General features: G+C 42.5%; 42 protein-coding genes, 1 pseudogene and 1 riboswitch. Of the genes and pseudogenes, 21 read left to right on the top strand and 22 right to left on the bottom strand.

Annotated elements, in window-relative coordinates; genetic code table 11:
* Positions 1-33: 33 nt before the first annotated feature.
* The 7 genes from rseP to tsaB form a co-directional block, all read right to left on the bottom strand.
* Entirely contained in the window at positions 34-1,389 is a 1,356-nt protein-coding gene (gene rseP, locus HMPREF0106_RS24015; protein ID WP_004317003.1) for an RIP metalloprotease RseP, read from the bottom strand.
* Between the two features lie 124 nt (positions 1,390-1,513).
* Positions 1,514-2,683: a 1-deoxy-D-xylulose-5-phosphate reductoisomerase gene (locus tag HMPREF0106_RS24020; protein WP_004317002.1), complete on the bottom strand. Its 1,170-nt coding sequence runs from the start codon at positions 2,681-2,683 to the stop codon at positions 1,514-1,516.
* A gap of 97 nt (positions 2,684-2,780) precedes the next feature.
* Entirely contained in the window at positions 2,781-3,641 is an 861-nt protein-coding gene (locus HMPREF0106_RS24025; RefSeq protein WP_004317001.1) for a M23 family metallopeptidase, read from the bottom strand.
* Positions 3,642-3,780: 139 nt separating this feature from the next.
* Positions 3,781-4,332 carry a ribosome maturation factor RimM gene (gene rimM / locus HMPREF0106_RS24030; protein WP_009038693.1) on the bottom strand — a complete coding sequence of 184 codons (552 nt, stop codon included), beginning with the start codon at positions 4,330-4,332 and terminating at the stop codon, positions 3,781-3,783.
* Positions 4,329-5,633: a UDP-N-acetylglucosamine 1-carboxyvinyltransferase gene (gene murA / locus HMPREF0106_RS24035; protein WP_009038692.1), complete on the bottom strand. Its 1,305-nt coding sequence runs from the start codon at positions 5,631-5,633 to the stop codon at positions 4,329-4,331. Before murA ends, rimM begins: the two co-directional genes overlap by 4 nt.
* 157 nt (positions 5,634-5,790) lie before the next feature.
* Entirely contained in the window at positions 5,791-6,402 is a 612-nt protein-coding gene (locus tag HMPREF0106_RS24040) for a DUF4290 domain-containing protein (protein ID WP_004316998.1), read from the bottom strand.
* A gap of 29 nt (positions 6,403-6,431) precedes the next feature.
* The gene (gene tsaB, locus HMPREF0106_RS24045; protein WP_032850936.1) at positions 6,432-7,121 is read right to left on the bottom strand and encodes a tRNA (adenosine(37)-N6)-threonylcarbamoyltransferase complex dimerization subunit type 1 TsaB; all 690 of its coding nucleotides are present in this window, start codon (positions 7,119-7,121) and stop codon (positions 6,432-6,434) included.
* Positions 7,122-7,210: 89 nt separating this feature from the next.
* Between tsaB and HMPREF0106_RS24050 the strand changes: the two genes are divergently transcribed.
* From HMPREF0106_RS24050 to nadD, 3 genes are all read left to right on the top strand, one after another.
* On the top strand, positions 7,211-8,089 hold the full coding sequence (locus HMPREF0106_RS24050) for a YicC/YloC family endoribonuclease (RefSeq protein ID WP_008641269.1): 879 nt from the start codon (positions 7,211-7,213) through the stop codon (positions 8,087-8,089).
* Positions 8,090-8,261: 172 nt separating this feature from the next.
* Positions 8,262-8,831 (top strand): guanylate kinase, encoded by a 570-nt coding sequence (gmk, locus tag HMPREF0106_RS24055; RefSeq protein WP_009038690.1) that lies wholly within the window; start codon positions 8,262-8,264, stop codon positions 8,829-8,831.
* Positions 8,832-9,039: 208 nt separating this feature from the next.
* Positions 9,040-9,630 carry a nicotinate (nicotinamide) nucleotide adenylyltransferase gene (nadD, locus tag HMPREF0106_RS24060; RefSeq protein ID WP_009038689.1) on the top strand — a complete coding sequence of 197 codons (591 nt, stop codon included), beginning with the start codon at positions 9,040-9,042 and terminating at the stop codon, positions 9,628-9,630.
* A 5-nt stretch (positions 9,631-9,635) separates the two neighbouring features.
* On the opposite strand, the gene HMPREF0106_RS24065 is transcribed toward nadD, so the two are convergent.
* A complete protein-coding gene (locus tag HMPREF0106_RS24065) occupies positions 9,636-10,925 on the bottom strand; it encodes an ATP-binding protein (RefSeq protein ID WP_009038688.1) in 1,290 nt (429 codons plus the stop codon).
* 197 nt (positions 10,926-11,122) lie between these two features.
* On the bottom strand, positions 11,123-12,202 hold the full coding sequence (locus HMPREF0106_RS24070; RefSeq protein WP_032850958.1) for a metallophosphoesterase: 1,080 nt from the start codon (positions 12,200-12,202) through the stop codon (positions 11,123-11,125).
* 160 nt (positions 12,203-12,362) lie between these two features.
* Here HMPREF0106_RS24070 and HMPREF0106_RS24075 point away from each other — a divergent pair, with 160 nt between their 5' ends.
* On the top strand, positions 12,363-13,256 hold the full coding sequence (locus tag HMPREF0106_RS24075; RefSeq protein ID WP_004316990.1) for a 1,4-dihydroxy-2-naphthoate polyprenyltransferase: 894 nt from the start codon (positions 12,363-12,365) through the stop codon (positions 13,254-13,256).
* A gap of 3 nt (positions 13,257-13,259) precedes the next feature.
* On the opposite strand, the gene rfbB is transcribed toward HMPREF0106_RS24075, so the two are convergent.
* From rfbB to HMPREF0106_RS24090, 3 genes are all read right to left on the bottom strand, one after another.
* Positions 13,260-14,396 carry a dTDP-glucose 4,6-dehydratase gene (rfbB, locus tag HMPREF0106_RS24080; protein ID WP_008641275.1) on the bottom strand — a complete coding sequence of 379 codons (1,137 nt, stop codon included), beginning with the start codon at positions 14,394-14,396 and terminating at the stop codon, positions 13,260-13,262.
* Positions 14,397-14,418: 22 nt separating this feature from the next.
* Positions 14,419-15,288 (bottom strand): glucose-1-phosphate thymidylyltransferase RfbA, encoded by an 870-nt coding sequence (gene rfbA, locus HMPREF0106_RS24085; RefSeq protein WP_004316988.1) that lies wholly within the window; start codon positions 15,286-15,288, stop codon positions 14,419-14,421.
* A 99-nt stretch (positions 15,289-15,387) separates the two neighbouring features.
* Positions 15,388-15,882, bottom strand: coding sequence for a metallophosphoesterase family protein (locus HMPREF0106_RS24090; RefSeq protein ID WP_009038686.1), 495 nt, complete (start codon positions 15,880-15,882; stop codon positions 15,388-15,390).
* 55 nt (positions 15,883-15,937) lie between these two features.
* Here HMPREF0106_RS24090 and ppk1 point away from each other — a divergent pair, with 55 nt between their 5' ends.
* The 9 genes from ppk1 to HMPREF0106_RS24135 all read left to right on the top strand — a co-directional run bounded on the left by ppk1 (position 15,938) and on the right by HMPREF0106_RS24135 (position 29,263).
* Positions 15,938-18,121, top strand: a complete 2,184-nt coding sequence (ppk1, locus tag HMPREF0106_RS24095) for a polyphosphate kinase 1 (RefSeq protein WP_008641276.1) — start codon at positions 15,938-15,940, stop codon at positions 18,119-18,121.
* A gap of 397 nt (positions 18,122-18,518) precedes the next feature.
* The gene (locus HMPREF0106_RS24100) at positions 18,519-20,768 is read left to right on the top strand and encodes an inorganic phosphate transporter (protein WP_008017861.1); all 2,250 of its coding nucleotides are present in this window, start codon (positions 18,519-18,521) and stop codon (positions 20,766-20,768) included.
* Between the two features lie 235 nt (positions 20,769-21,003).
* Complete coding sequence (gene imm9 / locus HMPREF0106_RS24105) at positions 21,004-21,510, top strand: Imm9 family immunity protein (RefSeq protein ID WP_009038685.1); 507 nt, start codon at positions 21,004-21,006, stop codon at positions 21,508-21,510.
* Positions 21,511-21,793: 283 nt separating this feature from the next.
* Positions 21,794-22,420, top strand: coding sequence for an HU family DNA-binding protein (locus HMPREF0106_RS24110; protein WP_009038684.1), 627 nt, complete (start codon positions 21,794-21,796; stop codon positions 22,418-22,420).
* A 116-nt stretch (positions 22,421-22,536) separates the two neighbouring features.
* Positions 22,537-23,475, top strand: a complete 939-nt coding sequence (locus HMPREF0106_RS24115) for a tyrosine-type recombinase/integrase (protein WP_008641278.1) — start codon at positions 22,537-22,539, stop codon at positions 23,473-23,475.
* A 403-nt stretch (positions 23,476-23,878) separates the two neighbouring features.
* Positions 23,879-26,482 carry a hypothetical protein gene (locus HMPREF0106_RS24120; RefSeq protein ID WP_008641279.1) on the top strand — a complete coding sequence of 868 codons (2,604 nt, stop codon included), beginning with the start codon at positions 23,879-23,881 and terminating at the stop codon, positions 26,480-26,482.
* 26 nt (positions 26,483-26,508) lie between these two features.
* Positions 26,509-27,375 (top strand): BT1926 family outer membrane beta-barrel protein, encoded by an 867-nt coding sequence (locus HMPREF0106_RS24125; RefSeq protein ID WP_009038683.1) that lies wholly within the window; start codon positions 26,509-26,511, stop codon positions 27,373-27,375.
* Between the two features lie 84 nt (positions 27,376-27,459).
* Positions 27,460-28,002, top strand: a complete 543-nt coding sequence (locus HMPREF0106_RS24130; protein ID WP_032850935.1) for a DUF4369 domain-containing protein — start codon at positions 27,460-27,462, stop codon at positions 28,000-28,002.
* Positions 28,003-28,342: 340 nt separating this feature from the next.
* Complete coding sequence (locus HMPREF0106_RS24135) at positions 28,343-29,263, top strand: hypothetical protein (RefSeq protein WP_009038681.1); 921 nt, start codon at positions 28,343-28,345, stop codon at positions 29,261-29,263.
* Between the two features lie 206 nt (positions 29,264-29,469).
* Here the strand turns inward: HMPREF0106_RS24135 and HMPREF0106_RS24140 are convergent, their stop codons facing one another.
* Together HMPREF0106_RS24140 and HMPREF0106_RS24145 are read right to left on the bottom strand one after the other, a co-directional pair.
* A complete protein-coding gene (locus HMPREF0106_RS24140; RefSeq protein WP_009038680.1) occupies positions 29,470-30,366 on the bottom strand; it encodes an MBL fold metallo-hydrolase in 897 nt (298 codons plus the stop codon).
* A gap of 41 nt (positions 30,367-30,407) precedes the next feature.
* Complete coding sequence (locus tag HMPREF0106_RS24145) at positions 30,408-31,688, bottom strand: O-acetylhomoserine aminocarboxypropyltransferase/cysteine synthase family protein (protein ID WP_009038679.1); 1,281 nt, start codon at positions 31,686-31,688, stop codon at positions 30,408-30,410.
* A gap of 130 nt (positions 31,689-31,818) precedes the next feature.
* Between HMPREF0106_RS24145 and HMPREF0106_RS24150 the strand changes: the two genes are divergently transcribed.
* Positions 31,819-32,913, top strand: coding sequence for an N-acetylmuramoyl-L-alanine amidase (locus HMPREF0106_RS24150; protein ID WP_008770778.1), 1,095 nt, complete (start codon positions 31,819-31,821; stop codon positions 32,911-32,913).
* A gap of 606 nt (positions 32,914-33,519) precedes the next feature.
* On the opposite strand, the gene HMPREF0106_RS24155 is transcribed toward HMPREF0106_RS24150, so the two are convergent.
* The 3 genes from HMPREF0106_RS24155 to accC are packed head-to-tail and all read right to left on the bottom strand — an operon-like array spanning position 33,520 to position 37,122.
* On the bottom strand, positions 33,520-35,055 hold the full coding sequence (locus HMPREF0106_RS24155) for an acyl-CoA carboxylase subunit beta (protein WP_008026609.1): 1,536 nt from the start codon (positions 35,053-35,055) through the stop codon (positions 33,520-33,522).
* Between the two features lie 19 nt (positions 35,056-35,074).
* Positions 35,075-35,584, bottom strand: coding sequence for an acetyl-CoA carboxylase biotin carboxyl carrier protein subunit (locus tag HMPREF0106_RS24160; RefSeq protein ID WP_004316076.1), 510 nt, complete (start codon positions 35,582-35,584; stop codon positions 35,075-35,077).
* 23 nt (positions 35,585-35,607) lie between these two features.
* The gene (gene accC / locus HMPREF0106_RS24165; RefSeq protein ID WP_004308984.1) at positions 35,608-37,122 is read right to left on the bottom strand and encodes an acetyl-CoA carboxylase biotin carboxylase subunit; all 1,515 of its coding nucleotides are present in this window, start codon (positions 37,120-37,122) and stop codon (positions 35,608-35,610) included.
* A gap of 131 nt (positions 37,123-37,253) precedes the next feature.
* Positions 37,254-37,458, bottom strand: a riboswitch (cobalamin riboswitch).
* A gap of 276 nt (positions 37,459-37,734) precedes the next feature.
* On the opposite strand from accC, the gene HMPREF0106_RS24170 reads away from it, so the two are divergent.
* Positions 37,735-38,058, top strand: coding sequence for a thioredoxin family protein (locus tag HMPREF0106_RS24170; protein ID WP_009038677.1), 324 nt, complete (start codon positions 37,735-37,737; stop codon positions 38,056-38,058).
* A gap of 144 nt (positions 38,059-38,202) precedes the next feature.
* Here HMPREF0106_RS24170 and pncB read toward each other — a convergent pair whose 3' ends face one another.
* Complete coding sequence (gene pncB / locus HMPREF0106_RS24175; protein WP_009038676.1) at positions 38,203-39,378, bottom strand: nicotinate phosphoribosyltransferase; 1,176 nt, start codon at positions 39,376-39,378, stop codon at positions 38,203-38,205.
* Between the two features lie 166 nt (positions 39,379-39,544).
* On the opposite strand from pncB, the gene HMPREF0106_RS24180 reads away from it, so the two are divergent.
* On the top strand, positions 39,545-41,434 hold the full coding sequence (locus tag HMPREF0106_RS24180) for a toxin-antitoxin system YwqK family antitoxin (RefSeq protein WP_009038675.1): 1,890 nt from the start codon (positions 39,545-39,547) through the stop codon (positions 41,432-41,434).
* A 170-nt stretch (positions 41,435-41,604) separates the two neighbouring features.
* Here HMPREF0106_RS24180 and HMPREF0106_RS24185 read toward each other — a convergent pair whose 3' ends face one another.
* Both HMPREF0106_RS24185 and HMPREF0106_RS24190 read right to left on the bottom strand, forming a co-directional pair.
* Entirely contained in the window at positions 41,605-42,384 is a 780-nt protein-coding gene (locus HMPREF0106_RS24185) for an SDR family NAD(P)-dependent oxidoreductase (protein ID WP_009038674.1), read from the bottom strand.
* A gap of 372 nt (positions 42,385-42,756) precedes the next feature.
* On the bottom strand, positions 42,757-43,695 hold the full coding sequence (locus tag HMPREF0106_RS24190; RefSeq protein WP_004308992.1) for a DUF1848 domain-containing protein: 939 nt from the start codon (positions 43,693-43,695) through the stop codon (positions 42,757-42,759).
* Positions 43,696-44,131: 436 nt separating this feature from the next.
* Here HMPREF0106_RS24190 and HMPREF0106_RS24195 point away from each other — a divergent pair, with 436 nt between their 5' ends.
* From HMPREF0106_RS24195 to HMPREF0106_RS24205, 3 genes are all read left to right on the top strand, one after another.
* Positions 44,132-45,001, top strand: coding sequence for a DUF6845 domain-containing protein (locus HMPREF0106_RS24195; protein WP_009038673.1), 870 nt, complete (start codon positions 44,132-44,134; stop codon positions 44,999-45,001).
* Between the two features lie 266 nt (positions 45,002-45,267).
* Complete coding sequence (locus tag HMPREF0106_RS24200) at positions 45,268-46,071, top strand: helix-turn-helix domain-containing protein (protein ID WP_009038672.1); 804 nt, start codon at positions 45,268-45,270, stop codon at positions 46,069-46,071.
* Positions 46,072-46,165: 94 nt separating this feature from the next.
* Entirely contained in the window at positions 46,166-46,537 is a 372-nt protein-coding gene (locus HMPREF0106_RS24205) for a VOC family protein (protein WP_004317320.1), read from the top strand.
* Between the two features lie 218 nt (positions 46,538-46,755).
* Here HMPREF0106_RS24205 and HMPREF0106_RS24210 read toward each other — a convergent pair whose 3' ends face one another.
* On the bottom strand, positions 46,756-47,613 hold the full coding sequence (locus HMPREF0106_RS24210; protein ID WP_009038671.1) for a GyrI-like domain-containing protein: 858 nt from the start codon (positions 47,611-47,613) through the stop codon (positions 46,756-46,758).
* Between the two features lie 311 nt (positions 47,614-47,924).
* On the opposite strand from HMPREF0106_RS24210, the gene HMPREF0106_RS24215 reads away from it, so the two are divergent.
* Complete coding sequence (locus HMPREF0106_RS24215; RefSeq protein WP_004308997.1) at positions 47,925-48,149, top strand: winged helix-turn-helix domain-containing protein; 225 nt, start codon at positions 47,925-47,927, stop codon at positions 48,147-48,149.
* Between the two features lie 262 nt (positions 48,150-48,411).
* On the opposite strand, the gene HMPREF0106_RS24220 is transcribed toward HMPREF0106_RS24215, so the two are convergent.
* Positions 48,412-49,515: an AAA family ATPase gene (locus HMPREF0106_RS24220; RefSeq protein ID WP_009038670.1), complete on the bottom strand. Its 1,104-nt coding sequence runs from the start codon at positions 49,513-49,515 to the stop codon at positions 48,412-48,414.
* 463 nt (positions 49,516-49,978) lie between these two features.
* Between HMPREF0106_RS24220 and HMPREF0106_RS27620 the strand changes: the two are divergent.
* Positions 49,979-50,173, top strand: a pseudogene (locus HMPREF0106_RS27620) (ISL3 family transposase); the annotation flags it as partial.

Raw genomic sequence — 50,173 nt, 5'->3', positions numbered from 1 at the left:
TTTTTTTATGTCTTTCTTCTGTCGTTTGGTCTGTTAGAAGAAGAACCTTAGAATATCGTTGAAGTTAGCCCATATCAACAGACCGAAGAGTAGAATCATACCGGTCATTTGAGCGTATTCCATAAATTTGTCGCTCGGTTTGCGGCGCGCTATCATCTCGTAGAAGAGGAAGAGCACGTGGCCGCCGTCCAATGCGGGGATAGGGAGGATATTCATGAAAGCCAGAATGATGGAAAGGAAGGCTGTCATATACCAGAACTGGTGCCAATCCCATGTAGCGGGGAAGATGCTGCCGATCGTTCCGAAGCCACCTAGCTGTTTGGCTCCTTCTTTCGAGAAGAGGTATTTCATGTTTCCTACATATCCTTTCAGGGTCTTTACGCCGAGGGAGACACCTGCCGGGAAGGATTCGAAGAAAGTATATTCTTTTTTCACCATAGGGAGCAGGCGGTCTGTGACGAGACAGGCGGTTACACCCATCAGGTAGGCGGAGTCTACACGCATATTCAATGTGTCGGTTACGCCGCCACGCACATAGGTCAGTGTAATCAGGCGCGGATCTATGCTGTCTTTGAGCAGGGTTTCCGCGTTTTTCTTACGTTCTGCCATCGCTTCTTTGAAGTCGGAGAAAGAAATCGGTGTTCCGTTCAGGGCGATAATGCTGTCACCCGGTTGGATGCCTGCTTGTGCGGCAGGAGAATTCACCATCACACTGTCTATCACATACGGGAAACGGTAGGAGGCAAAACGGATACTGTCTGCCAGAAGGCGTTGCATCAAGTCTTCAGGGATATAAACGGAGGCTTTCGCACCGTTGCGGATAACGCTTACTTCGCGGGCGTCGGCAATCTGGCTCAACATATCGCCGTCATAACGTTCAAAAGGAACACCGTCGGCAGAAAGAAGGATGTCGCCGTCCTGAAAACCTACGGATTTGGCCGTTTCGTTGAAATCCATACCGAGAGGAGCTTCCTGCACCTTTATATATTGGTCGCCCCACGCAAATAGAATCATCGAGTAGATGAACAGGGCCAACAGGAAGTTGAACAGTACGCCACCCACCATGATTAGCAGACGTTGCCACGCCGGTTTGGAACGGAACTCCCACGGTTGTTCGGGTTGTTTCATCTGCTCGGTATCCATCGACTCGTCAATCATACCGGCTATCTTGACATAACCGCCCAATGGCAGCCAACCTACTGCATATTCTGTGTCACTTTTCTTGGGCTTGAATTTAAACAGGGTGAACCAGGGGTCAAAAAATAAGCAGAATTTTTCTACACGCACCTTAAACAAACGGGCAAAAAGAAAATGCCCGCCTTCATGAATGATAACGAGCAAAGATAAGCTCATAATCAATTGCAGGGCACGAATCAAAAATGTTTCCATATAGTCTATTTACAGTTTAAAGCCTTCACTGGATTCTCTGCCAAAGAGAAGATATAAAGGCTATTTTCAATTTATATTAATACTAATCAATTTCTCTATTTTCTTTATTCCTCTACGAAATGAATTATATCAGACTTGCTGCTATCTTTCTTGCTTCCGCATCGGTAGCCACATAATCATCGTAGGTCGGGTTGGCAATGAAGGTGGCCCGTTCCATTGTTTTTTCTATCACGTCGCTCATGCCGAGGAAGCTGATGCCGTCTTTCAGGAAAGAGGCTACCACTACTTCATTGGCGGCATTAACGATGCAAGGCATGTTCCCTCCGCGATACATCGCTTCGTAAGCGAGTGCCAGATTGCGGAAACGTTTCGTGTCGGGTTGCTCAAACGTCAGGTTCGTGCATTTGGAGAAATCGAGCCTGTCGAAAGAAGAACTGATACGGTCGGGATAGGAGAATGCATACTGGATGGGCAGGCGCATATCGGGCATGCCCAACTGTGCTTTTACAGCTCCGTCTTCAAACTGCACCATCGAGTGAATGACTGATTGCGGATGCACAACCACCTCAATCTGACTGGGTTGAACACCGAACAGCCATTTGGCTTCGATCACTTCAAAACCTTTATTCATCATAGAAGCAGAGTCAATCGTGATTTTTGCTCCCATTTCCCAATTGGGATGTTTCAAGGCCTGTGTCTTAGTCACAGACTTCAATTGTTCCAAAGTGTAAGTGCGGAACGGACCTCCGGAGGCAGTCAATATCACTTTCTCAATCGGATTGCCCACTTCTCCCGCTAAACACTGAAAAACGGCGGAGTGTTCAGAGTCTACCGGCAGAATCGGAGTGCGATATTGTTGTGCCAGCTGGTTAATCAGTTCACCTGCTACTACCAATGTTTCTTTATTTGCCAATGCAATCGCTTTCTTGGCGCGGATCGCGTTGATTGTCGGCTTCAGTCCGGCATAACCGACCATGGCTGTCAATACCATATCAATAGGACCCGCTTCCACAATCTGACAGATAGCGTCGGTCCCTGCATACACCTTGATAGGCAGGTCGCTCAATGCTTCTTTCAGTTCGGAATACTTTTCTTCGTTGGCTATCACTACCACTTCCGGCTGGAACTTCCGTGCCTGGGCAATCAGTAGTTCCACACGATTGTTGGCTGTCAGTGCGTATGCTTCGTACAGGTCGGGATGCTCTTCGATGACTTGCAAAGCCTGCGTCCCGATAGAACCTGTGGAGCCTAGAATAGCTATTTGTTTTTTCTTTTTATTAGTCTCTATATTCATTTTATCTATTTCTTCCTATTTTGTTGACAAACATATCATCGCTGATTATCACTTATATCTCATCACTCGCCATATCTCATCATTCATCATTGACAACCTAAAAAACAATGTATTTTTCCGGATTTACCGGGTGACCTTTATACCAAAGTTCGAAGTGCAGGTGCGGCCCTGTACTAAGTGTTCCGCTATTTCCTACCAGGGCGATGGCTTCGCCTCCTTTCACCCGTTCACCTTCCTTTTTCAGGAGAGAGCCGCAGTGTTTGTAGATCGAAATTAAATCCTGGTTGTGTTGCACGCCAATCAGATAACCGGTTTCAGCCGTGTATGTACTAAGGATGACGGTTCCGTCCATGGTTGCCAGTACGCTTTCGTTGGGATTGGCGGCAATGTCAGTGCCGTAATGTTTCTTTTCGGCATTGAAGTGGTCGGACACCATGCCTCGTGTCGGACGGTATAATATCAATCCGGTCACGTCCGGTTGGGAAGTGATGGAGGTCAGATTATATTTTTCATTCTCCTCATATTGGCGGCGGAATTCTTCTTCCCGCTTGGTTCGTTCCATCAACGTGTCTTCACGGGCAGCAGTCAGCGAATCAAGCGTTTGCACGCTGTCGATAGGCACTTTCCCGCTGAAAATGTCCTGAATGTTCATGATGTAGAGGTTCTGCTTGTTGAGCACTTGTTGCAAAGAGTCTACACGCAGCGCATTATCTACAATCTGTGTACGGACTTCACTGTTCATATATCCCGGAAGATAATTGCGCAACGGGGTGAAAGTAATGATGCAGGAAGCAATCAGGAAAAGAACTGCCAGCACGCAAAGTAAAACGGATAGTCCATTGAGCTTGGATACACGAAGTCCGACAATTTCTTCAAGTGTATTTTCATTAACGATCGTTAGTTTATACTTGAACTTGAAATTTTTCCAGAAAGCTTTACTTCGTCTTCTCTTTGGCATCTTTGGTAATTAAAGATTAAAAATTAAACTATTAAAAGGGGCTGCGGCCGGACTAATCTTTGTTTTGCCACGGATGACACGGCTTCCCAGTGAATTTTGATTAATGAAAACCGTGGAATCTGTGTCATTCGTGCCTGATTTATCCGGGAGCTGTGTCATCCGCGTCCAACTCCTCCAGATTGAGTAACCCTTCGGGAAGTTCCACGGTGATGAGTTTCTGTTTCTGATCTATTCCTACGATAAATTCCTCTTGGGCGGGAACGAGTAGTTCCTCTTCTTCTCTTTCAACCACAAAAAGGGTGTTTACCGTAGTGTTATCTACATCTATCACTTCTCCCAGAGGTCCGTGATGAATGTCTTCCATTTGGAAACCGATAAAGAAGTTCCAGGACAATTCGCCGTCTTCCGCTTCTTCCGTATGCTTTACGGGGAAGTAAACTTCGATGTTGGTGAACATTCTGGCACGTTCGGCGGTGTCTATTCCTTCCAGTTTTACCAAAGCGGTGGAGTCGGAACGGAAACGGTACTCTTCAATGAAGAAGGGCACGAAAATACCGTCGAGCAGGCATATCAGATAATCGCAGTCCACACGGTCGAAAATGTCGTCCGTAAACGTAAACTGCAATTCGCCGTGAATACCATGCGGTTTATTGAATAATCCTATCTTATATACTTCTTCTTTCTTTATCATATTCGGGTGATTCTGGCTCCGATAGCGTTCAGACGTCCTTCGATGTTCTGATAACCACGGTCTATCTGTTCGATGTTACTAATGGTACTGGTTCCTTCGGCACTCATGGCGGCAATCAGAAGGGCGATACCAGCACGTATATCCGGTGAAGTCAGGCGGGCACCGCGCAACTTGAAGCCATGATTGTGTCCGATGACTACGGCACGGTGAGGGTCGCAGAGGATGATCTGTGCACCCATATCGATTAGCTTGTCCACAAAGAACAGGCGGCTTTCGAACATCTTCTGATGGATCAGTACGCTGCCTTTGGCTTGTGTGGCTACAACGAGCATCACACTAAGCAAGTCGGGAGTCAGTCCCGGCCAGGTGGCGTCGGCTATCGTCATGATGGAGCCGTCGATGAATGATTCTATCTGGTAGGTTTCCTGTGCGGGAACATAAATGTCATCTCCTCTCTGTTCGAGCTTGATGCCCAGGCGGCGGAAGCTTTCGGGGATGATTCCAAGGTTCTCGTAAGAAACGTTCTTAATGGTAATTTCGCTTTTTGTCATGGCTGCCATGCCGATAAAACTGCCGACTTCAATCATATCGGGCAATACGGTGTGTTGCGCGCCATGCAATTCTTCCACACCTTCAATAGTAAGCAGGTTGGAGGCAATTCCGCTGATTTTCGCTCCCATCCGGTTGAGCAACCGGCAGAGTTGTTGCACGTAAGGTTCGCAGGCAGCGTTGTAGATGGTAGTAGTGCCTTTGGCAAGCACGGCAGCCATTACGATATTGGCTGTTCCGGTGACGGATGCTTCGTCCAGCAGCATATAGCTTCCTTGAAGTCTGTCGGCTGTTATTTCATAAATGCCCCGTCCTTCATCATAACGGAAGTCTGCTCCTAAATTCTGAATACCTACAAAGTGAGTATCCAAACGGCGGCGACCGATTTTATCTCCTCCCGGCTTGGATATCAACGCTTTGCCGAAACGTGCCACCATAGGGCCAATCAGCATGACAGAACCTCGCAGACTGGAGCATTTCTTTAAAAAATCATCGCTTTCCAGATAAGCCAAGTCTACATTCTCTGCTTTAAAACTATAAGAATCAATGCCTTTCTTTGCAACCGTCACTCCCATCTCGCGCAAGAGCTGAATCAAGTTGTTGACATCAAGAATGTCAGGTATATTGTTCACTGTTACCTCCTCAGCGGTTAGCAATGTGGCACAGATTATCTGCAAAACTTCGTTTTTAGCTCCTTGCGGGTGAATCTCTCCGCAAAGCCGATGTCCTCCTTCGATTACAAATGAAGCCATTAATTAAAGTATTAAGTGTGATTAAAGTATTAAGTATCAAGTGTTAAGTATTAAGTATTAACCGTACGGTATCGCACGCTAAGTAAATAAGTAAAAGAAATCCAACCAGTGCCAACAAATGGCTGCGATTAATACTTAATACTTATTTCCTATTTTCTTAGTATCTTCTCTTGTTGTTCTGACGATTGTTGGTATAGTTCGTCTTCGGACGATAGTTCTGGTTCAGGCGTTCTGCCATTAGCCGGACGATATCGTCAGTCATTTGGAGTTCCCCGTTGGAGAGTTCGTACAGGTCTTCGGCGATCTTTTTGTCGTCCACTGTATCTTTGTTCCATGCCAGGTAGTCCTTCTTCATGTGGTTGCAGATGAGGGCAATCAGGTTTCTCTTTTCGTTTCCTTCGGGGAATTCGATTGCTTTCTTTATCAGCACTTCCAGTGTGCGTCCGTAGTGGCGATAACGCATACGGGCAGTGGAGTAGGGGATCGGATCCGGACGGGTCACCAGGTTGTCCTTACGGATGATTTCATACGGGTAGTCAATATCCAGCTCAAAACCGGACATGATAGCCAGATGATCCCAGAGCTTGTGCTTGAAGTCGGGCACATCACGCAAATGGGGGAACATATTTCCCATAATGTTGATGATGGTGTTGGCACAACGCTGACGTTCTGCACGATCCTGAATGGTCAACGCATAATCTACCATGTTCTGGATGCTACGCCCGTATTCGGGAAGCGGCATTCTTTTCTGTTGAGTATTGTATTGCATTTATTTAATTGAAAGTTTAAAATTAAAAATTAAAGAAGTTTTTTCGGCATGGAAGCAACGAATTCTTTCAGGTAGAAAGGTTCGAAGTAAGCCACGTCTTTATAATCTTCGTCGGCTATTGCTTTTTCTGCCAGCGGGAACATCATTTTAGCCAACGGGTGAATATTGTCGATAAAATGTGCGTTCGGATGCGTGATCTGTTCGCGGCATTTGTCGGCCCCGTTTCCAAAGAAATAAACCGGCTGCTCGTTCAGAAACTCCAAGTAAGAGTTTTCGTCTACAATATCGGCAGCTACTGCATGTTTCACCTGAAGTCTGCGGTCATAAACGGCTGCGTATACTTCCATGCGGCGGGCGTCGATCATCGGACAAAGCAAAGCGTCTTCGGGCAAGTCGTGATACAACAACACCGGAACAGTCAATACTTCCAGCGTCGGAATACCGATCAATGGGACGTTACGTCCGTAACAAACTCCTTTCGCCATAGAAACCCCGATTCGAAGTCCGGTGTAAGAACCTGGCCCGCAGCTCACTGCGACTGCATCCAAAGGGATGGCATGACTGTCTATGAAAGACAACGCTTCATCTACAAAAACTCCTAAAGACACGGCGTGTGAAGGGCCTTTCAAATCTTCTTTCACAAAAATCGTCTGTCCGTCTTGACTGGCCGCTACCGAGCAAACAGAGGTAGAGGTTTCAATATTCAGTATACACGACATAAAAATCAGCTTATTAAATTGTCGCAAATTTACATGATTATTTCCAATTCTTAAAATATTCGTGTACTTTTGCACAAAACTTTAAGGTTATGATACAGTCTATGACAGGATACGGCAAAGCTACGGCCGAACTTCCTGATAAAAAAATAAATGTAGAAATCAAGTCGCTCAACAGCAAGGCAATGGATTTATCCACTCGCATCGCTCCGGCGTATCGTGAAAAAGAGATTGAAATCCGTAATGAGATTTCTAAAGTGCTGGAACGTGGAAAGGTCGATTTCAGCCTGTGGATCGAGAAGAAAGAAGCGGCAGAAAATGCGACTCCTATCAATCAAGTATTGGTGGAAGGTTACTACAAACAGATTTTGGCAATCTCGCAGAATCTTGGTATTCCTGTTCCTGCTGACTGGTTTCAGACATTGCTCCGTATGCCGGATGTGATGACTAAAACGGAAATCCAGGAACTGACCGAAGAGGAATGGAAAATGGTGCATGCCACTGTGCTCGATGCTATCAGTCATCTAGTAGATTTCCGCAAACAGGAAGGTGCTGCACTGGAAAAGAAGTTCCGTGAAAAGATCGCCAATATCTCAAGCCTGCTCGAAAAGATCGCTCCTTACGAAAAAGAACGTGTGGAAAAAGTGAAAGAACGCATCACGGATGCTCTCGAAAAGACATTAAGTGTGGATTACGACAAGAACCGCTTGGAGCAGGAATTGATCTATTACATTGAGAAACTGGATGTTAATGAAGAAAAACAACGCCTTAGCAACCATCTGAAATATTTCATCAGTACAATGGAAAGCGGTAACGGACAAGGTAAGAAACTTGGTTTTATCGCCCAGGAAATGGGTCGGGAAATCAATACGTTAGGTAGCAAGTCCAATCATGCCGAAATGCAGAAAATCGTTGTTCAGATGAAAGATGAGTTGGAGCAGATTAAGGAGCAGGTGTTGAACGTGATGTAATTTACTCACAATAAATTCATTTACGATTAGACGATTTACGATGTACGATTGAAGTTAGTATTGCGAAATAATAGTGTACACATTTGGATATTTATAAATTCAAAAAATAATATCAATCGTGCATCGTAAATCGTCTAATCGTAAATAACTTAATGTCAAATAAACTTTAATAATGACCGGTAAACTAATTATTTTCTCTGCCCCGTCAGGTTCGGGCAAATCTACTATTATCAATTATCTGCTGACGCAGAATTTGAATCTTGCATTTTCTATTTCTGCTACCAGCCGTCCTCCGCGTGGGACGGAGCAGCACGGAGTGGAATATTTCTTTCTTACGCCGGAGGAATTCCGTTGTCGCATTGAGAACAACGAATTTTTGGAGTATGAGGAAGTATATAAGGACCGTTATTACGGAACGTTGAAGGCACAAGTGGAAAAGCAACTGGAAGCAGGTCAGAATGTTGTGTTTGACGTTGATGTGGTAGGTGGATGTAATCTCAAGAAGTTTTATGGTGACCGTGCGTTGTCAGTGTTCATTCAACCGCCTTCGGTGGAAGAATTACGTTGCCGGTTGGAAGGGCGCGGAACGGATGCCCCGGAAATTATTGAAAGCCGGATTGCTAAGGCGGAATATGAGTTGGGATTTGCTCCGCAATTCGATTGTGTGATTGTCAATGACGATTTGGAAGCTGCGAAGGCAGAAGCGTTGAAAGTAATCAAAGAGTTTTTAGCCGAAGAATAAGACTTGAGAATGTACAAGAAGAATTGTAACACCCGAAAATGGATGTATCTGTGTGCCGTCACCGGTGTGATGAATCTTCTTGCTTTTATTGTATGCCTTTATTTTCAACAATGGTTCATAAGCGGCATTGCGCTACTTCTCACAATCAGACAAGCTATTGTTTTACCGAAGTGGAGAAAGAAAATAAAGCAAGAAAGAATAGCGGAAAATGAATCAAGTTAAAACAAGAAAAACCGGAATCTTCAGCGGGTCATTCAATCCGATTCATATCGGGCATCTCGCTTTAGCCAATTACCTTTGTGAGTATGAAGGGTTGGATGAAATATGGTTTATGGTAAGTCCGCAGAATCCTTTGAAAACGAAGGCTGAATTATGGAGTGACGAGCTTCGTCTTCAATTAGTGGAGTTATCCATCAGTGATTATCCTCGTTTTCGAGCTTCAGACTTTGAATTTCATTTGTCCCGTCCTTCGTATAGCGTATATACACTGGAGAAACTTCGTGAAGCGTATCCCGACCGGGAATTTTATTTCATTATCGGTTCCGATAATTGGGAACGTTTTGGACGCTGGTATCAGTCCGAACGCATCATTAAAGAGAATCAACTCCTCATTTATCCTCGTCCCGGCTTTCCTGTAAAAGAAGAGGAATTGCCGGAAACCGTGCGTCTTGTTCATTCCCCTGTTTTTGAAATCAGTTCCACTTTTATTCGGGAAGCCTTGAATGCAGGGAAAGATATTCGTTACTTCTTACATCCGAGAGCTTGGGAGGCTATCAAGAAAGATAATATACGCCTTTGAATATATTAAAATACATATCCGGCAGAATATAACGGATAATTTGTTAGCCACTCTTGTTCCCGATAATCTGACATGGAAAAACGGATGCCATGTAGTTCTGGATTCTTTTCAACAAAAGAGCGCAGACTTTTCGACTGTAAATTTTCTTCAGCTTTCACTTCGACCGGAATAATACAGATTTCTTTTTGCAAAAGGAAATCCAATTCTCCTTTGGAAGTATCTGAAGACCAGTAATAGATATTCAAGCCTTTCACTGATTTCAGTTGTTGTAACACATATTGTTCGGTAATTGCTCCTTTATAATCGGTAAATAAAACATTGCCTTCCAATAATGCTTGTGGGGGGAGTCCGCTCATTGCTCCCATTAATCCGGTGTCTAGCATAAACAGTTTGAATGCGGAAAAATCTTCGTAGGCCGATAAAGGTATTCCACCTTTCTTTACCCGGTTTACTTTATAAATAAGACCGGCATCTATCAGCCATTCTATGGCCAGTTCAAAATCCTTGGCTCTTGCTCCTTCTTTTATAACTCCATAAATGAATTTGCGATTTTCTTTAGCCAGTTGTGCAGGAACCGAACGCCACACCATACGAATCCTAGGGACTTCGGCAATAGGAGCGTGTTTGGAAAAATCACGGTCATAAGAATCCAGTATGTTTTGTTGCAACTGGCGGACTTCGGTATAGTCTTTATGCTCAATAAATGCATTGACTACTTCGGGCATTCCTCCTACGAAATAATACTGTTTAAGGAAGTCGGTGAATTTAGAACGGAAGGTAGAAATGAGGTTCCAATCTTGCTTTACAAGCAAGCTGACAAAAGACTCTTGTCCGATAGCTTCTAAAAACTCGGAAAAAGAAAGTGGATATAGGTCTATAAAATCGACTTTTCCCACCGGGAAAGAGTCATTTTGATGCATAGCGATGCCCAGTAAAGAACCAGCTGCAATAACATGATACTGTGGCGCTTTCTCCAGGAAATATTTCATGGCTGTCAAGCCGCGTGGGGCTTCCTGAAGTTCGTCAAAAAGAATTAAGGTATCTGTATCTACTACTTTTCCGGTTACTAACTGGATAGCCATCAAAATACGTTCGATATCAAAATCTTTTTGAAAAACCTCTTTCATCACTTCATTGTCTTCGAAGTTGATGTAGGCAAACTGTTTGTAAGCAGTAGCCGCAAACTCTTTCATAAGCCATGTCTTTCCTACCTGACGGGCTCCGCGAATAATCAAAGGCTTTCGTGTAGACTTTTCTTTCCAATCGTACAATTGTTGCATTGCATTTCTTCTCATACTTCTTTCTTTTATTGTCAGCTACTTATAGGTACAAATGTAAGCACTAAAAAGGATAATAACAAAAAGTCGTATCCTAAAAGTGTGGTATTTAACAAAAAGTTATACCCTAAAAGTGTGGTATGTTACAGAAAGTCGTATCAGAAAAGTGTATGATGCTGCTATTTCTGTTTGTTATTGTACCAAGTTACGATACCTTACTCCGTCAATCGATGAAGAGTAATGACGATGATTTCTGCCGGAGCACCGACACGGATTGGTAACTTTGAAGTTCCTATTCCGTTTGTTATAATCAAAGGTATTTTTGCTGTATTATATGCCAGTCCGGTGATAAAACGATTGCCGTAGTGTGAGTTCAGTGCTGGGGCGACTCCGAATACACGGACTTGTCCGCCGTGTGTATGTCCTGCGAGAGCGAGGTCTGTATTGGCTACTGAAACATCTTCTATGTAATCCGGCGTATGAACCAGTAAGATGACAAAATCCTTGGGAGAGAGTGCCAAAGTGGGTGATACTCCGTTGCGCCCCAGATCGAAAGGATTGCGTACTCCGGCGATAATAATCTGCTGGCCGTCTTTACGCAGCGTGTCCACTTCGTGTTCTAACGGACGCATTCCGTAATGTTTCATTGTGTTCACAATATCGTCGTGGCAACGTTCGTAATCATTATTACCCATCACTCCATAGGTTCCCATTGGTGTCTTTACACGTGCAAGTGCGGAAAACAAAGGTTCTACATATTCGCAACCTTCCTGATAATCACCGCCCATCAAAAGAACATCTGCTTTTTGGGCAATCAATAGACGGACAAGATCGTTCAATCCTTTCTCTTTCAGCAGGCTTTTGTAATGTAAATCGGAAATAAAAGCGATGCGGAAACCTTCAAAAGCTTCAGGGACATCGCGGTGGGTGAAGTCGTATTTTACTACACGATCCACTCCTGTATAAACAGATGACACATCTACGCTGGAAGAGGTTATTTGGGTTCCACGGAGCATCCGGTCGGATTCGTACGCGTCGGTATCAGTCTCCTTTTTCTTTGTATGTTGCTTTTTGTTTTTAGAAACAGCCAGTGCTTTGAGTTTCGAGTGGTCGGGAGCGAACAGTCCGGCAATGGCGTTAGTCGTATCCGGATAAATGGAATCAGTATGTAAGACAGGGCGTGGCAAGCTAGCCACCATATTCTTTTTCGACTTGCAGGAAACAAGCAAAAGCAATGCCAACAGGATAACAGGGTAGATTGTTTTCTTCGTCAGTGGATAAATCGTTTTCTTCATCAATGGGGTATTTATTCTTTTCATCAATAGGGTATTTATTTTCTCCATCACAGGAGCATTTATTTTCTTCATCTTCTCTTAGTTTGAAGTTTTCTGGGGTGCAAAGATACGAAAAATCATGTATCTTTGTCCGTCAAAACTCTTTATAATATATTAAAGTATGGAAGAAGTAAAGCGTAACTCGCTACAAGCATGGATATTAGCTGCACGTCCCAAAACTCTTACAGGAGCCGTTACCCCTGTTCTGATAGGTACAGCTCTCGCTGCGATGGACGGGCATTTTCACTGGTTGCCGGCACTGATCTGCTGTCTGTTCGCAAGTCTGATGCAAATTGCCGCTAATTTCATCAATGACCTTTTCGACTTCCTCAAAGGGACAGATCGGGAAGATCGCCTGGGACCCGAACGTGCTTGTGCACAGGGATGGATTTCTCCGCAAGCGATGAAAACCGGGATTATTATTACGGTTGCTCTTGCCTGTCTTATCGGTTGCACATTACTTTTCTTTGCCGGATGGGAACTGATTGTCGTAGGAGTGCTTTGTGTATTATTCGCTTTTCTTTATACCACCGGCCCTTATCCTCTTTCTTACAACGGCTGGGGAGATGTACTGGTGATTGTCTTCTTTGGATTTGTGCCTGTTGGCGGAACATATTACGTGCAAGCGCTAACATGGACGCCGGATGTCACTATCGCCTCTCTGATTTGTGGACTATTGATTGATACGCTACTGGTAGTCAATAACTACCGTGACCGGGAAGCGGATGCGCGCAGTGGAAAAAGAACAGTGATCGTTCGTTTCGGTGAGAAGTTCGGCCGCTATTTTTATTTGATGCTGGGTGTTACAGCTTCTCTTCTCTGTCTGTGTTTCCTTCGTGAAGGTCATTTTTTAGCCGCTCTTCTTCCGCAACTCTATTTGATTCCTCATTTCCTCACCTGGAAACGGATGGTGAAAATATATAGTGGTAAAAAATTAAACAGCATATTAGGCGAGACTTCGCGTAATATGCTGTTTATGGGTGTTCTTATTGCAATAGGAATGTTGGTAAGTTGAGAATCATTTCCCATACATCTTTTCGTAGTAACCCTGATAATCTCCGCTGGTAACTTCTTCCACCCAAGCTTGGTTGGCCAAGTACCATTCGATTGTCTTTACGATACCGACTTCGAATTTTGTTTCGGGATACCATCCTAAAGCATTTGTAATCTTTGTAGGATCGATGGCGTAACGTTGGTCATGTCCCAGACGGTCTTTAACGAACGTAATCAGATCTTCATTGATCCAGTCGATCGAAATATTTCCGTTTTCGTCTTTCACCTTCTTTTTGAGAACCTGGCGATATTCGGGCTTCTCTGCCATCAGACGGTGGATAGTTGAAATAGTCAGTTTTACGATTTCGAGGTTTGTTTTCTCGTTATGTCCGCCAACGTTGTACACTTCTCCGTCTTTACCTTCACGTACAACGAGATCAATCGCTTTGCAGTGATCTTCTACATAAAGCCAGTCGCGTACATTACTGCCGTCACCGTAGACGGGGAGATGTTTTCCTTCGAGGATATTCTTGATAATCAACGGAATCAATTTCTCCGGGAAATGGTACGGACCATAGTTGTTTGAGCAGCGGGTAATTGTTACCGGCATTTTATAAGTATCATGGTAAGCCATCACTACCATGTCTGCGCTAGTCTTAGAGGCACTGTACGGGCTATGAGGACAAAGCGGGGTTGTTTCTGTGAAATACCCTTCGGCTCCCAGTGAACCATACACTTCGTCGGTGGATACCTGATGATAGCGTACACCTTTTCTCCAGGTAGGGTATCCTTGTTCATCTTTTCCCATTACCCATGCGCGGCGTGCACAATCCAATAAGTTCTGTGTTCCGAGAATGTTGGTAATCAGAAACAGTTGCGGATTTTCAATGCTGCGGTCAACGTGACTTTCGGCAGCGAAATTCACCACATAATCAAAACGATACTCAGCAAAAAGACCGTCTACCACATCACGGCTACAAATGTCTCCTTTGATAAAGACGCAGCGTTCGTTGTCGATGTCTTTGGCAATCGTTCCTAAGTTACCTGCATACGTCAAAGCATCCAATATCACGACTTTGATGTCGTTATGTTTGGCCAAGATGTATTTGATGTAATTTGCCCCGATAAATCCTGCGGCACCGGTCACTAGATAAGTTTTCATATTTTATTCTATAATGTTGATTTTAGGATTGTTTTGCCAATTCGATAAGATACTTTCCGTACTCGGTCTTTTCGAGTTGTTGACCTAACAGAAGCAATTGTTCCGTCGGAATCCATCCCTGACGCCAGGCGATTTCTTCAATACAGCTAACGTAGAAACCTTGCCGGTTCTGAATAGTAGCCACGAAGTTGGATGCTTCCAGCAGACTGTCGCAGTTACCCGTATCCAGCCATGCGAATCCGCGGCCGAAGAGTTCCACTTTCAATGTGCCTTCTTCCAGATACAGGCGATTCAGGTCTGTAATCTCATATTCTCCACGTGCTGAAGGACGAAGAGCTGCTGCTTTTTCCGTCACACTGGCATCATAGAAATAGAGTCCGGGAACGGCATAATTACTTTTCGGCACTTCCGGTTTTTCTTCCAGTGAAATAACTTTCCCTTGTTCGTTAAATTCCACTACACCGTATGCGCGCGGGTCTTTTACATAGTAGCCGAAGATGCAGGCACCTTTTTCTATATTGGCAGCCCGGCGGAGCATGGCAGAAAAGCCTTGTCCGTAAAACATATTATCCCCAAGAATCAGACAGCCCGGTTCACCGTTCAGGAAATCGGCTCCCAATACGAAAGCCTGTGCCAGTCCGTTAGGTTGTTCCTGTATTTTATAGGAGAAAGACATACCCAATTCCTCACCCGTTCCCAGCAAATCCCGGAACATAGGCAAGTCACGTGGAGTCGAAATAATCAACACTTCGCGTATTCCTGCCAACATCAGTGTCGACAATGGATAGTAAATCATCGGCTTGTCATACACAGGCATGATTTGTTTGGAAATCGCTTTGGAAAGCGGATAAAGTCGGGTGGCACTACCACCGGCCAGAATAATTCCTTTCATGTTCGTCTGAGTTATTCATTAACAGTGTGCAAAGGTCGGAAAGAATTCCGACGTGGCAAAATTTTAAAATAATTTTTCAGTCAGGCGGGGACATTTATTTTATTTGTCCGCCAGTTCGATAACTTCCAAGTCTTGAAACGCCCCTTGATTGATAACAAAACGCACCAAAGTCCGCACCTTATGGAAACCAGACATACCTGCAGCTCCCGGATTGATATGTAACATATCCAGCGTTTTATCATACTTCACCTTTAATATATGCGAATGTCCGCTGATAAAAAGCTTGGGCGGTCGCGTCATCAGACTACCGATGATGGAAGGATCATACTTTCCCGGATAACCGCCGATATGTTTTATCAGTACTTCCGCACCATCCACCGTGAAACGATTTATTTGAGGATACAGTTTTCTGATTTCCTGTCCGTCAATGTTTCCGTACACCGCCCGGAATGGACGGAATGCGGCTAACTTTTCCGCTACTTCCAGTGAACCGATGTCTCCGGCATGCCAGATTTCGTCGCACGGTTCGAAATATTCCAGATATTTCTCATCCCAGTAAGCGTGAGTATCAGATAATAATCCAATTCTTGTCATAAAATTCTTTGTTTAATCCCACAAAGATACTATATTTGGAAAAATCTTAAAGCACATGGAAAGCAAATATAATTATTTCAAGCGAGATATAAGTTGGCTCTCATTCAATTACCGCGTATTGTTGGAGGCTCTGGACGAGCGTCTGCCGCTTTACGAACGTATCAACTTCATCTCTATCTACTCTTCCAACCTCGAAGAGTTTTACAAAATCCGTGTAGCCGACCATAAAGCTGTTGCTTCCGGCGCTACGGAAAGCGATGAAGAAACCGTACAGTCAGCCCGCGAACTGGTAGAGGAAATAAATAAAGAAGTCACCCGCCAGCTGGATGACCGTGTACGCATCTATGAACAAAAAATACTGCCTGCCCTGCGCAAAAATCATATCATCTTTTATCAAGACAACCATGTAGAACCGTTCCACCAACAGTTTATCAAAGACTTTTTCCGGGAGGAAATCTTTCCCTACCTGCAACCTGTGCCTGTATCCAAAGATAAAATTGTCTCCTTCCTGCGGGATAATCGCCTTTACCTGGCAATACGAGTCTATCCGAAGAAAGAAGAAAAAAACAAAGGAGAAGAAACTAAAGAAAATATAGAAAAATATACCGGAGAGTGCATAAATGAAAGAAATGACGGAGAAGGTATAAAAGTAGGTATGGAAGCAGCAAGGCCAAATGTAACAGACCTCCGACAACCCCTTTACTTTGTGATGAAACAACCCTACGCCAAAGTGCCCCGCTTCATCGAACTTCCGTCTCGCGAGAAAAATCATTATTTGATGTTTACCGAAGACATCATCAAGGCAAACCTCAACCTGATCTTCCCCGGCTACGATGTCGACTCCAGCTACTGTATCAAAATTTCCCGTGATGCTGATATATTGATTGACGACACCGCCAGCAGTGCCGACCTCGTCGCCCAACTCAAGAAGAAAGTGAAGAAACGCAAGATCGGTGACGTCTGCCGTTTCGTCTACGACCGTGCTATGCCTTCTGAATTCCTGGACTTCCTTGTGGATGCCTTCCGTATTCAGCGTGACGAACTTGTCCCCGGTGATAAGCATTTGAACCTCGAAGACCTGCGTCATCTTCCCAACCCGAACAAATCCCTTCATAGCCTCGAAAAACCGAAGCCGATGAAGCTGACCGTCCTCGATGAGAAAGAATCCATTTTCAATTACGTCGCCAAAAAGGACCTGTTATTATATTATCCTTATCACTCTTTCGAGCACTTTATCCACTTCCTATATGAAGCCGTGCACAACCCGGAAACCCGTGAAATCATGGTAACTCAATACCGCGTAGCGGAAAACTCCGCCGTCATCAACACCCTGATAGCCGCCGCCCAAAACGGCAAGAAAGTCACCGTATTTGTGGAACTGAAAGCCCGCTTTGATGAAGAAAACAACCTTGCCACCGCCGAAATGATGCAAGCCGCCGGTATCAAGATAATCTACAGCATCCCTGGTTTGAAAGTGCACGCCAAAGTAGCCTTGATCCGTCGTCGCGGATTAAACGGTGAGAAAATCCCCAGCTACGCCTACATCAGCACCGGCAACTTTAACGAAAAAACCGCCACCCTTTACGCCGATTGCGGTCTTTTCACCTGTCGCAAAGAAATAGTGGCCGACCTCTATAACCTCTTCCGTACCCTGCAAGGAAAAGAAGACCCGAAGTTCACCACCCTTTTGGTAGCCCGTTTCAACCTCATTCCCGAATTGAACCGCCTGATCGACCGCGAAATATCCCTTGCAGACGAAGGCAAGCAAGGACGCATCATCCTAAAAATGAACGCCCTCCAAGACCCTACCATGATAGACCGCCTCTACGAAGCCTCCGAACACGGTGTACAAATCGACCTTATCGTCCGTGGTATCTGTTGTCTTATCCCCGGACAGTCATACAGTCGTAACATCCGTGTCACCCGTATTGTAGACAGTTTCCTCGAACACGCCCGCATCTGGTACTTCGGCAACGACGGCACCCCCAAAGTATTCATGGGCTCTCCCGACTGGATGCGCCGTAACCTCTACCGCCGCATCGAAGCCATCACCCCCGTTCTTGCCCCCGACCTGCGTGACAGCCTGATCGAAATGCTTAATATCCAGCTTGCCGACAACCAAAAAGCCTGCTGGGTAGATGATAAGCTGCAAAACATATTCAAAAAAAGAACACCCGGCACCCCTGCCGTCCGAGCCCAATACACCTTCTACGACTGGCTAAACAAAACTAACAACTAACATCAAATCCTTTCCGCAGCAACTATGCTGCGGAAAACACATCATTACAACCATACCCCAGTCCCCCCATCGTACATACGATCACAATGACCTGCACCCCGCATGGTTTCCCGGCCTACTTTTTTCTCCGTCAAGCGAGCGCCCGTAACGTAGCGTCAAGAAGGGCAGACTGTTTGAGCGTTGCGAGTTTCTGCCCTTTAGCGAAGTGAAGGAAGCGAGTAGGAGAAAAAAGTCAGCCTTGAATTTTTCTTTGCTTTTTTCTTTTGTTTCAAGACAAAAGAAAGATGATTACGAGATAAAAGAAAGATGATTGTAATACAATTGTAACATGTATGACACCTCCCTGCAACGTCAAATCCCGTCCTTTGCAACTGGAAACAACATACACATATTATTTATGGAGACTATTTATTTATGCATTATCATTTTCCTCTTCGTCCTTGCCGTCTTCGATCTGATAGTCGGAGTCAGCAATGACGCAGTCAACTTCTTAAACTCCGCGGTAGGTGCCAAAGCCGCTTCGTTTAAAACCATCCTTTTCATAGCCGGCGTCGGCATATTTATTGGCGCCTCCCTATCCAATGGCATGATGGACATAGCCCGGCACGGCATCTACCAGCCCGAGCACTTCTACTTTGCCGAAATCATGTGCATCCTGTTAGCCGTCATGCTGACCGACGTAGTACTGCTGGACGTATTTAACTCCATGGGTATGCCCACCTCCACCACCGTTTCATTAGTCTTTGAACTACTCGGAGGAACCTTCGCCCTCTCACTTATCAAAGTACATAATAGCGATACCCTCGGTTTGGGCGACCTCATAAACACCGACAAAGCCCTTTCCGTCATCATGGCCATTTTCGTATCCGTCGCCATCGCCTTCTTCTTCGGAATGATCGTACAATGGCTGGCCCGTGTGATATTCACCTTCAACTATACGAAAAAGATGAAATACAGCATTGCCCTTTTCGGAGGTGTAGCCGCTACCGCCATCATCTATTTCATGCTTATCAAAGGACTGAAAGACAGCTCCTTCATGACCCCCGAAAACAAACACTGGATACAAGACAACACATTGATGTTAATCGCCGTCTTCTTCGTGTTCTTCACCGTACTGATGCAAATCCTTCACTGGATGAAAATCAACGTTTTCAAAGTCATTGTATTGATGGGCACCTTCGCCCTCGCTCTCGCTTTTGCCGGCAACGACCTTGTCAACTTCATCGGTGTTCCCCTCGCAGGCTTCTCCTCTTTTATGGACTATACCGCCAACGGAGGAGGAAATCCGAACGGCTTCCTGATGACCTCTCTGCTGGGACCCGCCAAAACCCCGTGGTATTTCCTTATCGGAGCCGGAGCCGTTATGGTCTACGCCCTCTGTACTTCTAAAAAGGCACATGCTGTAATTAAAACATCCGTCGACCTTTCCCGTCAAGATGAAGGAGAAGAAACATTCGGAAGTACCCCGATTGCCCGTACAGTAGTCCGCATCAGTATGACACTTGCCAACGGAATCTCCCGCATTATGCCAAGTGGCAGCAAAGAATGGTTTGACTCCCGCTTCCGCAAAGACGAAGCCATCATTGCCGACGGAGCAGCTTTCGACCTTGTCCGCGCTTCTGTCAACCTAGTATTAGCGGGGCTGCTCATCGCCTTGGGAACTTCCCTGAAACTTCCTCTTTCTACCACCTACGTAACCTTCATGGTAGCTATGGGTACCTCCTTGGCCGACCGTGCCTGGGGACGTGATTCTGCCGTTTATCGTATTACCGGCGTATTAAGCGTCATCGGTGGCTGGTTCATCACTGCCGGAGCTGCCTTCACCATCTGTTTCTTCGTAGCCCTCGTACTTCATTATGGAGGAAATATCTCTATCATCGCACTCATCGGTATAGCTGTATTCATCCTGATCCGTAGCCAAGTGATGTACAAAAAACGCAAAGCGAAAGAACAAGGTAGCGAAACTCTGAAGCAACTTATGCAAGCCACAGACAGCACAGAAGCCCTGCAACTGATGCGTAAGCACACCCGCGAAGAACTTTCCAAAGTGCTGGAATATGCAGAAACCAACTTCGAACTGACCGTCACTTCTTTCCTCCACGAAAATCTTCGAGGACTGCGTCGTGCTATGGGTTCCACAAAATTTGAAAAACAGCTCATCAAACAGATGAAACGTTCCGGCACCGTAGCCATGTGCCGCCTCGACAACAACACTGTACTCGAAAAAGGACTTTATTACTATCAAGGCAACGACTTTGCCAGCGAACTGGTTTACAGTATTTCTCGTCTCTGCGAGCCTTGCCTGGAACATACCGACAACAATTTCAACCCGTTGGATGCCATTCAGAAAGGTGAATTCAGCGATGTTGCAGAAGATATTACATATCTGATTCAGCAATGCCGTAAGAAAATGGAAAACAACGAGTACAACAATCTGGAAGAAGAAATCCGTCGTGCCAACGACCTCAACGGACAACTTTCGCTATTGAAACGTAAGGAACTGCAACGTATCCAAAGCCAATCAGGAAGCATCCGGGTTAGCATGGTATATCTCACGATGGTTCAGGAAGCACAGAACGTAGTCACTTACACCATCAACTTAATGAAAGTAAGCCGTAAATTCCAAATGGAGACTGAAATGCCGTAAAGGCTGGAAACGATAACGTTCTTCACTGGAAAAAACGAATGATAACTCGAAAGGAAAGGACTGTTTGATAAACCCTATTTATATAAGTGAGGGTATGTCAAACAGTCTTTTCTTTTTAGAAAGTGGTTGGATAAAAAAGCTCTGTTCTTTAGCATTTGATTTGATAAAATTGTATATTTATAGTCGGTAAGATATTTGAGACGATTTAAAATGCAATGGTATAAAAATGAAATGAATGAAATATCAATTAGAAATAACCACTTTACTGGTTCCTGTCAATGTGCATCAGTTGTTTGAGAAATGTGAATGGCCCGAACTAAACAGTTTTGACAGAGAAATGGTTGAGAACTATTTCTCTGATTTGGTAAATGGTATTCAAACCGATGAGGCTTTGAACGATTGGAAGCTGACAATTGTCCTGTATATCGGTACTTATTTGGGAGCCAATCATATCAGTATCCGGAAACATGGAATCACCGATACGGCAACTAAAGAAAAAGTGTTGACGATCGGTATACCTCTTCCTTGTAGTAAAATCGTTCGTTGGGGAGTGAAGAAGAAAGAACGGTTTACCGGTAAAATGCCGGATGAAAACTATAGGAGAAATAACAGGCTGCTTCCCGTCTACTTTGCGAAATATGATACTATGGGAACCTATATTGAAGATAACATCCGGATAGCCCTTTTGAATTTGTTTGAAGTAGGTTTTACCTTGAAAGGATATAAAGTAAAGAAACGGTGATAGTAACTGAATCGTAATCAAACTTCCTTTTCATAGGGATTAAACTTGCTTATCCCGGCAGGAAAATGTATCTTTGTTGGGAAGAAAACTATAACCGCAAGTTCTGATTATAAAACCGGAACTTTTGATTATGTAATCAGAAGTTTCAGTTATAAAACCAGAACTTGCGGTTTTAGTTTGCCCTAAGGGAAAAAGAACTTTTCTTCTAGGGGAGAACAAGTTTTCTACCTATAGCTAGGATGTTTTCTATTAGTAATCAATATTTCAAATAAACTTTAGTACTATGGCAATGTATGTAATGGAAGAAATGCCCGATATTCATGGAACGGGCGAACAAGTACTTTATCCGCGGTTTGCAATGATGGATCAGGTTTCTACCGAGGAGCTGATACGTCAGATAGCATCCAGCAGTGGTTTTAATGTCGGAGATGTGGAAGGCGTAATTACACAAATAGGTATTGAGATGGCACATCAGATGGCAGAAGGCAAGTCTGTGAAGCTGGATGGCATTGGAACATTCTCTCCTTCGTTGGCGTTATGCAAAGATAAAGAGCGTGAAAAGGCCGGAGAAGGCGAAACCCATCGTAACGCACGAAGCATTGTGGTGGGAAACGTGAACTTTCGTGTAGACAGGAAGATGATAAGGCGTATCAATGGAAGATGTCTGCTGGAAAGAGCTCCGTGGAAGTCGCAACGTTCTTCACAGAAGTATACTTCGGAGCAACGGCTTGCATTGGCTGTCAGATATTTGGAGGAACATCCTTTTTTGACAGTCTACGAATACCGGAAGCTGACAGGTCTGCTGCGCACAGCGGCTACCAATGAATTGCGCCAATGGGCGTATACGCCCGGTTCCGGTATCGAGATTGATGGCAGAGGAACACATCGGGTGTATATAAAGAAAACATAATTCATCATATTTGTATGATGATACTTTGAGATTTTGAATTAAGAGCATTGGGGGGAATTGCGGTGAGGGCGCTTTTCTTCAGGGACGTGCTTGAGTGATAACTAAAATTAATAAAAATGGGGAATTTGATTTCATTTATGAAGGAAGTAGCTGAAGGGCTTCGAAAAAGTGGGAATTATGGAACTGCTCATGTTTACAGGAGTAGCATGAATGCTATCATTGCATTTAACGGGAGCAGGAATCTGTCATTCAAGAAAGTGAATCAGGAGTTTCTTAAAAGTTTTGAAACGTATTTGCGGGAAAAGGATTGTAGTTGGAACACGGTTTCAACCTATATGCGTACATTGAGGGCGGTGTACAACCGCGCGGTTGACCGTCGTATGGCATCTTATATACCGCATCATTTCCGGTATGTTTATACAGGAACGCGTGCTGACAGAAAGCGTGCACTGGAAAAGGAGGATATGGAACGATTGATGAAAGAGCTTCCCAAACAAATTCATCAGGGAAGGGAAGAATTACAACGTACGCGCGCGTACTTTTTCTTAATGTTCATGCTTCGTGGTATGCCGTTTGTAGATCTTGCCTATCTTAAAAAGCAGGATATGGTGGGGAATGTGCTTACTTATCGTCGTAGAAAAACCGGGCGGCTTCTAACTGTGACGCTTCTGCCGGAAACTATGAAACTAATAAAAAAGTATATGAACACCGATTCTGCTTCTCCTTATCTTTTTCCCATACTGACTGGCGGAGAGAGTACCGAAGCTACCTACAGGGAATATCAGATAGCTTTGCGTAATTTTAACTATCAGCTTCTGTTGCTGAAACAAGTACTTGCATTGACTTCTGATTTAAGCTCATATACGGCTCGGCATACTTGGGCTACAATGGCATATTATTGCGAGATACATCCAGGCATTATTTCAGAGGCGATGGGACATTCATCCATTATCGTCACAGAGACTTATCTAAAACCTTTTAAGAATAAGAAAATAGATGAAGCGAATGTGACGATTCTATCTTCGCTGAAAAGGAGCTATGTTTGTGGCAAGTAGCTGATTGATAGTGCTGTTACTTTGTAGGTAACGGGAAGAAAAGACGCTGCAAATATGAGCATATTTCTTAAAACATCCAAACAAAATCGTACATTTTTTCTAATAAACTACTCAAAATAGGAATAAACACAGAAGAACACGTGGATTCTTTGTCTTAGAGCTTTGTTAACGTCTAAATTTTGCAATAGATTTCCCGCCCCTCTACTTTTTCTCATAAGCAGGGGTAAGAAGATTCGTCATATATCGTATTATTTTCTAGTATAGACTACTCTAAAAGAGCAGGCACAAGGGTTTTCCCGTTACCTACAAAGTAACGGGAAGAGGGGGAGTGAAGCGAAATAAATCATGAATTAGTACAAACAAATTTTTTATTTATTAATTGTATAACATTTAATTTACTTTTATGAGAAAATGGACGTATTTAGTCGCAACCTTGCTCATGGCAGGTACGACAGCGACATTCACGGGATGTATTGATACCGATGAACCGGAAGGCATTGCAGAACTTAGGGGAGCAAAGTCTGATTTTATCAAAGCTCAAGCTGCAGTTGAGCTTGTAGAGGCTGAATTGAGAAAAGCACAGGTTGCAGAGCAAGAGTTAGTTAATGCAGGTTTGGCACTTCAGAATAAATCTGCAGAAATTGATTTGCAGTTGCATGAACTGGATATTCAGTTGAAGCAACTCCTGATTGAAAAGGAAGAAGCTGCTACTGCACAAGCAAAAGCAGAAGCGGAAGCTGCCATTGCAAAAGCGGAAGCTGACAAAACTAAGTGGGAAAATGAAAAGGCATTGATTGTTGAGCAGTATAAGGAAAAAATGCTTCTTGCCGAAACTGCCACTGCTAAAGCACAGGAAGCTTACAAACAAGCTATGGAACAGATTGAAGCTTCCAAGTTGTTGCTGACAGATGAAGAACAATTACGTTTAAATGTTGTAGAGGCAAAAGTTGCTTATGCTAAGATAGCTATGGATAAGGCTATGTATGGATATTCAACGACAGAAGTTGAGACTGAACAAAGACTTGTATCTAAATCAACAAGTTCACAGACAAGTGTTGGCGAAGGAGCTGGAACAACAACTACTACTGGTACTGATGAAAAGTATATTACATATTATGTAATTACACAAAATCCGGATAATGCAAATAACGGATATACAGAAGGCAGCTTGAAGAAACTTCAGGAACAGTTGGCGGACTATCCTAATTGGGTAGCTGATGGAAACATCGAGGCTAAATTGAAGAATGCTGTGGAAATCGCTGAATCCAATTTGAATATAGCACAAAAAACAGCTGATGGATATAAGGCTATTTTGGATAATGAATATACTACATTAGCTGATTGGGAAACAGAGGTTAAAAAGCTGAAGGATGAAATGGCAACATTGGATGTTCAGAAACGACAATATGAACTTAAAAAAGAAGAATTAAAAGTTGCTAATCCTAACTTAGAAAAGAACAAAACTACTGCAGAGAAAAAATTAGCCGATGCTAAGGATGCTCTTGCTAAAGTTAATACTACTACTAATGTAGCTTCTGCTTATTCTAAGAAAGCAGATCAGAGCATTCTTAAAGGCCTGAATGATGCTTTTGATGGTATTTCTGGTGGAGTAGCTGGCTATAATAAATCAACAGGTGAATTCAGCTATGCAAGAACTGTACTAGTTACTAAGGCGCAAGAACAGATTGATGGCTGGAATAAGCTTATTGATGCAGCTACTCAAGGGATTGATTTAGAAGATCTTGCATGGTCTAAACTTGAAGTCGTGAAAGCAGATGCTGAAGCAACAAAAGCGAATGAAACTTACGATGCTGACTATAAGGCATGGGAGAAAGCTCGCGATAAATATATTGAAGTTGAAGCTATTGATATAAATGCTTCAAAAAAAGCTGCCGAAACTGCAATAGCTGCTTATAATAAACTGGGCGATGCTGCTAGAACACAGGATGCTAATATCAGTAAATTAGCTACTGCCTTGGCTGAATACTATCAGGATGCTTTGGATAAAGAGCTTAAAAGTACAAAAGCAGAAGCAACAGAGGCTTCTACCAATACTAAAAAAGCAATTTCTGCTTGGATAATAGCTAATCCTTTGGCAAACTTCAAGTCAATTGTAGGGCTAGAATTAAATTTAATAGAATGGACAGCCGGTGCTGTGACAAAAGCTAATAAAATAGAACAAGCTAATGCAAACAAGCTTCTTGAACTTGGAGCATCTGCTGGTGATGTTCCATATGACTCATGGAAAAAAGCTTCAACAAAAGTGTTTGGTGATAACTTTAATCGTGATAATGAACCTAGAAGGGTTGCTGTGTCAGCTGATATGGTTCTTAAGGAAGTTGATGGCAATAGACTGGCAACAGAATTGCAAAATGGTGACTATGGAACTCTTGGTATCTCTATTTATGCTACGGCAGAAGCTGCACGTCTGACAGCTGTGATAAATCAGGCTGATACCTATAAAGCTTTGAAAGCAGAGTTTACTGCTCAAAAAGCTAAAGAACAAACTACGCTGGATAAGAAAAAAACAGAATTGGCTGCAAATGTAACGAAAGCAGAGACTGCTTTGGCTGATGCTAAAACTGCTTATGATAAAGTATTTAAGGAAGTAGAGGCAAATATTAAGAAAGTTAGTGAGGATTATGACTATAAAGATGCTATAAAAGATAAGATTGAGTCTACAATTTCTGAATATATTGCTAGCCTTGATGAGTTGGGCGATGATTATAAAGATATGACTTTGGAGGAAATCAAAGAAGCTATTAATGCTGAATATTTAAAAGCTGTTACTGGCCTTCTTGATAAAAAAGCAGCTTTGGCTACTGCTGAAAGAAATTTAGAAAAGTTGGCCGAAGGTACTTATACTGATAATGATTATATCAAGGATACATTTGCAAATATCCAGGAAAAGATCAAAGTAAAACAGGCTGAATATGATGCTGCCAAGGCAGACTATGATGCTGCAAGCGCTCAATTGAAAGCACTTCTTGCTATCTTCTTGAAATAATTCCCTAACTACGTAAAAGTAACAAGATGATAAAAAAACTATGCACATTACTTTTGCTGACCTGTATGACAGCTGCGCCTTCAATGGCGCAGCGTTACAGCAGCAGTGATGATGCGTCGTTTGCCCCGAAGAAAGGACAGTGGCAGGTTTCAGTCCTGCTTGGTAGCGGAAAGTTCTTTAACGAGAACACCTCTTATCTGCTTCCTAAGTTCTCCAATGACGGAGGAGTAGTCGGACTTCCCAATGGAGGGAAGGATAACTCCGGCGATCTGAACCGCTATCTGAACATCGGGAGTCTGAATAATAATAGTCTGGTCAATATAGCCGGAATTGAAGGTAAGTATTTCGTGTCTGACAATTGGAATGTAAATTTCCAGTTCAGCATGAACGTTAGCCTCACTCCTAAGAAAGACTATGTAGAAGGAGACAACAGTGTACCTGACATGATTATCCCTGCGCAAAGTTATATCAATGCGCAGATGACCAACAACTGGTATGTATCTGTCGGTTCCAACTACTATTTCAAGACTCGCAACGAACGTATTCATCCATATCTCGGAGGCGCACTCGGCTTCCAGATGGCACGCATTGAAACGACCGAACCATACACCGGAGACACCTACAAGGATAGTGACGACTCGGAAGAACTTCCGTCACAGGTCTATGTTTCCGGAAGTAAAGCCGGTCAGATGTACGGTTTCAAAGTAGCTGCCGTAGCAGGTATTGAGTATAGCATTGCCAAAGGTTTTGTTTTCGGTTTCGAAATGCACCCTCTGGCTTATCGCTATGACTTGATACAGATTTGCCCGAAAGGATTTGATAAATATAACGCCAGTCACCACAATATCAAAATATTTGAAATGCCTGTGGTGAAACTGGGATTCAGATTCTAAGGATGAATGATTATACAAATGTATGAATGAAAAGAGAAAGCCGTTCAGCTGATAGTGCGGACGGCTTTTCTTTTTTAAAGAAGAATGAAGAGCTTAATGAACAGATATGTGAAACTTTTATCTTTTCTTCCGGGAATATGTCTGATAGTGGCTTGCACCGGGCATCAGATAAAAGGTTACGAGATTAACGGCAGTGCACCTTTGCCCGAATTCGAAGGAAAAATGGTTTATATGAAAGATGTTTCGAACGGGCAGCCGGTAGATAGTGCAGAAATAATCCACGGAAAGTTTGATTTTTCCGATACGGTGACTATTGTGTCGCCCGTAGTAAAAGTGCTTTCTATTCGTGCCAACAAATCGGGACTGGAATACCGCCTCCCTGTTGTCATAGAAAATGGTAGTATCCAAGCCTATATTTCCGATGTGGTTTGCACAGGAGGAACAATGCTGAATGAACGAATGCAGGATTTTCTCATGGCTGTTGATGAATATTCTACAGCCTGCGAGAACAAGCAAACGGAACAGATAAAATCCGGATTTGCGGATTTATTGAAAAAATACATAGAAATCAATGATGACAATGCAGTAGGAGAATATATTCGGACTGCCTATCGTTCATCACTTTGATGCAATCAGATTGCTTTTAAGACTATAAACTAAATTTCCCACATAATAATATCCTCTCCAGATATTTCCTCCATATTTTTATAGAAGGGAATGTTGCATAAGAGAGACAGAAATGCGCCCTTGTGAAAGTCCATATTTCTGTATTGTTATGTTTTGAGGACGTTCCCGTATTTCCCATTCCCTTTTTCCCCCGGGAACGTCCTTTTCAATGACCTTTTGTTGTATATCTCATATAACTTACACTGTATGGAAGAATCTAGTGGATCTGTACTATTGGTAACTTTTCATACAAAGATAGTGTTTTTTACAAATACTTTATATCTTTGCAAAACAATGGCATATGCCGGGATTTAACCATACCACTGAAAATATGAAAACAAAAACTTTATTAGGCTTCTTTCTTCTTTCTGTTATGGCTTTTTGTGTATCAGCCTGTCAAGATGATGCAGAGATTATCTTATTTAGTGGTTCCGAACTGGTTGACGAAACAGGAACTTGTACAAACACTGTTTCTTCTACAGTCTTGTATCTTAACGGATGGGAAGCGGAGAATATCGGGATAGCCAATGGAAAAGGTGGCTACTCTGCACAAAGCTCCGATGAAACAATTGTGACAGCAACAGTCATCGACAACCGATTATGGCTTAGTTCGCATGGTAAAAAAGGGAAAGTAACGGTTACCGTTACTGATAAGGATGGTAATTATGTCACCCTGCCTGTGACTGTTTCTTATGGCGTATTGACATTTATGTGCGTCGACCAACCTGAATTTCAGGTTTCCAGACCCAGTGAAGATATGTTGTCATTGGATTCGGAAAGCGAGTTGCAGGAAAAAGTAAATGTGGCAATGGCTCCTTATTCTTTTATAAATAAAGGAGATATCTGTATTTTGCGGCCGGATGATGTATATCATTTATCTGAAGAAGGAACAGGAGGGAAATTCATTTATAAGACAGAGGATGAGCAAATTCTTGTTGAAGGAACATACCAGATAGAGTGGGCTTCATTGGGTGGAAAACAGAAAAAGGCTTTTGTCTTTACATATATAGATAAAAATAATGTAGAGCAACAACACACGTTTTTTAATTTTAGTCCGTATTTAGGAACTCAAAGTTCTACAAGAGAAAGAGGACCGATTACTACGGCATGGTTGGAGGAGGTATCTGATTCGTCTTATCTGGAAGGTGTTTTGCCGGCGGATAGAACAGTTGTATATTGGGTGGATACAGTGATTTCCAGTTTGTCTGCCGAGGCTGTGTGATTGGAAGTAACTGATTAAAAAAGGAAAAGCTCTTTATAAGGGACTGAATGTTTGGAAAGCCCTTGAAGCGAAAATCATTCTTATTGAGATATTAAAGTGCACCCCAAAAGTTTTAGATCTAACTTTTGGGGTGCACTTTATTCAAGGTCCTTTCGGATATTCAGGTGAATATATTTTCAGCCGCTTTCTGATTATTTACGTATATCTTATTGCAAGGCCCGGATACGTATTTCTGTGCCTGTCTCATTTTTCAATCCGTCTTTTACTTTATGGATATCTGTTTCTCCGTAATGATAAGGGTACAAAATACGTGGCTTGATGATTTTGGCTGCCCGTATCGCTTGTTCCGGTGTCATGGTATATGGTTGGTTAACCGGCAGAAAAGCGATATCAATATCTTTCACCTGGTTTAGTTCCGGAATATCCTCCGTATCTCCGGCAATATAAATACGAGTTCCTCCTAAAGTCAGAATATATCCGTTGTCACGTCCTTTGGGATGAAATTTATCCCTGCCGGGAGTCGTATTATAGGCGGGTACGGCTTCCAGTTTGATATCTTTGGCGAGTTGAAGCACATCATCGTTCTTCATCTCTTGTCCTCTATTCAGCATTTTCCGGCAATTAGGATTAGCTATAATTTTGGTCTGGTTTGTTTCGATAGCTGCTATTGCTTTGGTATCGAAATGGTCGCCATGTTCATGCGTAATCAGAATGAAATCCGCTTTCGGCTGTTGTGTATAGTCGGCATAATCGGAAACAGGATCAATGAATATTTTTTGTCCTGCATAGTCCAGTAATAAGCTGGCATGTTTGAAGAAAATGATCTTCAAGCTTTTACCATTCTTGGTGGTAAACGAATCCATTTCAAAGTTTGACATCTTTGCTGTCTGATTAATTGGTTTATCAAACGAATGGGAATAAGAAAATCCGTAAGAAAGGCATAATACGAATGCTACTAATAGATTCTTTTTCATATCTCTGCAGAATTTGGTTCCCTGCAAAGATAAACATCCGGGAGGATTTATCGGTTCACATTTGAAATGATTCTCTTCGAAATTAACTTTCTTTTTGTGGTAAATAAAAAGGCACGGAAAATCTTTCATTCCCGTGCCTTTTCTTAGTATTTGATACCTTTACGGTATTGTTATGCGTTCAAAGCCTGTTCGATATCAGCAATGATATCATCCGCATTTTCGATACCTACCGATAGGCGGATCAGGTCCGGACGTACACCGGCTTCCATTAGTTGCTCATCCGTCAACTGGCGGTGAGTATGGCTTGCCGGATGGAGCACGCAACTGCGTGCATCGGCTACGTGAGTAACGATAGCGATGAATTCCAGTGAATCCATAAACTTGATAGACACATCACGTCCGCCTTTCAGACCAAAGGAGATGACTCCGCAAGAACCGTTCGGCATATATTTCTGTGCCAGGCTGTAATATTTGTTGTCCGGCAGACCACAGTAGTTTACCCAAGCTACTTTCTCATTTTTAGAAAGATATTCAGCCACTTTCTGTGCGTTACGGCAGTGTTGAGGCATACGTAAGTGCAGTGTCTCAAGTCCCAGATTTAATAAGAAAGAGTTTTGCGGGCTTTGGATGCTGCCGAGGTCACGCATCAGTTGCGCAGTTGCTTTGGTGATGTAGGCACCTTTGCCGAATGCTTTCGTGTAAGTTAGCCCGTGGTAAGACTCGTCCGGCGTACAAAGTCCCGGGAATTTTTCTGCGTGAGTATCCCAGTCAAAATTACCGCTATCTACAATACAGCCACCTACGCTTGTAGCGTGTCCGTCCATATATTTGGTAGTAGAATGAACTACGATGTCAGCTCCCCATTCAAACGGGCGACAGTTGATAGGAGTAGGGAAGGTGTTGTCAACAATCAAGGGGACCCCGTGACTGTGTGCGATACGTGCGAACTTTTCAATATCCAACACTTCCAGAGAAGGATTGGAAATTGTTTCGCCAAACAAAGCCTTTGTATTCGGTTTGAAAGCTGCAGAAATTTTTTCTTCGCTGGCATCCGGATTTACGAAAGTCACATCGATGCCGAGTTTCTTCATCGTCACTCCGAACAGGTTGAACGTACCTCCATAAATAGCGGAAGAACAAACGAAGTGATCTCCTGCCTGGCAGATATTAAAAATGGCATAGAAGTTGGCTGCCTGACCGCTGGAAGTCAGCATAGCGGCTACACCACCTTCAAGAGCGGCGATTTTGGCGGCAACGGCGTCATTCGTTGGATTTTGCAGGCGGGTATAAAAGTAACCACTGTCTTCCAAATCGAACAGGCGGGCCATTTGCTCGCTGGTATCGTATTTGAAAGTTGTACTTTGATAGATGGGCAATACGCGTGGTTCGCCTTTTTTAGGCGTCCATCCAGCCTGTACACACAGGGTTTCCGGTTTGAATTGTTTTGCCATAATGTTATCGGGTTTTAATGTTTTATTTCAAAAAATGTTTTAATGCTGCAAAAGTAGGGAAAATAATTGTATTTTTGCCCTGTTTATGAGTGAAATGATAACTCTTGCGAAGGAGATAGTTAATGTAGTTATGAAAAATAAACTCTATATTCTTTTATTCTTAGCTTTTCTTTTTTCGGGCACAACTCTTTGGGCGCAGCAGAAGGCAACTCCGAAGGCGGGTGAGGGCATCTCTTCTTTTCTGTTGAGGCACAACCGTTCTCCGAAGAAGTATTACGACGATTTTATAGAGTTGAATAAGCAGAAGCTGGGAAAGAATAATGTGCTTAAAGTAGGCGTGACTTATGTTATTCCTCCGGTAAAGAAATCGACAACTACTTCTGCCAAGACTACTCCTGTCAAAAATACGGGTGCCAAGAACACAACTTCCGAAAGCGCCGGGACAAAGCAACCATCTTCAAAAGCTAAATCGACAAAAATAGGAACCACCATCAACGAACCTCTGTTTGGAAAGCAACTGGCTAATGTGAAAGTCACTTCCAACCGTCTTGCCGGTGCTTGTTTCTATGTGGTCAGCGGACACGGAGGTCCCGATCCGGGAGCTATTGGAAAAGTGGGTAGATACGAACTGCATGAAGATGAATACGCTTATGATATTGCACTCCGTCTGGCACGTAACCTGATGCAGGAAGGAGCCGAAGTGCATATCATCATTCAAGATGCCAAAGATGGTATTCGTGATGATTCGTATCTGTCGAACAGTAAACGTGAGACTTGTATGGGGGATGCAATTCCTTTAAATCAAGTGCAACGCCTTCAGCAACGTTGTGATAAAATAAACGCCCTTTACCGGAAAGATCGTAAGAATCATTCTTATTGCAGGGCGATTTTTATTCATATCGATAGTCGTAGTAAGGGAAAACAAACGGATGTCTTTTTCTATTATTCGAATAAAAAAGGAGACAGCAAACGACTGGCGAATAATATGAAAGATACGTTTGAGTCAAAATATGATAAGCATCAGCCTAATCGGGGTTTTTCCGGCACAGTGAGCGGGCGCAACTTGTACGTGCTTTCCCATACCACTCCCGCTTCCGTTTTTGTGGAGTTGGGCAATATCCAGAATACGTTCGATCAGCGTCGGTTGGTGATAAATTCCAATCGTCAGGCACTCGCAAAATGGCTGATGGAAGGCTTCCTGAAAGATTACAAGGAGAAGAAATAACATTTTTACTTCTCCTTTCGTGAACAAAATAAAAATCTGAATGTTTTATATATGCAAATCGCCTGATGGCTACTTGTAGGTATGCGAATATATATAGGCTAGTGAATATGCCTCCCCGGCATAACAGGAAGATTGCATAGTAGTTTTGTCGTGTTTTATTTTGTGTTTGTGTTGTGACGGTGCTGCGATGTGAATCGGGGTGCCGTTTTTTTTTCGTTTCTCTTGAATTCGTTAAAGAGCACGTTATTTCATTTTCTTATCATATTATTGAATAAAATCTTATCAATCCTGTGAACAAAATCCGGAAGTGTATGTTATTTATTGTGCAAATCGCCTGATAAAGCTTCTTGTGTGTATGCGAATATAGATAAGTCAAGCAAGGTATGCCTCCCCGGCATGACAGGAAGATTGCATAGTAGTTTTGTCGTGTTTTATTTTGTGTTTGTGTTGTGACGGTGCTGCGATGTGAATCGAGGTGCCGTTTTTTTATGTATATAAAAAGACTTACTCATAAAAAGAGGGCTTACAAAGATTCTAAAGTATATCGTAGAATCTATGTAAGCCCGTCTTGATGGGAGGGTGCTTTATGCACACCTTATCTAGTTGTTATAAAGGCATATTACCGTGCTTCTTGGGTGGATTTGTCTGCATCTTGTTTTCCGTCATTTCCAACGCCTGAATCAGACGTTTGCGAGTCTGTCTCGGATAAATGATTTCGTCAATATATCCCAGTTCGGCAGCTTGATACGGAGTAGCAAACTTTTCTTTGTAGGCTTCCAGTTCCTTAGCTTTTGTTGCTTCGTCAGCTTTGCGGAACAGGATATTGATGGCGCCGTCTGCACCCATCACTGCAATTTCTGCGCTGGGATATGCGAAGTTCACATCAGCTCCGGTCTGCTTGGAGTTCATTACGATATAAGCGCCGCCGTAAGCTTTACGGGTAATAACAGTCAGTTTGGGAACAGTAGCTTCTGCGAACGCATAAACTATTTTTGCGCCGTGACGGATGATACCGTTGTTTTCCTGCGTATATCCCGGAAGGAATCCCGGAACATCTTCGAATGTAATCAACGGAATATTGAAACAGTCGCAAAAACGGATAAAACGACTTGCTTTGTCGCTGGCGTCGATATCAAGAACGCCGGCAAGATAAGCCGGCTGATTGGCTACGATACCTACCGAACGACCTGCCATGCGGGCAAAGCCGATGATGATATTCTTTGCAAAGTTCGGCATGACTTCGAAGAAATAACCGTTGTCTATCACGCGTTCGATAATGTCTTTCATATCATACGGTACGTTCGGATCTGCCGGAACGATTGTATCCAGAGAAGCGTCTTCGCGGTTGGTTTCGTCGGCGCAAGGTTGTTTCCTGGCTTCATCCATATTATTCTGCGGTAAGAAAGACAACAGTTCGCGGATACTCATCAACAGTTCTTCTTCGGAGTTGCACATAAAATGCGTCACACCGCTCTTGCTGCTATGTGTCATTGCGCCACCCAGCTCTTCTTTGCTTACTTCTTCATGAATCACGGTTTTTACTACATCGGGACCAGTCACGAACATGTGACTTTTTTCTTTCACCATAAAGATGAAATCGGTAAGGGCAGGAGAGTAGCAAGCGCCTCCGGCACAAGGACCCAGGATGGCCGAAATCTGTGGAATCACACCGCTGGCCATTGTGTTCTGATAGAAAATATCCGCATAACCGGAAAGGCTTTCGATACCTTCCTGAATACGTGCGCCGCCCGAATCATTCAGAGCGATAATCGGGGCACCGTTCTTCAACGCAAGTTGTTGTACTTTCACAATCTTTTTGGCATTGGAAGCAGACAGTGAGCCGCCATATACGGTAAAGTCATAAGCGTAAACAAATACCTGGCGACCGTCTACCTTTCCGTAACCTGAAACGATGCCGTCTCCCGGAATTTTGTTTTTATCCATGCCATAGTTCGTACAACGGTGAACCATCAATTTATCCAGTTCAACGAAAGTACCTTTGTCGAGCAACATCTCAATACGTTCGCGAGCAGTCATTTTTCCGCTTTCGTGTTGCTTCTCTATTTTATCAACGCCTCCACCAAGAGAAGCGATGCGGTCACGTTCCTCGAACGTGGCGTATGCTTTATTCATTTCTTCCATAATGCAATCCGTTCTTATATTATGCAATCGGTTCTAATGTTATTAACGTCTGGTCGCCGGTTATGTTATCACCTTCCTGAACCAGAATTTCTTTAATGCGGCAGTCTGAAGTCACTTTGTAGTTACTCTGCATCTTCATGGCTTCGATAACGATAGCGGTGTCTCCCGCCTTCATTTCCTGGCCGACTGCAACAGGTATTTTCACTACTTTGCCCGGCATCGGAGAAATGATACAGTCATTCTGTTCTTCTTCCCCTTTCTTGCGCATACGCAGATATTTTGCCTGGCTGTCCACTATTTCTACATTGAAACTGCTATAATGCGTATTCACTTTATAGCTTTTTCCGTTATCACGGCGAATCAGCTGTGCGTTCGAACTGCGTCCGTCCATCAAGATGTTGCAAGTACCGTTTTCTGCCATCACTACGTCTGCTTCAAACGTTTTTCCATCAATGGTGAGCACTACCTTGTTATCTTCCTTGCTGACCAGTTCTACTTCGGCCACGCGGTTTCCTATATGAATTTCCATAATTGAATTCTCTTTGTTAAAATTTAGATTCTCAACACACCCTTATGCAATCCGAACTCTTTCCACTTGCTGATAGGGCGGTTGTCGGCAGCCATACCGCTGTTGTTCTCTTCGAGATTCATCAAATAGTCTATATAAGCAGCGATCAGGGCAATATTTTCGGAATATTCGCTGGTGCGCGTAATCCGTTGTTGCAGAAACTCGCTGTTCTTGGCGATGAATCCTGTGTCATAATGACCTTCTACAAAATCGGGAGTATCCATGATGGCACGCAGATAACTGATGTTGTTTTTCACTCCGGTCAATTTATATTCGTGGAGAACACGACGCATCCGCTCAATCGCATATTCGCGATTAGTAGCCCACACAATCAGTTTACCGATCATCGGGTCATAGTAGATCGGAATTTCATATCCTTCATATACATAACTGTCAATACGCACACCGATACTGTTCGGCTCTGTAATCTGTTTGATGATACCCGGACTTGGCATGAAATTCATTTCAGTGTCTTCGGCACAGATACGACATTCGATAGCGTGTCCGCGTTGCTGGATATTCTCTTGTTTCAGTTGAAGCACTTGTCCGTCGGCAACTTTAATTTGCTCTTTCACCAAATCTACTCCGATCACTTCTTCCGTAATTGGATGTTCCACCTGCAAGCGGGTGTTCATCTCAAGGAAATAATAGTTGCGGTGTTTATCAACAAGGAATTCGATAGTACCCGCACCGATGTAGTTCACAGCTTTAGCCGCCGCTACCGCTTTTTCACCCATGTCTTTTCGCAGTTCGGGAGTGACGAAAACCGAAGGAGTCTCTTCCACGATTTTCTGGTTACGGCGTTGCACGGAACATTCGCGTTCGCACAGATGAATGACGTTTCCATGCTTGTCACCAAGAATCTGGAACTCGATGTGATGAGGCTCTTCAACGAACTTCTCCAGGTAAACCGTGTCGTCGCCAAAGGAAGACAATGATTCGCTCTTGGCAGTGGTATATGCTTCTTCCACTTCTTCGGCACTGTGGATGAGGCGCATACCTTTTCCACCACCGCCCATAGAGGCCTTCAGCATCACCGGATAGCCGATTTTATTGCAAAGCTCTATGGCTTCTTCCACGCTTTTCAGGTTGTCTTGTGTGCCGGGAACTACGGGTACTCCCGCCTCAATCATTTTGATACGGGCAGCAATTTTATCTCCCATAGCTTCCATTGTTTCCGGATTGGGTCCGATAAAGATGATTCCTTCTTCCTGACATCGACGGGCGAAGGTGGCATTCTCGGACAAGAAGCCGTAACCCGGATGAATGGCGTCTGCATGAGCTGCTTTTGCCACTTCGATGATTTTTTCTATATTCAGATAACTCTCTTTGGATGCTGCCGGCCCTACGCAATAAGCTTCGTCTGCATAAAGCACGTGCTTCGCGGTCCGGTCTGCTTCGGAGAAGATAGCGATACTCGTTATCTCCATTTCCCGGCAGGAACGCATCACCCTTACGGCAATTTCACCGCGATTGGCTACTAAGATTTTTTTTATCATACTTTTTTCAATTAAGTACATACTTATTAATGTCTTCCCGTCTAATGGACATACTCCACCCGACGAAAAACAGTATTTTTTTGATTTGGGGCTTAACAAGTGATACTCTTTCTCCTAATCCACGAGGAGAGGGGCGTCTTACACAAAATGGCAGGTCTTCTGACTGACTCTTGTCTTATTTGCCTTCCCGAATAACATCAGTGGCGTTAAATTAGTTCAATTATAAGACATTGAACAGAGTTTCACAGCAGCGGGACTGTCCGGGATTTACACCCGGTTCCCTATTAATCATCGTCCGTTGGATACGGATTCTGAACCATTTTGGGGGGCAAAGATAAATAAATATTGAATAGGATGTTTCTTTTTTGCACGAAAGTTTCAATTTTGTGCAATGCTTGTCCTTAGTCCGGAAGATAAAGTGATAAGAGCAAAGTATGATGCGGAGAAGTCTTTTCATCGTACGGAGATGATTTGCTTGGATATTAATAGCTGGTCGGGTAAATGCAAACGGGTTTGATTCTTTAATTTGTGTGTAACCTTGCTTCTTTTCTAAACCATCTTTCTCCTGATATTGTTAGGTTGATAGTTATTAATTAAAAGGAGATATTCATTATGAAAGAAAAGAAAATAGCTCGTGAAGAAAGAAACCAGGAGAAGCTAGCTAACGGTGATTGGGTAATGGCAGAGTTTTACGCAACGTGGTGTCCTCACTGCCAGCGCATGAAACCGGTTGTTGAAGAGTTCAAGAAACTGATGGTAGGAACATTGGAAGTGGTGGAAGTGGACATCGACCAGGAGCCTGCCCTTACTGATTTTTATACGGTGGAGTCGACTCCTACCTTTATTCTTTTTAGAAAAGGGCAACAGCTTTGGCGGCAATCCGGCGAATTATCTTTGGAAAGATTGGAAAAAGCAGTGAAAGGGTTCAAATCCTGAAAATGATGTATCGTTTATTACAATGATATAAATAGCTGGTTTTATGCAGGTGTATTTCGGTATGGCATATATGGAGGAACAGCAGAAAGTATTTTCTATCGAGGTACTTCTGCTTTTCTTTTTATAGCCTTTCCGTTGTCTTGATTATTGGTTTCTGTTCAACCTCAACTCATGCAGGCATGCCTGCACTTCTTCAAGACTGCCGGTATGTTTTCCTTCATCATCCGACAGTTTGATACATTCCCTCCACTCCTGATTGACATTCATCTTGCATTGCGTCAGTTTCATCACGATGTTCGAAGGTTCGAACCCGGTATCGTTGGTGAGATTGGTGCCGATTCCGAAAGAGCAGCGGATTTTGTTTTTGCAGTATTCTTGAATGTCTAATGCTTTTGTAAAGTCGAGGGCATTGCTGAATACGATGGTTTTGGTTGTCGCGTCGATTCCCAACTCTTTGTAGCGGGCAACCAGTCGGTCGATAAACTCAAATTCATTACCGGAATCGCAGCGCACACCGTCGAAAAGTTTAGCTTGTTTACGGCTAAGGTTACTAAGGAAGATGCCGGAAGTATAGGTATCGGAAAGTGCGATACCCAAATCACCGTCATAAACATTCACCCAGTTTTCGAGTGCCATATAATTGGCATGTTTATATCCGAACTGTGCTCCATGAAACATAAACCATTCGTGAGGGTGAGTCCCCATCATTTTCATTCCATATTTCATTGCGAAGTTGCAGTTGGAAGTCCCGGTGCAATATTGCGCTGTCTCGTTCAGTCTTTTGATAACAGTTTCCTGCACATCAATAGAGAATCTTCTCCGTGTACCAAATTCTGAAAAGCGGAGCTGATGTTGGTTCGATAACTCTATTTTCTCCGACAGTTTGCAAAGAATCCCGTTCATGTCTGCTACATGGCCGAAGAACCGGTTTTTGATTTCAGAAACAATAGCGAGCAAAGGCACTTCATATAAAGTCACTTTATAAAGCAAGTCAGTCACTTCGATGTGGAGATGACAGGCTTCATCCAGATGAATATCAATCTTATTCGGGTCGAAACGAAAAGAAGACAACCACTCCCAGTAGACTCTCGGGAGAAATCTGCAATTCTTCGTCATGTATTCCAACTCCTCTTCCGTGAATCTCAACTGACTAAGATTCTTGATCTCTGCCTTGAGTGTTTCCAGAAAAGCTTCGGTATACTTTGTTTCGTTCCGGTCATTGAAACTAAAAGTACCCATTGCATAGGGGAACAGTTTGATATAAGCGTACGAGGTGGTAAACTTATAGAGGTCTGTATCTAGTAGTGTTTTAACAATCATGACGTTCGTTCTTTTCTATTAATAACGTTGTAAAGTTAGTATTTGTTGAACGAAATAATAGCCTGCTGACAGATAATTATTCCATTTTTGGGATCGATTTATACCTGATTATCTGATATTATCATTAATTTTGCCGTAATTATGTATTAAATAAAAGATATTTGGTATGAAAAACGCTTTGGTATATAGCTGCGTATTACTGTTGTTATCATGTGGCGGAAAAACCGGAGGAACTTCGCAATCTTCTTCCACGAATCAGGAAACACAGGAAAACGCTTTAAGCGAAAAAACTACTGCTATTTCCGAAGCTTTCTCTATGGATTTTTATAAAGGAAGTGATTGGATTATTCCTGATACGCTTTCCGAATCATTGCTAAAAGAACCGGAAGCATCTTCTTTGAAGGTCTATGACTCCGACAGTATTTGCCGGAAACAAGTAGATGGCGTGGAACGTTGTTTTTACAAGGACTCATTGATGAACGGTGCTTATAAGCACTTTTATTTTCGCTCGACTGATTCTTTTGTGTCGGAACCCTATTATTCGGTAGTTGTTTATAAAGACGGAATAAAGAACGATACGGTGCGTCATTACAGTATCTCTTCCCATTGTATGACAAGTCGTATAATCACTCTTGACAGTATTTGTGAACTTTATCAATCTTATTATTCCAACGGATATCCCCATATCTTTTACCAGGCTACACGAGGTAAACTTAATGGAGTACGTCAGAGATGGTATTATGATGGAAAGCCGGACTGGTTTGAACACTATAAAGATGGGAAGCTAAACGGAGAGGAAATGAGATGGCATGCCAACGGACATCTATGGCAGGTTAATCATTATATTGACGATCAGGAAGTGTTACCGACCGAATGTTGGTATTATAGCCATTCGGAATACGCTTATAATGACCCTGACGGGGTAGCGGAGGCTCCCGACTGGTATGAGTATAAATATCAGGCATCAGAAGGGACTCCCTTTTATTACATTCAAGAAATTTATGCATTGGAGAACGGCAAAAAGTATCTTCTGAAACGAAAATATTTTGAAAAGGATTCCGATGAGCCGATATACTTCATGGATGATAAGTGTGATTCTGTAAAACGAAGCATTGTGACGGTCGGAACTCAAAAGCGGCTGGATATAAGGAATTATTCTGGCGGGCGGCTACGTCGTTTCGAGAGTTATCCGTACTCGGAGAAAGGCGTGCCGGGTGTCATGACTGAAATTTATTCTGAAGAAGGCAACCGGATTGAAAAGAGTATGTATGACTATCATAGTGGAAGAATGATCTCCTTGCGTATGTATAGCAATACAGGGGCAGACGTGAAAAAACTTGAATTTGCTGAATATACGAATATGAAGGCGGATAGTTGTAATAAACAGCTTGATTCTGGTAAAGGGCGTTATACAGACAATCAGAATAAACTGTCCGTGCGCTGGAAAAAGGGGGAACTCGCACTGCTGAATTCTCCGGCGAAAGAAGATGAAGATGGATTTATAAAATGGTACTATGATGGGTATCAGTCTGATTACGGTCTGCATTTTTTTCACTATTCAGGGTTTGAGAGCTGGGGCTATTTTGTGATGAGTGATGTTACAGGAGAAGTTTACGAATATCGTAGTATAGATACCCCTTTATTCTGTGGAAAATCCGGTCTTTTCCTTGTCGTAGATGAAAATCCGTATAAGGAAGAATGTTATGTCCGCGTTTACAAGATGCTTCCCGAAGGACGTTTGGCGGAAGTTGCCGCACTCAATCGGGGAGGAGGGGATTATTTTGAGGTTGATTTGGACGATTTTGTCTGGGTGGGTGAAAGTTCATTCATTGCCAATAAAAAAACGTCGGAAGATGAACTTCAATGTGACTTTTATGGAGGATGCTCTGACAGTTGCCTGGAAGAGTACAGGAAGTGTGGCTATCTGCAAATCGACGAAGACGGCTGGGGGTATGTGCGCGTCGATCTTCGTCCTGATGCTTTGCAGACTAAGCAGGAGCTTCCGTCTTCACTAGAAGCTATTAACGAAATGAATGCATGGGTAAAGTCATTCTGAAACCCAGAAACAATGGAAAATCATGCATCCACTCTTCCCCCTTTTTGATAGATATTTTAAGATCATTACTGTCTATTCTACTAATTCCCGGTTGCATCCGCTATTGATAAATAGCGAAAGAAGCCATATTCCCATTATTGTCATTTTATTCATTGTATTAAAGTTATGTTCTATGATAACGCTACTGTCGGGTTATGAGCAGTCAGGCCACCATCTACGACGATTGTTTGTCCCGTGATGTATCTTGCATCGTTCGAAGCCAGAAAAGCGATGGTAGCTGCGACGTCTTCCGGTTCTCCTAAATAAGAAGTGGCACATTGGCCGAGGAAGATGTTGCGTACATCTTCATTCAGGTTATCCAATGCCGCGGGGGTAAGTACCAACCCCGGGGCTACGGCATTGCAGCGGATATTTTTCTTTCCCATTTGGGTAGCGATGTATTTCGTCAGGTTGATGACGCCCGCTTTGCTGGCACCATATAATGTACCGTTAGCATCAGCAGTAAGTCCGCTTATGGAAGCTACGTTGACAATGTTTCCGCCGCCATTGGTAGTCATGATAGGGATGACCTGTTGAGAAAGGTACATGGTACAGCAGAGATTCAGGTGGAATGCCTCGTCAAAGTAATTGATATCCAGCTTCTCGATGTTAAGGTCACGTTTGGGATCGGTTCCTCCTACATTATTAATCAGTATATCTATTCGTTGATATTCATTCATAGAAAAATCAATCAGTTCTTTACAACTCTGGAGTTCGGTGGCGGAAAAATAGACATGGCGCACGTCGGCCCCTGCATGAGTAAGTTCGTTGGCAAGCTGTTCCGCCTTTTTTTCAGAATGGTCAGCGATGACTACTTTGCCCCCTTCGGAGACAATGCGGCGTGTGGTTGCTTCGCCGATACCACCGGCAGCACCGGTGATGACAACTACTTTATTTTCGAATCTGTTCATATATTGTGAATTTGATGGTTACCTTCTATTAGAAACAGCTGGCAGAGGAATTTGTTAGACCTCATAAACGCTCTTTAATAAGATAAGGTGTCCGATTGGAAAACATTTGCATCTCCTCCAGTTTTATGCCCTGATTATTTAAGAAAACTGTTAAATGTTAATGCTTAACCGCTTATTTGTTAATACGGTTCAGATTCTATTAAACCATGTTATAAGATACGCTGCATTGGGCCGAAAATTTGGAGATAACCGAAAAGTCCGTATCTTTGTACTGTGTTTTTCATAGTATTAGATTTAAGGTTAACAAAAGATTGGCTGTCTGGGATAGATAGCCTTTTTTTATGCCTGTAAGTCAGATACGGATCAGGAAGACTAAAACAACGAATATTGGTTATCCCGCAGACTCTTCATCTCCCGTTCCTTTACTATATCATCTTCGGATAAATGACCGATGAGCAACGGCGAGTTTTTATCATGTTTCTTCATATTATATGCTGCTGTATTATAATTACCTTTGATGGCATAGCAATAAACACATCCGTTCAGACAACTTTCATAAGTCCCGATATCAATACTTTCGATACAGTTGCAGATATTACGCTGGTTTTTATCCTTTTGAGCAAGGATAGGATAACCGGTGATCTTTTCAATCAGCCCTTTATCAATGCACAAGCCGCTGGGAATACCCAAATGTCTTAAATCTACCTTGACGGTACAAGTGTCTAGCTGTATACCGGGATAAATATCTATTGTCTTTTTAAAGGAGACGGCCATTTCTTCTATTTCCTCTTTGGTCAGCGGATTGATGTTGAATGGTTGTATCGAGTTTCGGATATGGGGGTAATGATCTATAAATCCCAACATACATTTCGAGGTATGGTCTTTGAGTTCATGGGCAATCCGGGCGAATGCTTCCTGGTGGAAAGAAACGTTGTATTCCTCATTCGTCAGTATCGGATCATATCTCCAAATCATTTTTTCTCTGCCAATTTTGTCTGCCAGCTTTTTAAAGGTATCAATTCGTTTATCGATAGATGGCAAACGATTCTCCAATTTTTCTCCGTAAGGGTTGAGTGTAAATTGGAAGTAATAGTTGTAATCCTGTAATTTATCCAGCTGGTTAAGCATCGGGGCCGGGTTCTTGGTCCAGAATACGAAACAATCAACCACAGCAGGAGATAAGGAAATCCTGCTAATCATTTTCGGATGATAAGGATTGGGCACTAATACATATCCTTCTTTTATCCGGTTGAAAAACCATTGAGAATAGAATGCCGGAATATCTGTCCGGCGGCTGGCACTGATTATCATAGTTCAAAGTTACGAAAAAAAACAATGTCGTTTCCATGATTAGCCTTTTTTCTACTCTTACTTATCCGGGGAGCAACTTATGTGAATGAATATGTTAAATGTTAACGGATGAAGTCTGAAATGTTAATGCGATTCTCGGAGTATTAAACCCTGTTACAATATCGTCTGTTTAGGCGCTGAAATTTGCTATTTATCTGAAATATGGTACCTTTGTACTGTGTTTTTTTCATAAGTATTAGATTTAAGGTTAACAAAAGATTGGTTGCTCGTGATGAGTAGCCATTTTTTGTTTTTATACACGTTGGTTGCTTATTCCTTAATCATCGTTAGCAGCATTTTAAATTTCTCCACTACACTTCTCGAATATGCATTGTTTGTCTATAACAAAAAACGATTTTTATTGTTATAGTACGAAAGACTTAATAAACGAACCATTATGAAGAAGAATATTTTATTTTTCGGAGCACTTGTAGGTGCTCTCTTGTTGGTTTCTTGTTCGGGAGGAAACAAGAAACAGGCTGCGTCCTCTATCGCTTCGGAGGAATTGGACAATGCCAGTAAGGTGATAAACTATTATCATACATCGCTTATCGTGTTGAGGCATGTAGCCAATGCGAAAGACATAAATGCAGTTTTGGGATATATGGAACAGACAGGAAAAGTTCCTGAAGTATCTCCGATTGCACCACCTGAAGTATCTGCCAGAGATACAGCGGAATTGATGGATCCGGGAGATTATTTTAATATAGAAGTCCGTCAGAATCTGAAGCAGAGTTATCGAGGACTTTTCAGTGCAAGGACGCAATTCTATGATAATTTTAATAAATTTCTCTCTTACAAGCAGGCAAAAGAGACTGCAAAGATCGGCAAGCTCCTCGACGAGAACTATCGGCTTAGTGTAGAAATGTCGGAATATAAACAAGTGATCTTTGATATTCTAAGCCCTCTGACAGAACAAGCTGAAAAAGAACTGCTTGCCGATGAACCGTTGAAAGATCAAATCATGGCCATGCGTAAGATGTCCGGCACCGTGCAAAGCATCATGAATCTCTATTCACGCAAACATGCGCTGGACGGTATGCGTATTGATATGAAGATGGCCGAACTGAAGAAAGAACTCGAAGCTGCAAAGAAACTTCCTGCTGTCACAGGTTATGATGAAGAACAGAAGAATTATTATAGCTTCCTGACTTCCGTAGAATTATTTATGAAAGATATGCAGAAAGCCAGAGATAAAGGTAGCTATTCCGACGAGGACTATAATGCGATATCGGAGGCCTACGAATACGGACTTTCCGTTATCTAAAGAATCTTCCTCTGTTTGAATGTGAGCTACAATCATGCTCTTTCAAACAGAGGATGTTTTTTTATTAAGAAAAGGTTTGCCGTCTTTTCAATTGTACCTTATTCTCAAATAAGGATCCTGCCTTAAATCCTTATCTGTTTATCATTCCGGCATATCTGTTCTTAATAGGACGACTCCCTAATTTATAAAAAGTCCTTTTTTTACTATACCTCTTTAAACAGGAGCTTTACTTTTGCATTTGAATTAAGAAATAATATCTTTGCTCTATGCAATCATTTCAACTTATAAAACCTTGTTTGGCGCTTGCTCCTTATATACGGCATTACTGGATATTGCAAGACGATTCAGTGACTCCGGTTTCCGAACGGACTCTGCCTATTGGCTGTATGCAACTGGTATTTCATAAAGGGAAACAACTCCTTTTGTCGGGCGAGTCGGAACTACAACCTCAATCCTTCATTTCCGGACAATCGGTCGGCTTCTCGGATGTACAGTCGACGGGTAGGATAGAAATGATTACTGTTGTTTTCCAGCCTTATGCAGTTAAAGTATTGTTTCATATTCCCAGCCATCTGTTTCACGGACAAAATGTAGATACCGATGCGATGGAAGATGTAGAACTGTCGGATTTGGTGAAACAGGTCACTGACACTTCTGATAATGCCGTTTCTATTCGTTTGATAGAGCAGTTTTTCCTTCGTCGTTTATACACCCTTCCGGAGTATAACCTCAAGCGGATGTCTGCTGTGTTTCATGAAATAAACCTCCAGCCGCAAATCAACATTGCTCATCTGTCGGAAACAGCCTGTTTGAGCAGTAAGCAGTTTGGACGTATCTTTGCCGATTATGTCGGCACTACTCCCAAAGAATTTATTCGCATTGTCCGTATGCAGCGGGCATTGTCAATGTTGCAGCAGGATGCCACTATCCCTTTTGTACAAGTAGCTTACGAATGTGGCTTCTCCGATCAGTCTCACATGATAAAGGAATTCAAACTCTTTTCCGGTTACACCCCTGCAGAGTATCTTTCTGTCTGCGCTCCTTATTCCGATTATTTTTCCGAACTTTAAAGATGTCCCTTTTTTCCTATCAGGCTTCCTCGTGTTGCCCTACTTTTGCAGTGTCTTTGCAAAGGCTTAGTAGTAACGATAAAAAAGAAACGAAATGAAAAAACTAATTGCATTTTTTGAGATTCCTGCTTCCGATTTCCATCGGGCTGTCGATTTTTACGAAACAGTATTGGGTATGCAACTTCCGACTTTTGAATGTGAAACAGAAAAAATGGCTTGTTTCACAGAAGAAGGTGAAACCGTCGGTGCTATCTCTTATGCTTCAAATTTCGACTTTCTTCCTTCAACGCATGGAGTGCTTATCCATTTCAACTGTGAGGATATAGAACAGACCTTGGAAAAAGTACTTCTGAAAGGAGGGAAAGTAGTCATTCCCAGAACAAAGATTGAGGCGGACGGCAAAGGATGGTTTGCCGTATTCACTGATAGTGAAGGAAACCGGATTGGCATTTATGCTGAAAAATAACAGGTAGGAGAGAGGAAGGCAGCCTGTTATAGCATAATATGCTTTTAGATGCGGATAACGCAAAATGACACGGATAAGAAGATTATAAATCTGCTAAATCCGTGTCATCCGCGTCTAAAAGATAGACTTATCAGGGTTTTGCACTATCCCCCAAAAAAAGTCAGACGTTAAATCACATCTTTATTCATTCTCTTTATTCCGCCATTTGTCTGTCCGCATTATTCTACCGGAATATAAATTTCCGTCAACAACTCTTCGGGAGCAGTGTCGCATGGATTGTTCAGATAACGTTCCGCGCTGGCTTCATCACGCAGCGTACATTCCATTTCGGGCAGACACTTTCCGTAAATCGTATCATACACAGCTTGCAAATTGTCATACGGACCTTTATACAAGAAGATAGCATAACGTCCGGCCGGGATCACCTTAAATCCGACATCACTTTTGGGGGCTACTTTTACAGGCATTACCATACATACGTCTGTACGCAGTTTTTCTGCCGGTGTCACTTTCGGATCATCGTGATAGATGCAAAGCGGGCTGAAATCTCCCATCGGCAACTTTTGTTCTTTGATGAATTGGAATAAACGGCCCCAGGTGCCACCGTAATCATTCAGTTTGTAATCGCCGGTGAGGCGGATATAAATCACATTCCGTTCGGAAACGTTTCTGATCTCTCTTTTTAGTTCCAGGTCTGGCCTGATAATCGCTGGTTTCATAATTACAAAGTTTTTATTGTTTCTATACTCTAAAGGTGAAATGCCATAAAATTGCTTGAACACTTTCGACAACGAAGAAGGAGAAGAGTAACCAATCCGATAGGCTATGTCGGCAATCGGAACATCCGAGTAGCGGAGTAGACGTGCGGCAGCTTCTGTCCGCGTCCGGACAATAAACGTACCAATCGGTTCACCGAGAAAAGCTTTCATGATCCGGTGAAAGTAAAAAGGAGAAAAGTTTGAAATTCTGGCCAGAGATTTTAAATCAATGTCTTCTCCCAAATGTTGGTTGATGTATTCCACTACAACATTTACGCACTTTTGATATTCTTCTTTCGTTGTTTTTTTCTGTTGCATAACTTATTCTGGTATTTCACTCCGCAAAGGTATTGGTAAAAAAGCGAAATGACTTGTCCGATATTGCGGAAATGTCAATTTCCTATTTTCTTTCTGTGATTGCCCGATTCCTGTTTTGAGAATTTATTTTGATATATAATGTTCCTTTTAGTGGTGTTATGGTACGAATTATTACCAAGTTTTTAATCACTAGACGCGAAATTGATTTCTTTGTTTTAAATAATGTCAAAAACTAAAACAAAAAAGTTGGTTTTGTTATAAACAATTATTAAAATGACTATATTGTAACCAAATTATTAATAAAAATAGCCATGGATAAAACAATTGTAGGGAACAATGCCGGAAAAGTTTGGTGTGCCCTGAAAGAAATTGGTGAAATTTCAATACCTGAATTGGCAAGAAGATTAAACCTAAGCGTAGAAAGTACAGCATTGGCGGCCGGTTGGCTGGCAAGAGAAAACAAAATTTGTATCCAGCGAAAGAACGGATTAATTGCTTTATCTGATGAAAGCACTTTCCCTTTTAGCTTTGGATAATTACAGATTTTGCGAGTGAGTATCTTTGGATTTCCGTTAACTTGTAAGTAAGAAAATGTCGATATAAGGTATCACATGCAAAGTTTGAACTTAAGAAGTTTAATATTTAAAAGAGTTGCTCCGTAATAGGGCAACTCTTTTAACGTATAATAAACGTATAAAAATATCAAATCGTTCTTGTTGATAGGTAAAATATAGATACTTATATTTCGCAATAATAATAGTCGATTTTTCTTTAAAAGTTCTACTTTGGAGGATTTGTTCAGAATCCTACCCGCTTTCTTCCTAAAGAGAAATCCATGCCTTCGTAATTATAGATTTCAGCCAGTGTCATAGGTTGTGTCTGTTGGGGGATATCCAGCCCTTCTTCCTTTATTAGTTGGTTTACTTTGTCGGTTGTCAGGTCTTTAAATTCGTACCGGGCAGCCAGACGTCCTTTTCTAAGCAAGGCTTCGTCAATATCTTTTAGTGGAGCGTTGAATGTGCAGATAAATTTGATACATAATTCATCACTCAATAGTCCGTCGCTGATATTCAGTATGTTGACTAGTCCGGCATTCATGCGGTTGCTTCCGTTGCGGCTTGACAATAACTCTTCGCAATCTTCTACGATAAAGATCGAATTCTTTTGTTGGCGGATAAAAGTGATAAAGCTAGGGTCCGAAAGTTTGTCTACCAGGTCGCCGCTCATATAAATCATTCTCTTTTTTCCGAGATTGATAAGATGATGGATATAAGTTGTTTTCCCCGTACCTTGTTTCCCGTGCAGAATGATTAAACCGCTTTTATTCTCCTCTAATAGGAAGTTTTCGATTTCAGCGGCTACGGGAGCGAAATCATTGTTATAGTGGCGGTCAATCTGAATGGCCGGCTTATTGATTTGCGATTGTTTCAGGCTGAAGTAGTTATGAGCGTATGTTACTATAAATAGGTTGTTCAGTTTCTCATTCTCCTTTTTGTGGTTTTCGCAAATTTGATTGATACGATCGATTTCTTCCTTATCAATATTGGAATAGGCTATTTTTATGCAATTATCAAAATAGCCAATCATTAAATTCTTCTTGCAGATAACGATGCAATCATATAACTCTTTTGTAGATGTATCTTCTTCTTCCTCCTCTTCCTCTTTTTCATTCTCAAAATGATTGCAATATATATGCTCGAATATATCGAACGCATCGTCTTGCTGATAAAGTTCTTTGATTTCTTTCAGGAAATCCTGGTTTACTTTATATTTCACCATTTTCATAGAAGGGAATCGTTTGAATATCTGATAGAATAGACTACAAATGCTACTGTCGCTGAACCAGCCTGTGGAGTAATCGAAAATATCTGTGAAATCTGCGAGTGTGTATTCTTTACTCATTTTTTCTTTTTATATAAATTAGGACGGCAAAGGTACTAAATAAATCTATGATATGGACTTATCCGATTTATCATTTTCTTGAAAAACATTGGTATGATAGTTTCCTGCATTTATATCAGCGCGCCCCCTGCAAACGATTTGGTTCTTAATCAAATTCCGTGCTACTTATTTATGTTCAATAACCTTATTCATGGCTATTCCGGGGTACTTTAAGATGCATATAGCTTGGATAATTTATTTGCTATTTCTAATATGCCGATATCCCTTTATCCATCAACCTTTCAATGAGCTTTACTAGCACGGAATTTGACGAAGAACCAACGATTTGGTTCTTCGTCAAATTTGGTGGTAATCTCTTTTTTATTTCGACGGTTTTCCTCTTCTTCTTTCTTAATCCTATAAAAAGTTGTAGATATGTTTGCTTTTTAGTAACTTTAAAGACACCACATCATTAAGAGTTACAATGCAACAAGCCATATCTACAACGTACAAATATACATCAAAAAAAGAAAATACTCCTACAAATAGGGGATTATTTCATGATTTCAGATTCAGTCTTGGTTACGATAATCTGCAACAAGATGGTATCTCTGAAGCTGTTGGCTCATTGACGGTCTTTTTACATACGGCTGGCAAGGGGGCTTCCTGTCCTTATTGC

The sequence above is a fragment of the Bacteroides sp. D22 genome, assembly GCF_000163675.1.
Taxonomy (GTDB): Bacteria; Bacteroidota; Bacteroidia; order Bacteroidales; family Bacteroidaceae; genus Bacteroides; species Bacteroides xylanisolvens.
This window is presented reverse-complemented; position numbering and strand designations above follow the sequence as displayed.

Coding starts and splice junctions, on each gene's coding strand:
- rseP (WP_004317003.1), bottom strand. CDS start 1,389: ATGGAAACATTTTTGATTCGTGCCCTGCAATTGATTATGAGCTTATCT.
- HMPREF0106_RS24020 (WP_004317002.1), bottom strand. CDS start 2,683: ATGAATATAGAGACTAATAAAAAGAAAAAACAAATAGCTATTCTAGGC.
- HMPREF0106_RS24025 (WP_004317001.1), bottom strand. CDS start 3,641: ATGCCAAAGAGAAGACGAAGTAAAGCTTTCTGGAAAAATTTCAAGTTC.
- rimM (WP_009038693.1), bottom strand. CDS start 4,332: ATGATAAAGAAAGAAGAAGTATATAAGATAGGATTATTCAATAAACCG.
- murA (WP_009038692.1), bottom strand. CDS start 5,633: ATGGCTTCATTTGTAATCGAAGGAGGACATCGGCTTTGCGGAGAGATT.
- HMPREF0106_RS24040 (WP_004316998.1), bottom strand. CDS start 6,402: ATGCAATACAATACTCAACAGAAAAGAATGCCGCTTCCCGAATACGGG.
- tsaB (WP_032850936.1), bottom strand. CDS start 7,121: ATGTCGTGTATACTGAATATTGAAACCTCTACCTCTGTTTGCTCGGTA.
- HMPREF0106_RS24050 (WP_008641269.1), top strand. CDS start 7,211: ATGATACAGTCTATGACAGGATACGGCAAAGCTACGGCCGAACTTCCT.
- gmk (WP_009038690.1), top strand. CDS start 8,262: ATGACCGGTAAACTAATTATTTTCTCTGCCCCGTCAGGTTCGGGCAAA.
- nadD (WP_009038689.1), top strand. CDS start 9,040: ATGAATCAAGTTAAAACAAGAAAAACCGGAATCTTCAGCGGGTCATTC.
- HMPREF0106_RS24065 (WP_009038688.1), bottom strand. CDS start 10,925: ATGAGAAGAAATGCAATGCAACAATTGTACGATTGGAAAGAAAAGTCT.
- HMPREF0106_RS24070 (WP_032850958.1), bottom strand. CDS start 12,202: ATGAAGAAAACGATTTATCCACTGACGAAGAAAACAATCTACCCTGTT.
- HMPREF0106_RS24075 (WP_004316990.1), top strand. CDS start 12,363: ATGGAAGAAGTAAAGCGTAACTCGCTACAAGCATGGATATTAGCTGCA.
- rfbB (WP_008641275.1), bottom strand. CDS start 14,396: ATGAAAACTTATCTAGTGACCGGTGCCGCAGGATTTATCGGGGCAAAT.
- rfbA (WP_004316988.1), bottom strand. CDS start 15,288: ATGAAAGGAATTATTCTGGCCGGTGGTAGTGCCACCCGACTTTATCCG.
- HMPREF0106_RS24090 (WP_009038686.1), bottom strand. CDS start 15,882: ATGACAAGAATTGGATTATTATCTGATACTCACGCTTACTGGGATGAG.
- ppk1 (WP_008641276.1), top strand. CDS start 15,938: ATGGAAAGCAAATATAATTATTTCAAGCGAGATATAAGTTGGCTCTCA.
- HMPREF0106_RS24100 (WP_008017861.1), top strand. CDS start 18,519: ATGGAGACTATTTATTTATGCATTATCATTTTCCTCTTCGTCCTTGCC.
- imm9 (WP_009038685.1), top strand. CDS start 21,004: ATGAAATATCAATTAGAAATAACCACTTTACTGGTTCCTGTCAATGTG.
- HMPREF0106_RS24110 (WP_009038684.1), top strand. CDS start 21,794: ATGGCAATGTATGTAATGGAAGAAATGCCCGATATTCATGGAACGGGC.
- HMPREF0106_RS24115 (WP_008641278.1), top strand. CDS start 22,537: ATGGGGAATTTGATTTCATTTATGAAGGAAGTAGCTGAAGGGCTTCGA.
- HMPREF0106_RS24120 (WP_008641279.1), top strand. CDS start 23,879: ATGAGAAAATGGACGTATTTAGTCGCAACCTTGCTCATGGCAGGTACG.
- HMPREF0106_RS24125 (WP_009038683.1), top strand. CDS start 26,509: ATGATAAAAAAACTATGCACATTACTTTTGCTGACCTGTATGACAGCT.
- HMPREF0106_RS24130 (WP_032850935.1), top strand. CDS start 27,460: ATGAAGAGCTTAATGAACAGATATGTGAAACTTTTATCTTTTCTTCCG.
- HMPREF0106_RS24135 (WP_009038681.1), top strand. CDS start 28,343: ATGCCGGGATTTAACCATACCACTGAAAATATGAAAACAAAAACTTTA.
- HMPREF0106_RS24140 (WP_009038680.1), bottom strand. CDS start 30,366: ATGAAAGATTTTCCGTGCCTTTTTATTTACCACAAAAAGAAAGTTAAT.
- HMPREF0106_RS24145 (WP_009038679.1), bottom strand. CDS start 31,688: ATGGCAAAACAATTCAAACCGGAAACCCTGTGTGTACAGGCTGGATGG.
- HMPREF0106_RS24150 (WP_008770778.1), top strand. CDS start 31,819: ATGAAAAATAAACTCTATATTCTTTTATTCTTAGCTTTTCTTTTTTCG.
- HMPREF0106_RS24155 (WP_008026609.1), bottom strand. CDS start 35,055: ATGGAAGAAATGAATAAAGCATACGCCACGTTCGAGGAACGTGACCGC.
- HMPREF0106_RS24160 (WP_004316076.1), bottom strand. CDS start 35,584: ATGGAAATTCATATAGGAAACCGCGTGGCCGAAGTAGAACTGGTCAGC.
- accC (WP_004308984.1), bottom strand. CDS start 37,122: ATGATAAAAAAAATCTTAGTAGCCAATCGCGGTGAAATTGCCGTAAGG.
- HMPREF0106_RS24170 (WP_009038677.1), top strand. CDS start 37,735: ATGAAAGAAAAGAAAATAGCTCGTGAAGAAAGAAACCAGGAGAAGCTA.
- pncB (WP_009038676.1), bottom strand. CDS start 39,378: ATGATTGTTAAAACACTACTAGATACAGACCTCTATAAGTTTACCACC.
- HMPREF0106_RS24180 (WP_009038675.1), top strand. CDS start 39,545: ATGAAAAACGCTTTGGTATATAGCTGCGTATTACTGTTGTTATCATGT.
- HMPREF0106_RS24185 (WP_009038674.1), bottom strand. CDS start 42,384: ATGAACAGATTCGAAAATAAAGTAGTTGTCATCACCGGTGCTGCCGGT.
- HMPREF0106_RS24190 (WP_004308992.1), bottom strand. CDS start 43,695: ATGATAATCAGTGCCAGCCGCCGGACAGATATTCCGGCATTCTATTCT.
- HMPREF0106_RS24195 (WP_009038673.1), top strand. CDS start 44,132: ATGAAGAAGAATATTTTATTTTTCGGAGCACTTGTAGGTGCTCTCTTG.
- HMPREF0106_RS24200 (WP_009038672.1), top strand. CDS start 45,268: ATGCAATCATTTCAACTTATAAAACCTTGTTTGGCGCTTGCTCCTTAT.
- HMPREF0106_RS24205 (WP_004317320.1), top strand. CDS start 46,166: ATGAAAAAACTAATTGCATTTTTTGAGATTCCTGCTTCCGATTTCCAT.
- HMPREF0106_RS24210 (WP_009038671.1), bottom strand. CDS start 47,613: ATGCAACAGAAAAAAACAACGAAAGAAGAATATCAAAAGTGCGTAAAT.
- HMPREF0106_RS24215 (WP_004308997.1), top strand. CDS start 47,925: ATGGATAAAACAATTGTAGGGAACAATGCCGGAAAAGTTTGGTGTGCC.
- HMPREF0106_RS24220 (WP_009038670.1), bottom strand. CDS start 49,515: ATGAGTAAAGAATACACACTCGCAGATTTCACAGATATTTTCGATTAC.